We start from the raw sequence: 56,686 nt of genomic DNA, 5'->3' as shown, positions 1-56,686 counted from the left end.
TGTAGGCCATGCTTACGCCTTCAATGGGAGTCTGGACCGTTCCATTTACGCTCTTGGGCTCAGGCAGTTTCGCTGCTTCGAGAATGGTCGGCACGATGTCGATGACGTGATGCCACTGCGGACGAAGCTCACCTTTCGCCGCGATCCCCTTCGGCCAATGGACGACCATGCCGTTGCGGGTGCCGCCATAGCTCGAGGCCACTTGCTTGGTCCAGGTAAACGGAGTGTCGCCAGCGACCGCCCAGCCGGCCGCGTAATGGCCGTAGGTGTTGGGACCGCCGAGTTCGTCATAGTGCTTCAAGACGTCCTGGACGGTTTCCTGCACTCCATTGAAATAGGTCATCTCGTTGTACAGGCCGTTCGCGCCGCCTTCGGCACTCGCGCCGTTGTCGCCGACGATGTAGAAGATCAACGTATTGTCGAGTTGGCCCGTTGTCTTGATGGCGTCGATCAGGCGGCCGATCTCGGTGTCGGTGTATTCGCCAAATCCGGCGAATACTTCCATCTGGCGCACGAACAGCTTCTTCTCGTCAGCGCTCAGCTTGTCCCAGTCCTGGATGGCGTCCGGCTTCGGGGCGAGCTTGGTATCGGGTGGCACCACGCCGAGCTTGATCTGCCGCGCCAACGTCTCCTCGCGCAGCTTGTCCCAGCCCTGATCGAACTTGCCCTTGTACTTGGCGATCCATTCTTTGGGCACCTGATGCGGGGCATGGGTGGCGCCGGGTGCAAAATACATGAAGAACGGCTTGTCCGGCGTCAGCGATTTCTCCGACCGCATCCAGTCGATCGCCTTGTCGGTCATGTCGGTCATGAAATGATAGTTCGGGTCCTTCGACGGCTCGACCTGGGTCATGCCATCGTAGATCAGCGGCGCCCATTGATTGGTTTCGCCGCCCATGAAGCCATAGAACTTGTCGAAGCCCTGGCGCGTCGGCCAGCGGTCGGTCGGGCCAGAGGGACTGACCTCCCATGCCGCGGTCTCGTGATTTTTGCCGAAATGCGCCGTGCTGTAGCCGTTCAACCGCAGCATCTCCGCGACGGACGCGACATTGTTGGGACGCTGACCGGTCTGTCCCGGGAAGGACGTCGCGGTTTCCGCGATCGAACCGAAATTGTTCATGTGATGGTTGCGGCCGCTGAGCAGCGCCGCGCGGGTCGGCGAACAAAGCGCCGTGGTGTGAAACTCGTTGTAGCGGAGACCCTCGTTGGCGAGGCGGTCGACCGTCGGCATCCTGATCGGGCCGCCAAATGCGCTCGACTGGCCGAAGCCCATGTCGTCGATGAGCACGATCAGTACATTGGGTGCACCGGCCGGCGCCTTGACTTCAAACCGCGGCGGCGGCGGCGCATCGCGCGCATCGAATACGGTGCTGTGTGGAGGGTTCGGTTCAGGAATCGGCAGAACCGATCGCTCGGTCGGCAACACAGCACTCGGCGGCGCCGACTGTTGGGCCAATGCTGGAAGCACGAGTAGCGTCGTCAACGACAGCACCGACGCAGCCAACTTCATTCGCTTCATGATCACTGCCTTTGGATGAGACAATTGACAAATGAGACAATTGACACGGCTTCTCGCTGCCGGAACGATCCTGCCCACAAATCGCGATCATCGGCGCGGGCAATGACGTTCGGCCGGCCCAACCGGCTCGCGGAGAGCGATAATTCTATAATTCTAGCGTCTGCCGACGCGATTGACCGGCCCGCCTCGATTCATCGGCGTTCCCCGCACGCGCACGCCTGGGGCCACCACGGCGCGCGCCACCGGGCGGGGCCGCAGCACGACGCCGGGCCTGACGACGCAGCCGACGGGATACTCGACATACTGACAATACACCACGGCACTTGCCCTTTCGGTGCTCGCGGCTACGAACCCCGTCACCAGCAACAGCCCTGTCAGGGCAACTGATAATTTCATCTTGGCATCCTCCCATCGGAAAGCTCATCATCGGCCCCTCCGGGAGGCACACCTTGATGCAGGTCAAGCGACCTTGGCAGACATTCCTGCATGTGCGGAAATGACCGACGGAGCAGCTTGATCGCAAGCTGACCAATTTGGGGCGTGAGGTACAAGCGTTGACACGCAGGCCGCCAAAAGCCGGCACGAAGGGACCGCGGAAGGGATCCGCCGCGGCCCCATCACCGGCTGCGCCGGCGGATCGGCTTGCTTCCGGCGAAACGGCCTTCTCCAGGCGCGCGATCTGGATAGCAGTAGCGGTCACGATCGCGCTCGTGCTGGTGGTCGGCATGGTTCTTCATCTCCTCAAGGCCGACGGACCGGCCTCCACGGCGCAGGCCTCATTCGTCGCCACCTATGTGGGCAGCGAAAGCTGCGCCGGCTGCCATCAGGCGGAAGCCAAATTATGGGATATTTCGCAGCACAAGGCCGCGATGGCGCACGCGACCGACAAGACGGTGCTCGGCGATTTCAACAAGAGCTTCGACTACTTCGGTGTGCATTCCCGCCTCTTCCGCGATGGCGGAAAATTCATGGTCGAAACCGACGGGCCCGACGGCAAGCTTGCCGTGTTTGAGGTGAAGTACACGTTCGGTGTCGATCCGCTGCAACAATATCTCGTCGAGTTTCCAGATGGGCGCATCCAGGCGCTGCCGATCGCATGGGACGGCCGGCCCAAGGACAAAGGCGGCCAGCGCTGGTTCCATCTCCATCCCGAGGAAGAGATCAAGCATGACGACGTCCTGCACTGGACCAAGCTGAACCAGAACTGGAACTTCATGTGCGCGGAATGCCACTCGACCGGCGTGCGCAAGCATTACGACGCCGCGACGGATCGCTTCGCGACGACATGGGCGGAAATCAGCGTCGGTTGCGAGACCTGTCACGGTCAGGGCTCCGCCCACGCCGCCTGGGCCCGTGACAAGCAACACTGGTGGCCATTCGGCAAGCACGAGGATCCGAGCAAGGGACTGCTGGTCCGTTTCGACGAACGGCGCGGCGTCACCTGGCCGATCGATCCGCGGAGCGGAAATGCGACGCGCTCAGCCGCGCCGGCCGCGTTGCGAAAGGAGGTCGAGACGTGCGGGCTATGCCACGCGCGCCGTGCCGGCTTCAGCGAGGACTGGGCACCCGGTCAATCGCTGTCCCAGACCCATATTGTCGAGGCGCTCGCGCGGACCACTTATCATGCCGATGGCCAGATCCGCGATGTGGAGGAGCCCTACAACTATACGCCGTTCAAGCAGAGCAAGATGTTTGCCGCCGGCGTGACCTGCAGCGATTGTCACGAGCCGCACGGCGCAAAGCTCCGAGCCTCCGGCGAAGGCGTTTGCCTGCAATGCCATGCGTCCGAAAAATACGCCGATGCGAAGCATCGCCATCACGCGGGCGCCGATCCGGCGCCGACCTGCATGTCGTGCCACATGCCGGCGCGCACCTATATGCAGATCGACCTGCGTCACGATCACGCCTTCCGCGTTCCGCGCCCTGATCTTTCGGTCGAGCTGGGGACCCCGAACGCCTGCAACGACTGCCACAGCGACAAGCCGGCGCAATGGGCCGCCGCTGCGATCGAGCAATGGTTCGGGCCCGACCGAAAGGGCTTCCAGACCTATGGGCCCGCGTTCCGCGCAGCACGCAGCGACCAGGCCGACGCCGCCGCGCTGCTTGGCCTTCTGGCCGCGGACAGGAACGCGCCGGCCGTGGCGCGTGCGAGCGCGCTCGGCGAACTCGCCTCGCGCATCGCTCCGGCGAACATTGCGACCGCACGGGCAGCCCTGGCCGATCCCGATCCCATGGTGCGGATCGGCGCGCTGGACATGCTGGAAAACGTGCCTGCCGGCCAGATCTGGCCGCTGGTCTCGCCGCTGCTCACCGATCCCGTGCGTGGCGTGCGGATCAGGGTCGCCTCCCTGCTCGCTTCCGTTCCGACCGCAAGCCAGCCGCTGCCCGATCGCGCACGCTTCGATCAGGCGGCACACGAATTCATCACGGCGCAGCGCGCCAATGCCGAACGGCCCGAGGCCCGCACCGCACTGGCAAACTTCCTGGCCTTGCGCGGACAGACCGGGGACGCAGAGACCGAGTACAAGGCAGCCCTCAGGCTCAGCCCGCACTATGCGGCGGCCGCCATCAATCTGGCCGACCTCTATCGCCAAATTGGCCGCGACGGCGACGGAGAAACCGTTCTGCGCGGAGCAATTGCGGCATCACCTGCCGACGCGGCCGCGCATCACGCACTCGGCCTGACCTTGACCCGGCTGAAGCGGCACGACGAGGCGCTCGCCGAATTGCGCAGAGCAACCGAACTCGAACCGGGTCGCGCACGCTATATCTATGTCTACGCGGTAGCGCTGCATTCCGGCGGGCGAGCCGACGAAGCAATGACGGTCCTAAAGGAGGCTCTGGAAAGCCATCCCAGCGATAGGGACGTGCTGTCCGCACTGGTTTCGCTCAGCCGCGCGACAGGCGATGCAAGGGCGGCGCTGGGCTACGCCGAAAGGCTCGCAATCATGACGCCGGAGGACCGGAATCTGGCGGCGTTCATCGGCGAGATCAGGCGGCAGATTGACAAGCCAAACTAAGATAGCAGGCTCTCCTGCTTGAGCTCACAAAGGGCGCCCGAGAACCTCGAATGGAGCGAGCGCGAAATCGACGCTGAAATGACCAGGGACGCAACAAAGTCGAACGGTTCCTCAATGAGATCAAGCACTGTCGGCGGATCGCAACGCAACCACCTCGATCGGGTAGACATCGATCGCCGGCTCCTCATAGGGATGCGCCGCGCGGATCGCCTGTAGCACGGCTTTCAGCCGGTCCTCGGCGCAGACGGTCTCGATGCGCTCCTCCTCGACCGTCTCGAGCTGGCCGACCGCGCCGACGGCCGGGTTGGCGCCTGCCAGCGGACGAAACCGGCCCACGCCCTTCGCCGTAAACGAACAGTGGTCGTAATTGCCGATGCGGCCGGCGCCGGCCTCGCCCATCGCGCGGCGCACGGCGTCGCCCGCCGCTTCAGGGACATAGACGACGATCTTGTAGGTCTTCATGCTGGCCTGGATCCGGACGTCGATCACACGGCCGTTACCATCGCGTCGCCGCTGGCGCAATTTTCAGCGGGTCACAACCGGTCACAATCGCGAAAGCGCCGGCGCCGGTGACCAGCCATTCCGAAACACGTCTTGTGCGACGCAGCAAACCCGATACTTATCGGTGACCTCTCCCGCATTCCCAACACCATGGAAGGCCCGCGCCTTGGCTGATACCAGTGCCGACACCATCGAGATCGTCCGTCACCGGCCGATGGGCTTCACCGAATTCGTCATCGTGGTCGCGGCGATCATGGCGCTCAATCCGCTGGCGATGGACATGATGCTGCCGGCGCTGCCGAACATCGGCGCCTCGTTCCATATCGACGTCGCCAACCGGCTGCAGACGGTGCTGACGGCGTTCGTCATCGGCTTCGGTCTCGGCCAGTTCGTGATCGGCCCGCTGTCCGACAGCTTCGGCCGGCGCCCGGTGCTGATCGGCGGCATGGTGCTGTATGCGGTCGCCAGCCTGTTCGCGATCGCCGCGCCGTCCTTCGAGATGCTGCTGCTGGCGCGCGCGCTGGAAGGTCTCGGCACCGCGGCGACGCGGGTGATCGCGACCTCGATCGTGCGCGACTGCTATGCCGGCCGCCGCATGGCGAGCGTCGTCTCGCTGGCGATGATGGTGTTCATCGCCATTCCCGTGATCGCGCCGTCGTTCGGCCAGGCGGTGATGCTGCTGACGCAGTGGCGCGGCATCTTCGTCGTGCTGACCTTGTACGGCATCGTCACGCTGCTGTGGACCGCCGCACGGCTGCCCGAGACGCTGCCGGAGAGCGAGCGCAAGCCGTTCTCGGTCAAAGAGATCGTCGGGGCCTTCCGCAACACCCTCACCAATCGTCAGACGCTGGGCTATGCGCTCGCGGCGAGCGGCATCTTCGGCGCCGTGCTCGGCTATGTCCTGTCCTCGCAGCAACTGTTCACCGGCGTCTATCATCTCGGCCACTACTTCCCGCTCGCCTTCGCGGCGATCGCGGTGACCATCGCGGTCGCCGGCTTCCTCAACGCCCGCCTCGTCGGCCGGCTCGGCATGCGCATGATCTCGCACGGCGCGCTGGTCGGCAGCGTCGTCATCGCGCTGGCCTGCTTCAGCGCGGCGATCCTCGGCACGCTGCCGCTGTGGCTGTTCATGCTGCTATCCGCCGGCATGATGTTCTCGTTCGGCCTGATGTTCGCGAACTTCACCGCGCTGGCGATGGAGCCGCAGCGCGCCAATGCCGGCACCGCGTCTTCGCTCTACGGCTCGATCACGACCCTGCTCGGCATGGCCGCCGGCGCCGTCGTCGGCCAGGCGTTCGACGGCACGGCATTGCCGTTCGCCGCGGGCTTCCTGGCCTGCACGTCGAGCGCGCTCGTCATCGTACTGATCACCGAGAAGGGCCGGCTGTTCCACGGCCAAGGCAAGCCGGTCTGACCGCCGCCGAGGGCCTCAAATGCACGGCCCCTGCCCGCGCTGCGGGCACAGCTTCAGCACGCTCGACAGCGTCAGCAGCAGACGCGCGCTGCGCGTCGTGTTGCCCGGCGCGCGGTAGCTGAGCGGCGCGGCGACGCCGAGATCGGCGCGCCAGTCGTTCGGGAAGGTAAAGCGCACCCCGGCGCCCGCCGAGGTCAGCGCGACGCCGTCGGCCGGCCGGAAGCCGTCGTTCCAGGCGAGCCCGGCATCGAAGAAGCTGTAGAGCTGATAGCTTGTGAGATACTGCCAGTTCGGTTTCTGCTCGAAGCGGACCTCGAACGTGCCGGCGACGCCATTGTCGCCGCTGATCTCGGCGCTGCCATAGCCGCGGCCATAGGCGAGGCCGCCGAGATAGAACTGCTGCGAATTGTACAGCGGACCCGAGGCGAGCTGGCCGGCGGCGGCGAGCTTCAGCGACCACGCCTCGGACAATGTCTGATAGCGCGCGAACCAGCCGTTGAAGACCGAGAAGCTCGGCGAGGCGCCCGCGCGCGACGCGAGGGGATCGTCGAGCGGCGTCGCCCCGAACGCGTTCAGGCCCTGCCGGTAGGCCAGCGTCAGGTAGCTGTCGCCGCCGACATCATCCTTCCAGCGGTAGTCGGCGGTGAAGGTCAGCGTCCGGATGCGATCGCGATACCAGATGCCGAACAGGTCGCGCTCGGTCACGTCGCTGAAGGCGGCTGCGAGATTCAGTTTCAGCGAGGCGCGCTGCGACTGGATCGGCGCGATACCGCCGCGCAGCTCGAGCGTCTCGGTCACCGTGTTGTCGTTGAACAGCCGTCTCCGGTCGCCCGGCCGGACCTCGCTGTACAGCGCGGAGGCGCCGACATAGGCGCCGTCGGTGCCGACCGGCACCTCATAGGACAGCCGGCCGAACGCGAGCTGGCGCGGATCTCCCGGCGTCGTCGACAGGTTGGCGGTGAGCGTGTCGCCCGGCAGCAGATAGGAATTGAAGGCGGCCGTGGCGTAGTTCTGCCAGGGACCGACGGTCGACGAGCCGAGATTGTCGACGCCAGCGAAGCCGTAGACGTGCCAGGTCTGCAGCTCGATCACCAGGCGGAACCGACCGGTGGTGCCGCCGATCTCCTCCAGCGCGGAATCGACCAGACGGACGCCGCCGCGGCCGTTGATCAGCAGCAACTGCCGCTCCAGTGTCGCGAGCCGGGACGGCTGCTCGGCCAGCACGGGGCCGAGCATCGGCCTGATGCCGAACTCTTCCGCGCCGGCGCCCTTCAAGGTCACCTCGGTGATGCTGCCTTCGATGATCTGGATGCGCACCCGGCCATCATGGATGTCCTGCGGCGGTATGATCGCACGGCTGAGATGGTAGCCGGCGGCGCGGTACTGATCGCTGATCGCGGTCGTGATCGCCGCGAGGTCGGCCTGCGACACCGGCTTGCCGAGATAGGGCTGATAGCTCGCGGCGAGCTGCTCGGCGGGCAGCGCGGACGCCCCCGTCAGCGTGACACCGCGCATGGTGAACAAGGGCTTGCGATCGCCGCCGCCCTGGGGCGCGAATTGCGGCGCACGCGGCCGCGGCGGCGGCTGCGTCGACCGCGACTGCTGCTCGTCGAAATATCGCTCGGTCTGCCGCGGATCGAAGCTCGGCTGGCCGACCTGCTGCGCATGGGCCGTCGCTGCAAACAGCAACGCCGACAGGGAAATGCCGGCGGCGATCGCGGTTCCATGCAGCCGTCGCGAGCCGTGCGGTACGGCCGCTAAGTCGCGCCAACCCGCAGTCCTCCCAGTTCCGTCGACACAACCAGCGCGCATGCCTCGTTTTTAGTTTGTTAAGGTCAACGAAGCGTAAATGCGTGAGGAAAACACGGCTGCAACTCCTAAGGGTCTCTTGAAACATTTCGATTAGTTTCAAAAGCCGCCAACGATGCGAGTTCGTGCCATGTCATCCAAGAGCTTCCTGATACCGGGACTGATCGCCGCGTGCCTTTTCGGTGCAATGCCGGCCGCATTCGCGGCCGACGGTGAGCCGTGGCTGGTGAGCAAATCGTCCGGTGAGGTCTGGGTCACCACCCAGGGCGCAGCGCAGGTCTCGCTCGGTCGCGAGGACCCGCTCAAGCCAGGCGATACGATCCGCACCGGGCCGACCGGCCGCGTCCGCCTGACCCGCGGCGCGGAGACGATCGTGATCGCGCCGAACTCCGAGGTCGGCCTGCCCGCCGCGCCCACGGACGGCATGGCGACGACCATCCTGCAGCGCGCCGGCTCGATCCTGCTCGACGTCGAGAAACGCAACGTCCAGCATTTCGAGGTCGAGACGCCCTATCTCGCCGCCGTGGTCAAGGGCACGCAGTTCAGCGTCACGATCTCAGGCCGCAGCACCAAGGTCGAGGTCAGCCGCGGCCAGGTGCAGGTGTCGGATTTCAAGACCGGCCAGATCGCCCAGGTGATGCCCGGTCAGGCCGCCACCGCCTTTGCGACCGGCCGCGCCGGCCTGAGCCTGTCCGGCGCCGGCACCTTCAGCCCGATCGAGCAGGGCCGCCCGCGCGCCTCCACGATCGATCGTGTTCCGGTGCCGCGCGACGGCCTGCAGGCGCCGCGCGAGGCCAAGGGCAGCGTGATCCACGCGCTGAACGCCGACGGCTCGGCCGCGCGCCCCGGTACAACGGTCGCCGCTCAGCAGCATTCTGCGGCCGCCTTCGGCAGCGCGAAGCCCGGCGTGGTGCGGATCTCGTCATCGATCGGCGAGGTCAACCTGAACATCCAGAAGGCGACACGCGGCCTCGCCCACGGCGCCCACACGCCGGCCGCCGGTGGAGGGCGAAGCACCGCCTGGAATGATGCGCGCGGCAACAGCGGCAATGCGACGGGCAACTCGGCCACCGCAAGCGGCACGTCGGGAGATTCCTCGATAGCAGCCGCCGTCACCGCGGCGGTCGGTTCGCCAAGCGGATCCGCCAGCGCCAATGCCGCCGGAAATGGCGACGCCGGCAACGGCAACGCCAACGGTGGCAGCCGCGGCAGCAACAATGGCGGCAATGGCAACGGCAACAACGGCCAGGGCAACAGCGGCAACGGTAACAGCGGTAACGGTAACCGCGGTAACGGAAATAGCGGCAACGGTAACGGCAACAGCGGCGACCATGACAATGGCAATCATGGCAACGGCAACGCCCACGCTTACGGCCACAGCAAGAATTAGGGAGTCCCGATCGAGCGTAACGCCTGCGTCATGCGTCGTCATGGGGGAGCGCGGGCTTGCAGGGTTCCATGGCTCTGCGGTCGGAGCGGGATGAAGTTGGGATCACGAACGCGGGCGTCGACGTGGCACGCAGACATTCGGGAGAGGGCATGCTCAGGCGGTTCATGCCGCATATTCTGGTGGTCGTTGCGCTGCTGACGGTCGGCCTGTCGGGCGGCCACGAGTTGTTGAGCAACGCCCTCGTCGACCTGCGCTTACGCCTCGACAATCGCCCCGCCAGCGGCGAGATCGCGGTGGTCGCGATCGACCCGCGCTCGATCGAAGCCATCGGCGTCTGGCCGTGGCCGCGGACCCAGCATGCGCGCCTGCTGGAGCAGTTGCAGCGGGCCGGCGTCCGCGACGTCGCCTTCGACGTGGATTTCAGCACGCCGTCCGACGCGGCCGGCGATCAGGCCTTCCTGACCGCGCTCCAGAATGCCAAGAGCTCGGTCGTGCTGCCGACCTTCAGGCAGCTCGATGCGGCGGGGAAGGACACCGCCATTCACCTCAACCGGCCGCTGCCGCAGTTCGAGCAGCTCGCATGGTCGGCCTTCGTGAACATCGAAGTGGCGCGCGATGGCCGCGTCAGAAGCTACGCTTTCGGCGAATATAGCGAGACCGCCGGCGCGAAAACCTTCCTGCAATCCATGGGTGCGTTCCTCGCCGGCAGCGATGCTGTCAAGGACAGCTCTTTCCTGGTCGACTACGGCATCGATCTGTCGTCGCTGCCGCGGGTGTCGTATGTCGATGTCGTCCGCGGCGACGCGGCGGCGCTGTCCAGGCTCAAGGACAAGCGGGTGATCGTCGGCGCGACCGCCATCGAGCTCGGTGACTACTACAGCGTGCCGAACGGCCGCGTTCTGCCCGGCGTCATGCTGCAGGCGCTGGCGGCCGAGTCCATCATTCAGCACCGCACCCTGCTGTCGACGTCGACGACGGCCGCCGTAGGCGGCCTGCTGCTGATCGTCATCATCATGCTGGCGAGCTGGCGGCACCTCTCGGCGGCGCGGCGCGCACTGCTGATCGCCATGATCAGCGTCCTGATCGAGGCCGTGGCGCTGCTCCTGCACGACCGCTACGCCCTGGTGCTCGACACCTCGCTGCTGCAGATCGCGCTGGTCGCCTATCTCGCGGCCACGGCCCTCGACGAGATCGACTTCCGCGGCCTGCTGCGGCACGTCGCCGAGAGCCGTTTCGAGCGAATCGCGATGTCGATCGGCGACGGGCTGGTCTGTACCGACCGCGACCGGCGCATCACGGTGTGGAATCCGGGCGCGGTCGCGATCTTCGGCTATGGCGCCGACGAGATCATCGGCCAGCCCTTCGCGCGCCTGCGCGCCGACGGCAGCGATACGCATGACCTGTTTCCGCAGCAGGAGGCGGCGCTGCCGGCGACGTTGCTGCCCGGCGGAGCCACGATCGAGTTCGACGGCCGCCGCAAGGACGGCGAGGTGTTTCCGGTCGAGGCGAGCTTCTCCGCCTGGCAGGGCGCCGACGGCCTGCAATATGGCGTGATCCTGCGCGACGTCTCGGTGCGCAAGCGCAAGGCGGAGCGCATTCGTTACCTCGCCGAGCACGACACGCTGACCGGCCTGGTCAACCGCAACACGCTGCAGAGCGAGCTCGCCGCCATGATCGAGACCGCGGATGCCGCGGCCGACCAGGTCGCGCTGCTGGTGATCGGGCTCGATGCCTTCCAGCGCATCAACGACACGCTTGGCCACGCCTACGGCGACAGTGTCTTGCGCGCGGCGGCCGACCGGCTCCGCACCGAGATCGGCGGCATGGGCCGTGTCGCCCGGCTCAGCGGCGACGAGTTCGCCGTCGCCATTCCCTGCTCGGCCGTCGGCGGCACCGTGGCCGAGCTCGCCGATCATCTGTCGCATTTGTTCGAGGCGCCGCTGGACGCGGGCACGCGCCAGCAGCGCGTCAAGGTCACCCTCGGCATCGCGGTGCATCCCGAGGGCGGGCACTCGGCAGACGAGCTGCTCAGCAATGCCCACCTTGCCCTCTGTCGCGCCAAGATGGACCGGCGGGGCAGCCACGTGCTGTTCGAGAGCGCCATCCGCCACGAGCTCGAGCAGAGATTGACGCTGGAGGCCGAGCTTGCGCTCGCCGTCGAGCGGAACGAATTCGAGCTGTTCTACCAGCCGCAAGTGGAGCTGTTGAGCGGCCGCGTGATCGGCGCCGAGGCGCTGATCCGCTGGCGCCACCCGACGCGCGGCCTCGTGCCTCCCGGTGATTTCATTCCGGTCGTCAACACCTCGCATCTGTCCGAGGCGGTCGCGACCTGGGTCATGGCGACCGCCTGCCGGCAGGCGCGGGAGTGGCAGCTCGCCGGCCACGACATCCGCGTCGGCGTCAACCTCTCGCCGTCCCAGTTCCAGTCCGGCGACCTCGCGGCCTTCGTCAGCAAGCTGCTCACGTCGACCGGCCTGTCGCCGCGCCTGCTCGAGCTCGAAGTCACCGAGGACATCCTGCTGCACGACGAACCCGGCGTGCTGCAGACGTTCAACCGGCTGCAGGCGCTCGGCGTCAGCCTGGTGTTCGACGATTTCGGCACCGGCTATGCGAGCCTGAGCTACCTGAAGAAATTCCCGCTCGACGGCCTGAAGATCGACCGCTCCTTCGTGCGCGACGTGCTGACCCAGGCCGACGACGCGGCCATCGTCGGCTCGACGGTCAGCCTGAGCAAGCAGCTCGGGCTGTCCGTGATCGCCGAGGGCATCGAGAACGCGGCGACGGCCGAGTTTCTGCTCCGGCTCGGCTGCGAGCAGGGCCAAGGCTATCACTTCGGCAAGCCGATGCCGGCGGCGGATTTCACGCAGCGGTTCCTGCAGGTGGACGACGAGATGCGCCAAGCCGGCGCGGCGTGAGGCTCAGGTTTCACGCTCGAAGCCAACGCAGGTCAACCGCTCTCTCCGCCGTCATTCCGGGGCGCGCGTAGCGCGAGCCCGGAATCCATCGCCACAGGCGGTCGTTGGTGACAACGGCGCGCTGTTGCACGGACCTTGCTCCCTCGCAGGCGATCGGGGTTATGGATTCCGGGCTCGCGCTGCGCGCGCCCCGGAATGACGAGAGAGTGCAGGTGCACCTCGGCTTCTCGCCTCAGCCCGCGCCTTACGCCCTCACCCTTTCTTCCCGCCCTTGGCTTCGCTCTCGAGCGCCTTGCGCACCGCCTTGAACTCCTCGCGCGAGCCGGCATCGACGCGCGGGAAGTGCAGATCCAGGCTTTCCAGCGCGGCGACGATGGTCGAGCCGATGACGACACGGGCGAACCATTTGTGGTCGGCCGGAACGACGTGCCACGGCGCGTAGGGCGTCGAGGTGTGACGCACGATGTCCTGATAGACCGCCTGGTAGCGATGCCACTTCGCGCGCTCGGTGATGTCGCCCATCGAGAACTTCCAGTTCTTCGCCGGCTCCTCCAGCCGGTCGAGGAAGCGCGCGCGCTGCTCCTCCTTGGAGATGTTGAGGAAGAACTTCAGGATCACGGTGCCGTTGCGCGACAAGTAACGCTCGAAGGCGCAGATGTCCTCGAAGCGCTCGCGCCAGATGTTCTTGGTGACCAGCCTCGGCGGCAGCTTCTCGGCCTTGAGGATCTCCGGATGCACCCGCGTGACCAGGCATTCCTCGTAGTAGGAACGGTTGAAGATGCCGATGCGGCCACGCTCGGGGAGCGCGATGGCGCTGCGCCACATGAAGTCGTGGTCCAGCTCCTTGGAGGTCGGCTGCTTGAACGAGGTGACCTCGCAGCCCTGCGGATTGACGCCCTCGAAGATGCTCTTGATCGCGCTGTCCTTGCCGGAGGCGTCCATGCCCTGCAGCAGCACCAGCACCGACCAGCGGTCCTGTGCATAGAGCCTTTCCTGAAAATCGGCGAGCCGCGTCCGATTCTGCTCGATGATCGCCTCGCCCTCCTCCTTGGCGAGGCCGCCCTTGACCTTTGTCTTGTGCGATTTGAGGTGAAACTTGTGCCCGCCATCGATCCGGAACGGCGAGATGAAACCATCGAGCTCATCGGCCAGCGTGCGCGGTTTCTTGCTCATGAGGACGGCTCTCCTGGGCTGAATTGCGTTTCGAGGAAGGCGGTCACGAAGCGCGGCATCGCCGCAGTCAGATCATTCCGGCTTCGAACCAGCCGTATCGAGCAGAGTTCCGGCTCGTCCTGAGCCGCGAGGTTGGCCTCGATGCGGCGCTGCAGAGCCTCGCCCATGTCAGAGGCGTCGAGCACGCGCATCAGCGCGATCGACGCGCCGGTCACGACACAGTCCCAATGCGCCGCGGCCTGATAGTCCGATGGCGCGAGTCCCGTCTCCTCCTCGACCTCGCGCGCGACGTTGGCGGCGAGATCGAGCACGCCGTCGCTGACGTCGGCGAGATCCGGCGTGCCGGCGGGAAAATACAGCCGGCCGGCATTGGCGGTATGCGCGCCCATCTCGCCGAGCACGAAGGCGCCGTCGGCGGCACGCAGCGCGCCCATGCCGAAGCCGTTGAAGGCGGTGCGATCCGGAAAGCCCCAGTCGCGCCACGCCAGCAGGCTGGCGAAATCGGTCTCGAAATAGCTCGCGGTGAACCGGCTATCCGCGAAGCGCGGGTTGCGCCCGAGCAGCACGCGGCCGTTCCACAGCCCCGGCCTGGCGCGCTGGCATTCGGCGAAATGCGCCGCGATGTCGTCGCGGCGCTGTTTCGCGAACGGCCAGTCCCACGGCTCGACCTTGAGGTCGAGCGTGGTGACGCGGTGGATGACGACGTCCGTCATCCGCTATTTCGCCCCCTTCGCCTGCTCAACGAACTTGTTGGTGAAGGTCTTGCTGACGTCGACATTGGCCTTGGCGACATCGGGCGAGCCGGTGCTGAACACGGCGAGCACAGCGTCGGCGCCCTTCGGATCCATCTTGCCGGTCTGCGAGTACATCGGGATGGTGTTCTTGAGCGCCGCGAGATACAGCGCCTTGTCCTTGCCGACGAGTTCCTCCGGCATCTTCGCCATGATTTCCTCCGGCGTGTGCGAATGGATCCAGCCCAGCGTCGCCACGATGGCGTTGGTCAGCGCCTGCGTCTCCTTGTCATGGCCGGCGATCCAGGCCGCGGTCGAATACAGCGCGCCGCCGGGATACTCGCCGCCGAACACCTCCAGCGTGTCGTGCTGGGTGCGGGTATCGCTGAGGATCTTGAGGTCCGGATGCTTGCCCTGCAGCACGGTGACCGAGGGATCGAGCATGACGGCCGCATCGATCTGGCCCTGCTCCATCGCGGCCACCGCGGTGGCGCCGAGACCGACGCCGATCACCGCGGTGCCCGACGGATCGAGACCGTTCTTCTTCAGCATGTACTTCAGGAAGAAGTCGGTCGAGGAGCCCGGCGCGCTGACGCCGACCTTCTTGCCGGCGAGATCCTTGACCGAGCTGATCTCCTTGTTGTGCGACGGCGCCACCACCAGCACGAGACCGGGATAGCGGTCGTAGACGACGAAGGACTGCATCTCCTGCTTCTTGGCCGCGAGATTGACGCAGTGATCGAAATAGCCGGAGACGACGTCGGCGCTGCCGCCGAGCACGGCCTTCAGCGCATCCGAGCCGCCCTTGAGGTCGACCAGCTCGACCTCGAGCCCGGCCTTCTCGTATTCGCCGAGCTGCTTGGCCAGCACGGTCGGCAGATAGCACAGGCAGGCGCCGCCCCCGATTGCGATCGTGACCTTGGTGGCAGCGCTGGCGAGACCAGTGCTCAACGTCAGCGCCAGCAGCGCGCCGGTGACCCGGCTCAACATCTTGTTCATGTGTTTCCTCCGTTCATGTTGTCAGTCAGGTTGGGCATGTCGGCGTAGATTGAGAAGGCCGCCCAAAACTCCGCTGTCGTCCCTGCGAAAGCAGGGACCCATACCGCGTGATGTTCCGGTTGGAAAAGACTGGTCGTCCCGCGTGCCACAAACGCCGCCCTGTGGTTATGGGTCCCCGCTTTCGCGGGGACGACAGCGGCGGGTGGCGCAGCAGCCCGGCCATCATCGGCCCTCGGCGGCGTCAGGCCGCCACACCAGCAGCCGCCGCTCCACAAGCGTGACGCAGATGTCGATCAGGATGACGAATGCCGACAGCACGAACATGCCGGCGAACACGCCGGCGACGTCGAAGATGCCTTCGGCCTGCTGGATCAGATAGCCGAGGCCGGCCGCGGAGCCGAGATATTCGCCGACGACAGCGCCGACGACGGCGAAGCCGACCGACGTGTGCAGCGACGAGAACATCCACGACAGCGCCGACGGCCAATAGACGTGGCGCATCAGTTGCCGCTCGCTCATGCCGAGCATGCGGGCGTTGTCGCGCACCACGGTCGAGACCTCCTTCACGCCCTGATAGACGTTGAAGAACACGATGAAGAACACCAAGGTCACGCCGAGCGCGACCTTGGACCAGATGCCGAGCCCCAGCCACAGCGTGAAGATCGGCGCCAGCACCACGCGCGGCAGCGCATTGGCCATCTTGACGTAGGGATCGAACACGGCGGCGACCAGCGGCTTGCGCGCGAACCAGAAGCCGACCAGCACGCCGCCGAGCGAGCCGATCGCGAACGCCAGGATCGACTCCCACAAGGTGATCGCGAGGTGCTTCCAGATGGCCCCGGTGGCGAACCATTTGATCACCTGCGCGAACACGTCGACCGGATTGGAGAAGAAGAACGGCGGAAGCCAGATGCGCCCGAACACGGGCACGGTGGCGAGCAGTTGCCACAGCGCAATCGCGACGACCGCGACCAGCAATTGCAGCGCGAGCAGACCGAGACGCGACATTACGCTACTCCGCGCCCGTGGTGACAGAGACAAAGCGCGAGCCGCGCACGCCGCTCCGCTCCCTCCCCCCTTGTGGGGGAGGGCTGGGGAGGGGGGTACTCCAACCAACAGTGTTTCCGGGGTACCCCCCTCCCCGCCCCTCCCCCACAAGGGGGGAGGGAGTGCACTGTCCAAGTGGAAACAGCGAGGCTCCCATGATCGAACGAGTCACGGCTCCCATCACACCGCCTCCGCCTGCTTGTAGGTCTTCTCGACCTCCGCCTTCAGCGTCTGCCAGATCTCGCGATGCAGCTCGTGAAATTCGTGCTTCATGCGCACCTCGAAGATGTCGCGCGGACGCGGCAGGGTCACGCGCCAGTCGCCGATGATGCGCGAGGCCGGGCCGGCCGACATGATGACGACGCGGTCGGCGAGCGCGATCGCCTCCTCGAGATCGTGGGTCACGAACAGCACCGCCTTGCGGTCGGCATTCCAGAGATCGAGCAGCAGATTGCCCATGATCTGCCGCGTCTGCGCGTCCAGTGGCCCGAACGGCTCGTCCATCAGGATGATGCGCGGATTGCGGATCAGCACCTGGGCGAGGCCCACGCGCTTGCGCTGGCCGCCCGACAGCATGTGCGGATAGCGGTTGCCGAATGCGCCGAGGCCGACCGAGGTCAGCCATTGCTGCGCCTTGGCGGCCGCGTCCTTCGACGGCGTGCCCGCGACCTCAAGCCCGATCGCGACGTTCTCCAGCGCGGTCTTCCATGGGAACAGCGCGTCGGCCTGGAACAGGTAGCCGGCGTCGCGATTGAGGCCGGCCAGAGGCTGGCCGAAGATGCGCACGTGGCCGGCGGCCGGCTTCAGCAGTCCAGCCGCCACGTTGAGAAGGGTGGATTTGCCGCAGCCGGTCGGCCCGACGATGGCGACGAACTCGCCATCGGCGACGCTGAGATCCGCCGTCTCGACGGCGGTGTAGGTGCGTCCGCCGGCGAGACGGAATGCCACCGTCGTTCGCTCCAGCGCGACCGCGGCGGCGGTGGGCATCGTCACGTCCAAGTTCCTCCCCCGAGAATGGCCGGGACGGCTTAGCCGCTTGCGCGGCGAAGTTCAACGCGGCGGCCGGACGTGCTAGGTCGTCTGACTGAGCCCAAGGCCAACCTTAAGGCCAACCTTAAGGCCAACATTCCGCAAGGCCGCATGCCGCGCACGCCGTTCATCGTCTACACCAACGTCCGCAAGAGTTTCCCCGGCCCGGCAGGCGCCGTGACCGCGGTCGACGGCGTCTCGCTGGAGATCGCCGAGGGTGAGTTCCTGGCGATCGTGGGCGGCTCCGGCTCGGGCAAGACCACGCTGCTGCGGCTGACCAACCGCCTGATCGAGCTGGACGGCGGCGCGATCCGGATTGCCGGCGAGGATATCGCCGGCCTCGATCCTGTCAGCCTGCGTCGCCGGGTTGGCACCGTGTTCCAGAACGGGGCGCTGTTTCCGCACATGACGGTTGCCGCCAATATCGGCATCACCCCCAGGCTGCTGGGTACGCCCGCGAACGAGATCGCCGACCGTGTCGACGAGCTGCTCGACCTCGTGCGGCTCGACCGCAAGGCGCATCGCGACCGGCTGCCGCACGAGCTGTCGGGCGGCCAGCGCCAGCGCGTCGGCGTCGCCCGCGCGCTCGCGGCGCGGCCGAAGATCGTGCTGATGGACGAGCCGTTCGGCGCGCTCGATCCGCTGACGCGTGATGCGCTCGGCAGCGACTACCGCGCCCTGCATGAGCAGTTCGCGCTAACCACGATCATGATCACGCACGACATCACCGAGGCGCTGCTGCTCGCCGACCGCATCGCGGTGATGCGCGGCGGACGCCTGATCGAGATCGGCACGCCGGCCGAGCTCGCGGCCAGCCGTGAACCCTACGTGACGGAGCTGATGACGACGCCGCGCCGGCAGGCGGCGCGGCTGGCCGCGCTGCTGCCCGAAAGCGGCACAGCATGAGCGCACTGTCCGATCCACGCTTCACCGAGGCGCTGTCGCATCTCACGGATTATCTCGGCAGCCATCTGCGCGTGAGCCTCGCCGCGCTGGCGCTCGGCCTTGCCGTGAGCTTTCCGCTGGCGCTGCTCGCGCGCAATCGCCCTGCCCTGCGCAATCTGCTGCTCGGCGTCGCCAGCGTGGTGCAGACGGTGCCGGGACTGGCGCTGCTGGCGCTGTTCTATCCGCTGCTCCTGGCGCTGACGGCACTCACCTTGCGCTGGTTCGGGCTCTCGTTCTCGGCCTTCGGCTTCCTGCCGGCCATGCTGGCGCTGGCGCTGTATTCGATGCTGCCGGTGCTGCGCAATACCATCACCGGGCTGAACGGCGTCGACGCAAGCCTGATCGAGGCCGCCAAAGGCGTCGGGATGACCGAGCGCCAGGCGCTGACGATGGTGGAGCTGCCGCTGGCGCTGCCGGTGATCATGGCCGGCATCCGCACCGCTGCGGTGTGGGTGATCGGCACCGCGACCTTGTCGACGCCGATCGGCCAGACCTCGCTCGGCAACTACATCTTTGCAGGTTTGCAGACCCAGAACTGGGTGCTGGTCGTGTTCGGCTGCATTGCCGCCGCCGTGCTGGCGCTTGCCATCGATCAGTTGCTGGCACTGATCGAGGATGGCCTGCGCAGGCGCAGCCGTGCCCGTGTCGGGCTTGGCACCGCAACCATCGCGCTCATGGTCGGCGCGAGTCTCCTGCCCTCGCTGGCCGGCGGCTCGGCACGCTACGTGATCGGCGCCAAGACGTTTACCGAGCAATATGTGCTGTCGGCCTTGATCAGCGAGCGGCTGCAGGCAGCCGGTCTCTCGGCGACGACACGCGCCGGGCTTGGCTCCAGCGTGATCTATGAGGCACTGAAGAACGGCGACATCGACGCCTACGTCGATTACTCCGGCACGCTGTGGACCAACCAGTTTCACCACAAGGAGCAGTTGCCGCGCGCTGCGCTGCTCGATGCACTGAAGCAGGATCTCGCCAAGGACAAGGTCACCCTGCTCGGCGAGCTCGGCTTCGAGAATGCCTACGCGCTGGTGATGCCGCGCAAGACGGCCGAGGCGCTCGGCATCCGCTCGATCGCCGACCTCGCGCGCCACGCCAGCGACATGTCGATCGCCGGCGACTACGAGTTCTTCTCGCGCCCGGAATGGGCGGCCCTGCGCGACGCCTATGGCCTCGCCTTCCGCGCCCAGCGCCAGATGCAGCCCGACTTCATGTATGCCGCGGCCGCCTCCGGCGAGGTCGACGTCATCGCCGGCTACACCAGCGACGGCCTGATCGCGAAATACGATCTCGTCGTGCTCGACGATCCCAAGCAGGCGATCCCGCCTTACGACGCGATCCTGCTGCTGTCGCCGAAGCGAGCCGAGGACCGCGCGTTGCAGGATGCGTTACGACCGCTGCTCGGCCGCATCGACATCGCGACCATGCAGCAGGCCAATCTGCGCGCCTCCGGCAGTGACGCGGAGTCCTCGCCGCAAGCGGTGGCGCGCTGGCTGTGGAGTAAGACGTCGAAGTAGGCCCCACAGTCTCGCCGCGTCATTGTGAGCGCAGCGAAGCAATCCAGGGCGTCACGAGGACTCTGGATTGCTTCGGCTCGCTCGCAATGACGGTGGTGGTTGGCGCAACCTCCACACGCACTAGGGTCAGGACTCATTGATCGAGCCAGAAGATAACAGTTGCCGCGATACAGATGGCGCTGAAGAATGTGTGAGCGCAGCGGTCGTAACGCATGGAGAGACGTCGCCAGTCCTTAAGTCCGGCGAACATATTCTCGACCTTGTGACGCTGCCGATACAGGGATTTGCAATATGTTAGGGGCGATCTGCGCCCAGCCCGCGGCGGAATGCAAGGCTCTATTCCTCGCTTAGCGAGAGCCGCTCGGAAGGCATCGCTGTCATAGCCCCTTGTCGGCGATCAGAGTCTCAGCCTCTGGCAAGAGAGGAGAGACCAGAGCCGCACCTTACGATATTGCGTCGAACGGATTGCCGACATCGCGAGAACCGCACCTCATCGGTTAGATTCCATCGCAGCCCTCATAAACTCAAGGATCACCGGGTGAGGCTGGGTGATGCTCGAAGTCAGCTGAGGTACATAGAGAGTAGCAATGAAGAAGCGATGCGCGGGGATAGTCAGAATCCTCGCTTCGCCGGATGCGTCCGTGCCAATGATTCTCAATCCTGCGTCATGTAGCTTCTGCTGATGCTCCGGGTTCAGTCCGAAATTGCAGTAGTACTGCTCGCGTGGATTCTTCCCCCCGTAGATCGCATCTGCGAGGCTGCCCGGCTCGATTTTGACTTCCATCGTCTGCCCCACGAGCGAGCACGATAATGGTGTGATGAAGAGGTTGGAGGCGTAGGGATCATATTCGGCGTGCGCGGCGTCTTCGAAGCCCATGACATTGCGACTGTATTCGATCACAACGTGCTGGCAGCCCCCGCAAGTCCCCAAGAGGGGAACGCCGCTCTCGCGCGCGTAACGAATTGCATTGATGGCTCCGAGAAGGCTCTTGTATGGGCTCCCGGGAACAATCCAGATCGCATTAAAACGCCGAAGCTGTTCGGCTGCCCCGGCCTCCAGCTGGACGGTTGAGATCCATTCCGCCGTAATTCGTCCCTCCAGCGTCAGCCGAGCATGCTCAATCGCATCGTTGGTTGCGGTGTGAGGCAGGAAGGAAGGGGTGAATTCGCCAACAAGCGCAATCGCTATGGCGTCGGACATGATCGCTCTCCGGCTGTAGTTCCGCCTTGTAAGAGCATGCCGGTCATGTATATGTAAAATTACTTCGACAGCAGCTGCATATGACAATTACTAATATATCTCTCGCTCACCTTCGGGTGCTCAGCAGCGTCGTGGATTGCGGCACCTTCTCGGCTGCAGCCACAGAGATCGGCCTCACCCAGTCAGGGGTTAGCCAAAGCATCAAGCATTTGGAGGCGGTATTGGGCGGGCAGCTGCTTATAAGGCATCGTGACGGAATCAGAATCACCGAACTTGGTCGGGCAGTGCTCGCCGACGCCCGGGCTGCACTTCAAGCCGTCGAACGCATTCGACAAACCTGCAGCGCGGTCAATGGATTGCTCGCGGGGCATATACGCATCGGCAGTGTATCGAGCGTTGCAGCGCGGCTTCTGCCGGCCCGACTCGCGGAGTTCAAAAGGATGTACCCACGCATCACGGTCAGTCTGATCGAGGGGACCGATGCGGAAGTTTGCGAATGGGTTGAGAAAGACATCATTGATCTCGGCCTGACGGGAGAGACGACGCCGGCGGTGCAGCCCATCGTCATCATGGAGGATGAATTTGTTCTCGTCGTCGCATCAGACCATCGTCTTGCCAGCCGGCGGCAAATTAGCCTGACAGATGCGGCCGACGAGCCATTTTTGATGTCCGCGTCCGGCTGCGAGCCCGCCATTCGTCAAATATTCGATCAAGCTAAGATCAATCCGCCGATTGTGCTGCGGGTGCGAGATGCCGAAGCGCTCGTAAACATGGTCAGCCAAGATATCGGCATAACCATCATGCCACAGCTCGCCATTCCCGCCGATAGCAGGGCCATTGCACAGATTTCCATTAAACCGCGTCGTAGGCGTCAAGTCTTTGCGATCACGAGAAGTGGCGCTCCCAAAGTGCCGGCGGCAGAGAGATTGAAGGCCATGCTTTCGAATACGAAAGGTTGAAGCCGGCCATCTCCCTGTGGGATTGAGCCGCTCGCCCGAGCGTTCTGTCGGTTAAATGGGTCCTGACCCTAGTGAGCAGTTTACGCTTACATCCCCGGTTCGATCGGCTTCTCCACCGCGCCGCCATTGTCGGCCCAGTCCTTGAAGCCGCCCACGTTGAACACCTTGTCGTAGCCGAGGTCTTTCAGCGCCTTGCCCGCCAGCGCGGCACGGCCGCCGGAGGCGCAGTACAGAATGACGCTCTTGTCTTTGCTAAAATTCTTGTCGTGATAGGGCGAGTCCGGATCGGCGCGAAATTCGAGCATGCCGCGCGAGACGTGGTGCGCGCCTTCGATCTTGCCGCTCTTCTCGACCTCCGGCGCATCGCGCACGTCGAGGACGAGCGTGTTGCCCTTGCCGATCATCGCCTGCGCCTCGGCCGGCGTGATCTTGGGGACCACCGCGTTGGCGGCGGCCATCAGTTCCTTGACGGATGTGGACATGTCGAACCTCTCGCTTACACGGAGCGCACGGGGTAGCCCAACGCGGCCGTCCCGACAATCCTCCCATGGAATGACGGATCGATCGCAATCCCGTGAAGCCACCGACCCGTCGCGGGCGGTGAGAGTCTAGAGCCCCCGGATCAGCTCGGCGTCGATCAGCATGCGGTTGAACCGGCGCGCCTCGGCGCCGTCGCCGCAGGCGTAGAACACGCCCTTGCAGCGGAGCATGATGTCCTTCTGCTCGGCGAAGGACGGATCGAGCGGAATGCCGGCCGCCTCCAAGGTGACCAGCGGCAGATAGGCGGCGTCGATCCGGTCCATCACGACCGCGCTCTGGCGCGGCTCGAAATTGACGGCATCGACGGCGTAATAGGTCTGATAATAGCGCGGATCATAGCTTTCGAGCTTCTCGCCGATGCCGGCCTCGTCGAGCTTGGGATCGAGAATGTGCGGCGAGAACTCCGGCTGGTGATCGCCGTAGCGCACGATCAGGAACGGCTGGTCGCCGAAGCGCTTCTTCAGGCTGGCGAGGAAGCGCTGATAGTCCGTCGCGCTCATCGCCTGGCGGCGCAGATACTCATCGATCGAAGGCACGTTGCCGGGCGCGCGCCAGGATGGCGTCAGGTCGGGCCGGAACGTCGTCTCCCACGGGAAATGGTTGGCGGCGAGATAGACGAACATGAACAGCGGCTTTCCGCGCGGCCGGTGCTGCATCAGATCGAGCGCGGCATCGTAGAAGAAGCCGTCGGGCTCGACGCCCTTGGCGCCGAGATCGCGCGCGTCGAGGAAGCGGTCGACGCCGACCGTGGTCTGGAAGCTGCGCGCGCTCATGAAGGCGCCCTGCGCGGGATACAGCGACACCGTGTCGTAGCCGCAATTGCGCAGCGCCAGCGGCAGGCCGCGCTCGACCCGGCCGGACGCGATCCGCGTCACGAAATAGGCGAAGCGGCCGAACGAGCGCGACGACAGGCCGGCGAGCACGTTGTACTCGGTGAACCAGCTCGGTCCGCCATTGCTCTCGGCCATGAACTGCCGCGCCTTGCCGTCGAACGACTTGAAATGGCTGCCATAGCCCGCTGGTACCTTGATGCCCGGCGCGGAGCGGATGTCGAAGCTGGATTCGTCGTGGATCAGCACGATGTTCGGCCGGCGCGCGGCCGGATGACAGGAATCCGGGACAAAGGCAGCCAGACTTCGATCAGCGGTGGCGTCGGATTCCATGAAGCCGTTGGCGAGGAAGTCCGACACCGCCGTGACGCCGGAGCGGGCGAATTTCGACAGATAGCCGTCGTCATAATAGCCGCGCCAGGTCTCGTCGCGCCAGTTGAGCGAATACAGCGTGAGCGCAGCAAGGCAGGCGAGCTTGCCGGCCAGCGCCGGCAGCCGCGCGATCCGGAACGGGTCGGCCCACCACAGCAGCCCCATCAGCGGCAGCACGACGGCGGCCGCCACCAGCACCGACAGCTTCAGGTTCGGGAAGATCGTGAACAGGAACGCCGCGCTGTCGTGGTCGATCAGCATCACGTCGACGAAGTTCGCCGTCATCTGGACCACGGCGTGCTTGAGCTGCGACAGCAGCACCAGCACCACGACCATGGTCAGCGCCAGCGCGCCGGACACCGCAGGCCGCCGCAGCAGCACCAGCCAGAAGCAGTTCAGGATGCCCCAGGCCAGCACGAAGCCGAGCCGCGAGCCGAAATCGGTCTCGGTGTGCAGCATCAGGGCCAGCGCCGCGACATGCGGCGCGGCGACGGCGGACAGCCGGACCGCCGCGGAGCGCGTTGCGCTCGCCGCGGCGAGCGTGGTGATCGGTTGGTCGTTCGGGGTCAGTGACATCAGGCGATCGAAAGCAGGCGCCCTTCGCCGGCGTATGCCGACAGATCAAGGAAGGCTATCCTGTCATCCGACCGTAATGAAATCGTCACAAATCACAACAGCCCGGATTTGCACGGAGGGCGGCGTGTCGTCTCACGCCGCGACGAGAGGTGGCATCACTGCCGTCCTCGCGTACCGATCCTCGCCCTTTTTCAATTCTGGGTGCCGGTCTCGAGCAGCCGCTCGCGCACCAGGCGCACCGCGCCGCGGCTCCAGGAATAATTGGCGCCGAGGCGCAATCCGCTATCGCCGGCGACGACGAGCGCGCCACTGTCGGCCTGGCGGACACGAAAGCCGATGATGTATTCGGTGCGGCCGATCCGCCTCACGATGCCGAGCAGCGATTGCTGGGCGCCGAGCGCGCGGGCCACCCGCGCCTCGCAATCGTCGCACTCGCGCACCGGCTGCCCCGGCTTGATCTCGCCGGCCGCGTCCACCAGGCGATAGCGCCCGGACTGTGCCAGCAGCTGCCACACCGCGTCGGTCGTCTCCTGCAGCCCCTTCTGGTCGGATTCGGTCTCGCCGAGCGCGGCGCCCGCGCTGGTGTCGTCGAGCTCGAACGGCAGCAGCGCCAGCCGGATCGGCTCCGGCGGCGCCAGTGCATCACGGACCTGGCGCGAGACGAACATCTCGGCGCGCTGCCAAGCCTCGTCACTGTCGCCGCGGAAGGTGAAGATCTTGTCGAACAGGACCCGATGGGAGGCGACGTCGATGGCCGATGCGCGCGCCCACTGCACCAGAGTGGAGAGCTTCTGGACTCCGCCAGTGATCACGACGGTGGCGCCGGCCGCGGCCGCCATCTGCAGCCGGGCCTCCGGGGACGCATCGGTCGGACAGGACGGTGCGCAGGACGGGCTGACCGGCCGCAGCCGCGCGTCGGCGGCGACATCGCGGCGGAGCGCGGCGATGAACGCATCCAGCCGCCGCTGATGCGCGGCGGTCTGATCGACCGGCTCGCCGGACGTGTCGAGATAGCTGAAATCGTCGACCAGCACGGCCGGGACATCGCCGGAGGCGGCGCGGACCGGGCCGGCCGCGAAAGCAAGCGCGAGAACGAGACAACGGACGACGCGACGGTTCGACATGGGATCCCCCTGCAACGATGTCTGGCGGTCGGAAGCTAGACGCCGCCGTGCCATCGCCGCAGCGGCCACGGTCCCGGCGCGGCACGGGAAAAATTCACGACCGCACCGTCCACCGGGCCGCGGCGCTTTTGGCCCGGACGGTTCTGCCGTTAAATGCCGGCCGGCTGGGCTGTCATGGACACACCGAAGATGTGGACCCGCTACGACCTCAAATACCGCCTGACCCTGCGGATCTCGGTGGTCTCGGCGCTCTGCTTCACGGCGATCTGCGCCTATGTGCTGTTCGACATCGACCGCTCGGTGCATGTGCGCAATGAGCGGATCGCCGAGATCACGGCCCGGACTCTGCAATTGCAGCAAAGCAAGATGCATTGGGTCGCCAGTCCGCCGGCCGGCTTTCCCGACCTCGATGCGGTCGCGGCGGCGGCGATGCGACCGGGCCTGTGCATCGCCTATCGCGGCGTCGACGGCGCGATCGTGCAGCGCATCTGCGGCGGCGCCGAGGCGCAGACGGACGATCCGCCCCGCGCCTTCGCGATGCTGTATCGGCGACTGTTCGATCCGGGCCGCGAAGCGGCACGGCCGGTCAGGTTTCGCGACGAAACGACGGGCGATGCCGTCGTCTGGATCGACGCCGGCGTCATGACCGCGGACGCCTGGCGCGAGCTCAGCCGGCTGCTGCCGGTGCTCGGGACGGCGCTGGTGCTGCTGTGCGCGCTGGCCTACGCCGCGCTGGCCCGCGCGCTGCGCCCCACCCGGCTGATCTGCGCCGGGCTGGAGCGGATCGCCGCCAACGATCTGTCGGCGCGGCTGCCGCCGTTCGACCTCGCCGAGCTCTCGGCGATCCGCGCTGCCTTCAACCAGCTCGCCGAGGGGCTGCAGACGGCGCTGGCCCAGCGCGGCGAATTGACCCGGCGCCTGATCGCCTTGGAGGACGACGAGCGCCGCCACCTGGCGCGCGAGCTGCATGACGAATTCGGCCAGTCGCTGGCGGCGATCCGGGCGCTCGCGGCGTCGATCCGTCACAGCGCGGCGCAGGATTGCCCCGCTCTGGTCGGCGAATGCGACGGCATCGCGCGCACCGCGAGCGACATGATGGAGCAGTTGCGCGGCGCGCTGATGCGGCTGCGCCCGCCTGACGTCGACGAGCTCGGCCTCGCCGGCAGCCTGGAGGGCCTCGTCGCCGGCTGGAACAGGCGCCAGCACGGCCGCACCGTTTTCGAGATCAGCCTGTCGGGCGACGTCGACCGACTGCCGGGCATCATCGCCACCAATATCTACCGCATCGCACAGGAGGCGCTCACCAATGCCGTCAAGCACGCCGACGCGACGCGGGTGCGGTTGCAATTGACGCTTCAGGACGGGCCGGTCAGCGCGACCCTGCTCACCGTCGAAGACGACGGTCTTCTCGGCGAAGCTCCCGACAAGCCTGGCATGGGCCTGCTCGGCATGGGCGAGCGCGTCGCCTCCATGGGAGGCCAGATGAGCTTCGCCGCCACCTCCGGCGGCGCGCGCCTCCACGTCGAGATTCCGGTCCCGGCCCTGCCCGGCCTCTCGCCTGCGCCGACCCAGCCGGAAACGGCATGTGCGGCATGACGACGCCCGCCGGCACCATCCTGCTGGTCGACGACCATGCCGTGGTCCGCGAGGGCTACAGGTCGATGCTGCAGAAGCAGCCGGGGCTGCGCGTGGTCGCCGAAGCCGCCGATGGCGCCGAAGCCTACCGGCTGTTCAAGGAGGTCAGGCCCGATCTCGTCATCATGGACCTGACCATGCCGGGCGTCGGCGGCATCGAGGGCATCCGCCGCATCCGGCAATGGGATCGCAGCGCGCGCATCCTCGTCTTCACCATGCATGAGAATGCCGGCTTCGCGGTGCAGGCGATCCGCGCCGGCGCCCGCGGCTACGTCACCAAGAGCAGCCCGCCGGAGACGCTCGTGCGCGCCGTCATGGACGTGCTCGCGGGCCGCATCGCGATCAGCGCCGACATCGATCACGAGCTCGCGCTCAGCCGCCTCGCCGGCGAGCGCGCGGCCGCCGACGTCCTGTCCGCGCGCGAGTTCGAGGTGATGCAGATGCTGCTCGCCGAACGCACCACCGACGAGATCGCGTCAGCGCTGCATCTCAGCCCGAAGACGGTTGCCAACCTGCACTCGCTGATCAAGGACAAGCTCGGCGTGGCCAGCGACATCGAGCTGGTGCGGCTGGCGCTGCGCCAGGGCCTGCTGACCTGAGCCCGCAGGCTCACATCTCAGCAAGGATTTTCAGGGTCGCCCTGCGGCGTCGCTGTCGCTTCCGGCGCCGTGACCGGATCGTCGATCAGGTGAAATGCGCGCCCGAGCCGGCGCTGCACGCTCATCACGGCGCGGTCGACGTCGCTGATCAGGCTGTCGCCGAGAACGACGTGCGGGATCTCCCAGTTGCGGCCGCTGCGCACGTCGAGCGCATGAACGGCCGGCACACGTGCCGTCTCGCAGCCCGGCTGCGCGCGAAGTTCCTCCTCGACCAGGCGGGTCAGCTGCGCCTGGGTCTTGCCGATGGTCGTCATCGCCGGCATCAGGGCCTGATCGCGGGCATCAGGCCGAGCCGCTTGGCGATGATGCGATCGACGGTCCGTTTCGGAAGCACCCGCACGATCCATTGCCTCATGGCATCGGGCGCGATCTCGTAGCGCACCTTGGGCGCCGGCAAGGTCAAGGCGTCGGCCACCCGTGCGGCGATGGTCTCGGCCGGCAGCCCGGACTGGCCGAGATGCAGCATGAAGGCGCGGATCTTCTGCAGCGCCGGGAAGAACGGCGAGGCCTGATACGGCGACAGGTCGACTTCGTCGGCCTTGGCCCAGATCGGCGTCTTCACCGCGCCCGGCGCGATGACGATGACGTCGATCCCGAACAGCATCAGCTCACGGCGCAAGCTCTCGGACAGCCCTTCGATCGCATGCTTGGAGGTCGAATAGGGCGCCATCAGCGGGTTGCCGTTGCGGCCCGCGACTGAGCTGATCATCACGATCCGGCCGCGCTCTCCCGTCATGGCTGGATCGGCCCCGAGCAGCGGCGCGAACGCCTGGGTCGCGATGACCGGGCCGATGACGTTGACCTCCATCTGATGGCGGAACTGCGCGATCGGCAGCTCCGTCACGGGACCGGCGACGGCGATGCCGGCATTGTTGACGAGACCGGCGAGCGTCTCGCCCTTGAGCGCCGCTCGCACCTCGCCGGCGGCCGCCTTCACCGCCGCCTCGTCGGTCACGTCGAACAGCAGCGGCATGAAGTTGGCGCCGAGCTCGCCGCGCAGACGGTCTGCGTCGGCCTGCTTGCGAACGCTGCCGAACACGCGAAAGCCGCGCGCGAGCAGGAGCTTCGAACAGGCGAACCCGATGCCGGTGGATGCGCCGGTGATGACGACGGATTTCATGGTGACCTCAACGATTTGCGCGGCGATTATCGCACGAGATGCGGCAGGATGCTGGCGCTGATTTTTCGCGCGAGGTCATCGCCCCGCCGAACCTGCCCCGGAACATCGGGTGACGCCACGCATCGCACGGCGCGTCGGCAAAATGGCCGCGGCAAGAATGGGATTTAAGTTTCAAGGCTTGGGAGGATGACAGCTGACGTGAGATCGAGGGCAGCGAGCAAGTTGGATGAAGGAAGGTTTGTGACCTTATGAGATCATTAACCTTTCCGCTTCGCTGGCCTGTCGTCGCCGCGTCTGCGGGGGGGTGTTCGCACCTCATTCCATCGCCTGTCCGGCGAATCTCCGGAAGACCGGGCTCCAGCCCGTCATCCCACCTATATGTATCGTCTTAATTTTCCGTATCCGTGTTTCTCCGGAGTACTACGCCTTCGGCCCCTAACGCATTGTTATCGCCCGTGCCGAAAACTGCTCCGGCCGAAAGCCTTGCAGCGGATTACAATCGCGTTGCTGTCGCTCCGGCAATCCGGACAAACGAGCGCGATCGTGTCACAGCCAGAACAGCTTCCGCCTTCAGAAGACTCCATCATCACCGAACTCGAAGAGGCCGTCCGCAGCGGCACCTCGGCGAAGCGCGTCAACACGCTGCGCCAAGTCACCAACCTGTTCCTGCATGACGGCGAACGCCTCAGCGAGGACCAGATCAAGGTATTCGACAACGTGCTGTGCATGCTGGTCTCGCGGGTCGAGACCCGCGCGCGAGCCGAGCTCAGCAAGCATCTCGCGCCGGTCGACTACGCGCCCGTCGAATTGATCCAGCAGCTCGCCCGCGACGACGAGATCTCGGTGGCCGAGAACGTGCTGATGCACTCGAGCCGGCTCACCGAGCATACGCTGGTGGAGGTCGCGGCGACCAAGGGCCAGGATCACCTGATGGCGATCTCCAGCCGTCCGCATCTGACCGAGGCGGTGACCGACATCATCGTCGACCGCGGCGAGCGCCGGGTGATCCGCAAGCTCGCCAACAACCAGACCGCGCGCTTCTCCGAGTCCGGCTATTCCGGGATGATGGCGCATGCCGAGGACGACGACGAATTGTCCGAGATCATCGGGCTGCGCGTCGACCTGCCCACCAAGCACCTGCGCGACCTCCTGCGCCGCGCGACCGAAGCCGTGCGCGCCAGGCTGATGGCCTCGGCGCCGCCGGCGTTGCAACAGGAGATCAAGAAGATCCTCAAGGCGATCGCCGACGTTGCGCGCAGCGACGGCGGCCTGGTCGGGCGCGACTTCACGCTGGCCGAAGAGGCCGTCAAGCGCATGAAGGGGCTGAACGAGCTCAACGATGCCGCCATCGCCTTCTTCGCCGAAACCCGCCGCTTCGGCGAGGTTTCCGCCGCACTCGGCCTGCTCAACAACGTCCCGACCGAGATGATGGCCAAGGTGCTCGAAGGCCCGCGCACCGATATCGTGCTGATCCCTTGCCGTGCCGCCGGGCTGGCCTGGTCGGTGGTGGCGAAAATCCTGACCCACCGGCCGATCAAGCACGCCATCGACAGCGACACGCTCAAGCTCGCGGAACGCGACTACGGCCGCCTGTCGCTCGACACCGCCCAGCGCACGCTGCGATTCTGGATGGTGCACAACAAGGTCGAGAAGTGAGCGGGTGCTCACAAGGCGCAATCCTCATCAGCAACGACTCGCACTCCGCTGTCGTCCCTGCGAACGCAGGGACCCATACCGCGTGATGTGAATTGGCGGAAAATGTCTTGATCGTCGTCCTTCGCCACACGACCGCCGGTGGCTATGGGTCCCTGCGTTCGCACGGACGACAGCTATGGTTGTCGCAGGCGGCCGGGCATCACCGAGCCGACCGGCCAGCGTTATCGCCAGGAGATCGCCGGGCGCCGGATTGACTTTGGTGCGTCCGCACTCCTACGGTGATCGCGACGGTGCCCCTCGACCGGGGCTCAAAAGGGAATGCGGTGCCGGATGCGTCTCGCAAGGGACGTGACCGAAGGCCGCAGCTGCCCCCGCAACTGTAAGCGGCGAATCTCGCGTCAAAGGCCACTGGGAAATCTCGGTCCCGGGAAGGCGACGTGGAGGTGACGACCCGCGAGCCAGGAGACCTGCCGTCAGCCGTGGTCACACGCGAGGATGCCGGTCGGGGCGTTATTGGCATCGTTTTCAGGCAGGCCTGCAAAGGGCTGCATGAGACCTCGTTCGCGGTGACGTGCCACTGACGTCATGCCGAGGTTCCTCGTGTCCCCCGTTCCCTATGCCAGGCGCAGTCGCGCCCTTCTGTCGTCGTTCTGCGTCCTCTCGTCATTCGCCCTGCTCGGCCCCTCGCCCACAGCAGCGCAGCAATCCGCCTCCCCCGACCTTCTGCCCCCGGTTGAGGTCGACCCGCCGCGCGAGCCGATCGCTCAAAAACCAGCCATCCCCCGCAGAACCGGCAACGCCCCGCATCAGCAGGTGCCGGCGGCAAAGCCGGCCGCGCCAGCCGGAACCCCCGTCGCCGTCAGCCCGACCGGCGTCGTCACGCCAGTGGCCCACGTCGCGAATGCGATCACCGTGGTGACCGACAAGGACATCGCCGCGCAGCAGGCCCGCACCGTGCCGGACATCCTGAGCACGATCCCCGGATTGAACGTGGTGCAGGCCGGCGGCCCGGGCGGCCAGACCAACGTCTTCATGCGCGGCACCAACGCCAATCACACCAAGCTCTTCATCGACGGCATCGACGTCGGCGATGTCACCAACGGCAATGGCGCGTTCGATTTCGCGCATCTGCTCGCCGCCGACATCCAGCAGTTCGAGGTGCTGCGCGGGCCGCAGAGCGGGCTCTACGGCTCGGATGCGATCGGCGGGGTGATCTCGGTGATCACGCGCAAGGGCGAGGGCCCGGCGCGCGCGACCGCCTCGGTCGAGAGCGGCTCGTTCAAGACCTTCAACCAGTCAGCCGGCGTCAGCGGCTCACAAAACAATGTCAACTACGCGATCAATGTCGCGCATCTGCACGCCGGCGACGTTCCGGTGACCCCGTGGCAGCTGCTGCCTGCGGGGCAGAAGGCCATCGGCAATGCCTACGACAACGTCACCGCCTCGGCCAAGCTGGGCGTCGACCTCAACGAGGCCTGGACGCTGAACTCGGTGGTTCGATACACCGACGCGACGCTGCTGTTCACCGGCGACAGCGGCTTTCCGAGCTTTCCCGACGCGGCCCAGAGCAACCACGCCGTCCACCAGCTTGCGACACGCCAGGAAGCCGTGTGGTCGCTGCTCGGCGGCCGCATCCGGAACTACTTCGGCGTCAACTATGTGAACGACCGGTCGTCCGACCTGACGGCTGGCAATCCGGTGGCAGCGGTCGCGACCGGCGAGCGCATCAAGTATGACTGGCACGCGGTGACCGAGCTCGCGCCGCATAACAATCTCGTCGTCGGCGCGGAGCAGCAGACCGAGCGGCTGAAGACCGCCGACCTCTCGGCCGAGAATGGCAACAAGGCCGGCTTCGTCGAGCTGCAGACCGAGTTCGTGAAGCGCTGGTTCGTGGTGGCGAGCCTGCGCAACGACGTCAACGACCAGTTCGGCGGCCATGGCACCTACCGGATCGCGCCGGCGGTGATCCTGCCGGTGACCGAGACCAAGCTGAAGGCGAGCTACGGCACCGGCTTCAAGGCACCGACCCTGAGCCAGTTGCACCAGGATTTTCCGGCGTTCAACTTCTTCGCCAATCCCAACCTCCGGCCGGAGCAGAGCACCGGCTACGACGCCGGCTTCGAGCAGCCGCTGTTCGACGATCGTCTCCGCTTCGGCGCGACCTACTTCCACAACAGCATCACCGACTTGATCAATTTCAACGCGACCTTCACCTCCTACGCCAATGTCGGCCTCGCCACCACCGAAGGCACCGAGAGCTTCGTGACCGCTGATCTCACCGACCGGATCTCGCTGCGTGCGGACTACACGTTCACCCGCGCGGTCGATGCGGCCACCGGCCTGCAGCTGTTGCGGCGGCCGAAGGAGAAATGGAGCGCCACCGCGACATGGGCGCCGATCGATGCGCTGACGCTGTCAGCGACGCTGCTGCACATCGGCGACTGGCTCGACGTCAGCCGCGACGGCATGATCACCGGCCTCGTCGCGCCCGGCTATACGGTCGTCAACCTGCGCAGCGACTACGCGCTGTCCGACCAGGTCAAGCTGTTCGGCCGGATCGACAACCTCTTCAACCATCACTACCAGAACCCGACCGGATTCCTCGCGCCGGGCTTCGGCGTGTTCGGCGGCATCCGGGTGGCGAGCTTCGGCGTGCAGTGACGCTGCCGACCAACCTCCCGGCGGCTGACAGAAGCTGCCGAAATGGACTACAATCGCAACAGAAGGAGATGTTCCATGACTCTCGACGTCCTCGCCCGGTCTGGTACCGAGGCTCGCCTCGCGCCCGTTCCGCAACGGCATGCCGCTGCGTTCTGCTTCGCGCTGCTGACAGGGGCCTGCGCGCTGGCGAGCTTCGTGTTCGCCTGCGCGACGCCGTTTGCGGCCTTCGCCGTGATCGCCGCCGCCATGCTGCCGCTGCGCGCGGCGCTGCCGGTGATGCTCGGCGCCTGGCTGGTCAACCAGGGCATCGGCTTCGGCGCGCTGCACTATCCGGTCGATGCCAACACGCTGGCCTGGGGCGCCATGATCGGCGTGGCGGCGCTCAGCGCCACCGTTGTGGCCCGCATGGCCCTGGCGACCTTGCGCACAGCACCAGCGACGGTCGCGCTTGCCGTCGCGCTCCCCAGTGCCTACGCCGCCTATGAGCTGGTGCTGCTGGCCGCCACGCCCGCACTCGGCGGCGCCGCGAGCTTCGCGCTCCCGATCGTCGCCCGCCTCGGCCTGACCAGCGCCGCCTGGCTGGTCGGCCTCGTCGCCATCAGCGAGATCGTCCGCCTGCTGACGCCGGTGGCGTCGCGCCGCGCGGCGTCCTGAACGCGCCGGCGGACCTTCAACGACCCCAAACAAAAACGGCGGGCCTCTGCCCGCCGTTTTCATTTCTCGGTTTCGCCGCAAGACCTCAGTTCTTCGACTTGTCGACCAGCGCGCCCTTCTTGATCCAGGGCATCATGTCGCGCAGGCGGGCGCCGACTTCCTCGATCGGGTGCTGGGCAAGCTTGGCGCGGGTCGCCTTGAACGAGGTCTGGTTGACCTTGTTCTCCAGCATCCAGTCGCGCGCGAAGCGGCCTGACTGGATGTCGTCGAGCACGCGCTTCATCTCGGCCTTGGTTTCCGGCGTGATGATGCGCGGCCCGGTGACGTACTCGCCGTATTCGGCGGTGTTGGAGATCGAGTAGTTCATGTTGGCGATGCCGCCTTCATAGATCAGGTCGACGATCAGCTTGACCTCGTGCAGGCACTCGAAATAGGCCATCTCCGGCGCGTAGCCGGCCTCGGTCAGCGTCTCGTAGCCGGCCTTGATCAGCTCGACCAGGCCGCCGCACAGCACCGCCTGTTCGCCGAACAGGTCGGTCTCGCACTCTTCCTTGAACGTGGTCTCGATGATGCCGGCGCGGCCGCCGCCGATCGCCGAGGCGTAGGACAGGCCGAGGTCATGGGCATTGCCCGAGGAGTCCTTGGCGATCGCGATCAGGCAGGGCACGCCGCCGCCGCGCTGGTACTCCGAGCGGACGGTATGGCCGGGGCCCTTCGGCGCGATCATCAGCACGTCGAGATCGGCGCGCGGATCGAGCAGGTTGAAGTGGACGTTGAGGCCGTGCGCGAACACCAGCGCGGCGCCCTGCTTCATGTTGTCGTGCAGGTGCTCGCGGTAGATGTCGCCCTGCAGCTCGTCCGGGGTCAGCATCATCACGAGGTCGGCCCACTTCGCGGCCTCGGCGACTTCCATCACCTTGAAGCCGGCGCCTTCGGCCTTCTTGGCGGAGGCCGAGCCCTTGCGCAGCGCGATCGCGACGTCCTTGACGCCGGAATCCTTCAGGTTGAGCGCGTGGGCGTGGCCCTGGCTGCCATAGCCGACGATGACGACCTTCTTGCCCTTGATCAGGTTCAGATCGGCGTCGCGATCGTAGTAGACACGCATTGTCGTTTCCTCTTTGAGATGGCCGGAATTGGCTGGAAAGTCAGACGCTTGGGTGAGGCACGGGCGGCTGCGCCCGGACGAAATCCGGCCCGTGTCTAGAGCATTTTGGCCCTGCTTGGAAACCCCGATCTCGCATGGCGGCAGTCTCCCTCATGCGTCCATGAACACGGGATAGAGCGAGGCCAGGAGCAGCACCGCCATCAGGATGTTGAAGGCGCGGACCGCGCGCTCGGAGCTGAGCAGCGGCCGCAGCGCGGTGCCGAATAAGGTCCAGGTGATGGTCGAGGCGACCGCCATCACGAAGCTGATCGCGACCTGCAGCGCCACGTTGGCCGGAAAGCTGGCGATCGCGGCATAGGCGGTGATGGTGCTGATCACCATCACCCAGCCCTTGGCGTTGACCCATTGGAACAGCGCCGCGCCCCAGAACGACATCGGGCCGCGCGGCTTGGCGTCGTCAGGCTCGGCCGATCCTGACAAGGCGATGGCGACCGCGAGGTAGATCAGATAGGCCGCGCCGAGGTATTTCAGCACGTCCTGCAGCAGGGGATAGCGGATGAAAACCGTCGCGAGGCCGAAGCCGACCGCGCCGACCATGAAGGCGAAGCCGAAGCTGACGCCCATCATGTGCGGCACCGTGCGGCGGAAGCCATGGGTCACGCCCGACGACAGCAGCATGATGTTGTTCGGCCCGGGCGTGAACGCCATCACGAAGGCGAAGGTGACAAAGGCGATGAGGAGCTGCTGGGACATCTAATGAGCTCCTGCCACACGACGACTTTTCAACCTCCCCTGGAGGGGGAGGGTCGCCTCACATCGTGCGAAGCAACGATGTGAGGCGGGGTGGGGTGATCTCTCCACGCGCGAGCTTTTGCGGCGGCCCACCCCACCCCGATCGCGCATTGCATGCGCGATCGACCCTCCCCCTCCAGGGGAGGGTGGCAGCGTGGCCACCTCACCGTCGTACAAGAACATCAGCGCCTAGCCCTGCCCCGCCGGCTTCTGCAGCACATACGTCGCGTGCATCGGCGCATGGTAGTCGGCGGAGACCGTGACGAAGCCGACCTCGGCCAGCATGCGCTCCATCACCCAGGCGAAGGTCGAGTTCTCGTCGCGCATGTGGGTGATGACGCTGTCGCGGGCGAGGTCGTGGTTCTTGATGTTGAAATCCGCCCACTGCTCGACCGAGCGCTCGACACCGTCGGGCATGCTGACATAGACGATGTCGCGCAGGAAGAACTGTGCGCCCGGCTTCAGCGCCGCGAAGATGCGCGCCAGCGCCACCGCCTTCCAGAAGTCCGGCAGATGATGCAGCGTGAACTCGCTGACGATCAGGTCATACGAGTTCGGCTCATAGGCGAACGACAGCAGCCCCGCCGAATGCATCCGCACCGCGGTACGGCGGTCGCGGGTGTAGATCCGGGTCAGCGCCAGCATCGCCGGCGAGATGTCGATGGCGTCGACGACGGCCCCCAGCAGCGCCGCCTCGGTCGCCAGCACGCCGTTGCCGCAGCCGATGTCCGCCACCCGCCAGCCCGGCTTGACGCCGAGCATCTTCAGAGCAGCGCGCGCTCGCTCGTCGGCATCATCGCCCGAGCCGTAGATCGAGGCGACGGCATGATCGAGCCCGATCCGGTTGCGTTCGTTGTAGTACCAGTCGCGCGCCAGCATGGCTCACATCCCTTCCGATCCCCGCCCGATCGCCGCGATGCCGGTCCTGGCGACTTCCACCAGGCCGAGCGGACGCATCAGATCGATGAATTGCGTGATCTTGTCGGTATTGCCTGTGATCTCGAACACGAAGCTTTCCGTCGTGGCGTCGATCACCCGGGCGCGGAACGCATCCGCCAGCCGCAGCGCCTCGACCCGCGGCTCGCCGGTGCCGCGCACCTTGACCATCGCGAGTTCGCGCTCGATCGCGCGCTTGGTCAGCGTCATGTCGACGACGCGGTAGACCGGGATCATGCGGTCGAGCTGGTGCTTGATCTGCTGGATCACCATCGGCGTGCCGGTGGTGACGATGGTGATGCGCGAGAGGTGCTTCTGGCTCTCGGTCTCGGAGACGGTGAGGCTCTCGATGTTGTAGCCGCGGCCCGAGAACAGGCCGATGACGCGCGCGAGCACGCCCGGCTCGTTCTGCACCAGCACCGCCAGCGTGTGCGTCTCGTTCGGATCGTGACGGTCTTCGAGGAAATAGGCTGACGCTGGCTGGTTCATTGGTGTCCCCGTGATAATTCAACCGTCATGGCCGGGCATAGCAGTCTGCCTTGCGCAGACTGCGTAAACTTGTCTGCGCTCCCGGCCCTCCACGTCGAGCGTCGAGCGCGCGGTTCGTGGATGCCCGGGCCTTCGCCGCGCCGAAGCGGCTTCGGCCGCGCAGGCGGGTCAAGCCCGGGCATGACGGCGATGTTTGTGGCGAGTTGCGAGCTCCTCATGCGGCCCCCGCTTCGGCATGCGTGGCCGCCGGCAGCACCCAGCGCCTGAACAGGTCGAGATCGATGTTGCCGCCAGTCAGCACCAGGCCAACGCGCTTGCCGGCGAGCCTGCCCTTTTCCTGCAAGGCCGCCGCAAGCGGTGCCGCGCCGGCGCCTTCGGCGAGATTGTGGGTGTCGGTCCAGAGAATGCGCACGGCCTCGGCGATCTCGGCGTCGCCGACCTGCACGATGCGCGAGGCGCCTTTCAGGATGATGGCGAGCGCATCCGCATCCGGGCTGCGCGTCGCGAGACCATCGGCGTGGGTGTCGGCGCTGTTGGTCGTCACCACCGTCCGCGCAGCGAACGACAGCGCGTAGGACGGCGCCTCGGTCGACTGCACGCCGACGATCTCGGTCTTCAAACCCAAGAGATCGCGCGCCAGGATGCAGCCGCAGATGCCGGAGCCCTGCCCGATCGAGACGTAGAGCACATCGAGGTCGGGCGCCGTGCGGAACAGCTCCAGCGCGTAGGTCGCGACGCCGCGCACGAGATCGCGATGGAACGACGGCACCATGTGCAGGCCGTCGCGCGCCGCATGGCGGCCGGCCTCCTCGCGCGCCTCCTGGAAGTCGCTGCCGTGCTCGATCAGCTCGGCGCCGAACGCCGCCATCGCGCGGTTCTTCTCGACCGAGTTGCCACGCGGCACGTAGATCGTCACCGGCAGGCCGTTGCGACGGCCGGCAAACGCGACGCTCTGGCCATGATTGCCGCGCGTCGCGGTGATCAGGCCGCGGACATCCGGCCGCGTGCGCTTGAGGTTGTCGACATAGACCAGTCCGCCGCGCACCTTGAAGGCGCCGGCCGGCGTGTGGTTCTCGTGCTTCACGACGACCCCGGTCCCCAGCCGCTGCGCCAGCAACGGCCACGCATGCGCCGGCGTCGCCGGCACCACGGCGCCGACGATGGCGTGGGCGGCTTCGAGCTCAGCGAGGGTGAACATGAGAACTCCCTGACGCATGGGCACAATGCGGCCGCGCAAGCAGATGAACTCCCTCGCCCCGCTTGCGGGGAGAGGGTCGGGGTGAGGGGGATTCTCCGCGAGTCCGACTGCGTGAAGAGTCCCCCTCACCCGACGCTGCGCGTCGACCTCTCCCCGCAAGCGGGGAGAGGTTAAGAGAGAGACTGCCGGACGCGCGTGCCATCACCGCACCATCAAACCTATCAGACTCACACCAGCGCCTTGCCGCCGGCGAACGCCGCGGTCGGATCGCTCGCCTCCGCCGGCAGGATCATCTCGTTATGCGCCTTGCCCGACGGAATCATCGGGAAGCAGTTTTCGAGCGCCGCGACGCGGCAGTCGAACAGCACCGGCTTCTTGACCGAGATCATCTCCTTGATCGCGCCGTCGAGATCGCCGGGCTTGGAGACCTGGAGCCCGACGCCGCCATAGGCCTCGGCCAGCTTGACGAAATCCGGCAGCGCCTCCGAGTAGGAATGCGACAGGCGGTTGCCGTGCAGGAGCTGCTGCCACTGCCGCACCATGCCCATGTACTGGTTGTTGAGGATGAAGATCTTGACCGGCAGCTCGTACTGCACGGCCGTCGACATCTCCTGCATCGTCATCTGCACCGAGGCGTCGCCGCCGATGTCGATGACGAGGCTGTCGGGATGGGCGACCTGGACGCCGATCGCCGCCGGCAGGCCGTAGCCCATGGTGCCGAGACCGCCCGAGGTCATCCAGCGGTGCGGTTCCTCGAAGCCGTAGAACTGCGCCGCCCACATCTGGTGCTGGCCGACCTCGGTCGTGATGTAGGTGTCGCGGCCGCGCGTCAGCTCGAACAGCCGCTGGATCGCATATTGCGGCATGATGACGTCGCGGTTCGGCCTGTAGGCCAGCGAGTTGCGCGCGCGCCAGACGGCGATCTCCTGCCACCACGACTTGATGTCGGGTTTCTTCGCCTCGGCCCTGAACACCTGCAGGATGTCGGCGAGCACGTCGCCGCAATCGCCGATGATCGGCACGTCGACGCGGATGTTCTTGTTGATCGAGGACGGATCGATGTCGATGTGGATCTTCTTCGAGCCGGGCGAGAACGCATCGGTGCGCCCGGTGATGCGGTCATCGAAGCGCGCGCCGACGCACAGCATGACGTCGCAATCATGCATCGCCATGTTGGCCTCGTAGGTGCCGTGCATGCCGAGCATGCCGAGCCAATTGGTGCCCGACGCCGGATAGGCGCCCAATCCCATCAGCGTCGAGGTGATCGGGAAGCCCGTAACCTCGACCAGCTCGCGCAGCAGCCGCGAGGCCTCCGGCCCCGAATTGATGACGCCGCCGCCGGAATAGATCACCGGCCGCTTGGCGCCCGCCAGCAGCGCCACGGCTTTGCGGATCTGCATCGCGTCGCCCTTCACGCGCGGCGAATAGGAGACATGGACGTCGGACTTGCGCGGCGGATGATAGGTGCCGGTCGCGAACTGCACGTCCTTCGGCACGTCGACGACGACCGGCCCCGGACGGCCCGTGGTGGCGACATAGAACGCCTCGTGCAGCACCTTGGCGAGATCGTTGACGTTGCGGACCAGCCAGTTGTGCTTGGTGCAGGGCCGGGTGATGCCGACGGTGTCGCACTCCTGGAACGCGTCGTTGCCGATCAGATGCGTCGGCACCTGGCCGGTGATGCAGACCAGCGGGATCGAATCCATCAGCGCGTCCGCCAGCGGCGTCACCATGTTGGTGGCGCCGGGGCCGGAGGTCACCAGCACGACGCCCGGCCTGCCGGTCGAGCGCGCATAGCCTTCGGCGGCGTGGCCGGCGCCCTGCTCGTGGCGGACCAGGATGTGCTCGACCTCGCTCTGCTGGAAGATCTCGTCATAGATCGGAAGCACCGCGCCGCCAGGATAGCCGAAGAGGTGCTGCACGCCGTGGTCGATGAGCGCGCGCACGATCATCGCGGCGCCGGTCATCTGGTTCGGATCGTGGCTCTTGTCGGTCATGGTGGGCTCCGGATCGCTTCTGTCAGCGGCTGGTCGGTCTTGGTCAGTCGGTTTTGGTCAGTCGGTTTTGGTCACTTGGGTCAGGGTCGTTTCGGTCGGATCGCTGGCTTCCAGGCAATAAAAAAGGGCCCTGGAAGGCCCTGCGCACCGCTCGGAATTTGGATGGCCGCTAGCCATCCCCGGCGGTGCGCCTGGGTACGACGGCGATAAGGAGGATGGAAATAAAGTTGCGCATGATGCCGAGCGAGCTTCCCAAAGGTTGCGCGAAACATAGCCGGCGATGCCCCAATGTCAAGGCAAAGCCGGCTCGTCAGCGCGATTTTACGATGTTAACGCGGAATTTTCCGTTCGGCGAGCGGTAATTTGGCCGTTGGCCTCCGAAACGAGGCAATAGGCTGGATGAGAGTACGGGCTCCATCTCCAAACGAGGTCGTCATTCCGGGGCGCCCGGAGGGCGAGCCCGGAATCCATACTCACGATCGTGGTTATGGATTCCGGGCCCATCGCTTCGCGATGTCCCGGAATGACGATGCGGCTAGAGTTTGACGACCCATCCCTTTGCCGCCTCCGGGCTCATCCACTCGAACTCCGGCAGTTGGTGTCGAAACCAGGTGAACTGCCGCTTGGCATAATGGCGGGTGTCGGCCTTGCCGATGGCGGCCGCCTCCTCCCGCGTGATCTCCCCTCTGATATAGCGGATCAGCGCCGGCACGCCGTGGGCCTTCATTGCCGGCAGCAGCGGATCGAGGCCGCGCGCGGCCAGCCGCTCGACCTCCTGCACCGCACCGCGCTCCAGCATCAGATCGAACCTTGCATCGATCCGCGCGTAGAGCGCCTCGCGCTCCGGAGCGATGAACAGCGCCCGATAGCTGCCCTCCGGCAGCAGCGGCGGAGTGGCCTCGGCATGCCAGTCGGCCAATGGCCGACCCGTCGCCTCGATCACCTCCAGCGCCCGGGCCACGCGGGCGCGGTCGCGGACGTTCAGCCGCGCGGCCGCCGCCGGATCGCGTCGCGCCAGCTCGGCATGCAAGGCCTCGACGCCGTCGCGATCGAGCCTGAGACGCACCGCGTCGCGCACCTCATCCGGCACGGGCGGCACCGCGGACAGCCCTGATGTCAGCGCCTTGAAATACAGGCCGGTGCCGCCGATGAAGATCGGCAGCCGCCCGGCCCGTTGCACCTCGCCCAGGATCTCCGCGGCATCCCGGACATAATGGCCGGCCGAGTAGTTCACGCTGGCATCGACATGGCCGTAGAGCCGGTGCGGCACGGTGGCCTCTTCGTCGCAGGTCGGCCTTGCCGTCAGCACCCTCAGATCGCGGTAGACCTGCATGGAATCGGTGTTGATGACGACCCCGCCCGCTTTTTGCGCAAGTTCCATCGCCAGCGCCGACTTGCCGCTGGCGGTCGGCCCTGCGATAAGCACCGCTTTGTTGATCCCTGGCAAAGTCACCTGATGTCTCTCGTCGCCACCTTCATCTGCAATCCCGCCGATCCCGCGCTTGATACCACGATCGTGGAGGCCTTCCTGGCCGTTCTGCCCTCGCCGGGCACGCCGCGCTGGCTGTTCGACGAGGTCGCGATCGACATCCCCTTCGCCCACGACGGCGAGGTCCACAAGCTCGAGGCGCGCCTGCGCGACCTGCGCGGCGACATGCCGATCGACATCGTCGTGCAGGCGGAAGCCGTCAGGCGCAAGAAGCTTTTCCTCGCCGACATGGACAGCACCATGATCGGGCAGGAATGCATCGACGAACTCGCCGATTTCGCCGGGCTCAAGCCGCGCGTCGCCGCCATCACCGAGCGCGCCATGCGCGGCGAGATCGCGTTCGAGCCGGCGTTGCGCGAACGCGTCGCATTGCTGAAGGACCTGCCGGTGAGCGTCGTGGACGAAGTCCTGACCAAGCGCATCAAGCTGACGCCGGGCGGCCGTCATCTGGTGATGACCATGCGCGCCAACGGCGCCTATACCTGCCTGATCTCCGGCGGCTTCACGCTGTTCACCAGCGCCATCGCGGCCAAGATCGGCTTCCAGGAGAACCGCGCCAACGAGCTCGTCATCGATGGCGGCAAGCTCACGGGCGAGGTGCGCGAGCCGATCATCGGCCGCGACGCCAAGCTCGCCACCCTGATCGAGCTGCGCGAGGCGTTCGATCTCGACGAGATCGACACCCTGGCGGTCGGCGACGGCGCCAACGACCTCGGCATGATCGAGGCGGCCGGTCTCGGCGTCGCCTATCACGCCAAGCCTGCGGTCTCGGCCGCAGCCTCGGCCCGCATCGACCACGGCGACCTCACCGCCCTGCTCTATGCCCAGGGCTACACGCGCGATCAGTTCGTCGACTGACGAGACTGCGGCCGCGCGGCAGGCCAATAGCCGCGCGAGCCTTTGCGCAATACAGCGCCCTCCCCTGGTTGTGAGAGAGGACGCGTTCATGGGCAGCCGCCATGCCGTCATTGCGAGGGCAGCGAAGCAATCCAGAGTTCGGCGCAAGGCTATGGATTGCGTCGTCGCTTCGGTCCTCGCAACGACCGTGACAGGTTCATCGGTCCACGTCCGTGTCACAAAGCGAAGGTGACAATGCGGTGATGACCCGCACAGCCTGCTGTGGTGACATTTAGTCAATGTTTTGCGAACGCTCGACGATCGCAATCGCATTGCCGTGTGCGAATCGTCGCCGCAAGCAAAGCCGTTACCAAAGCCCTGCCTTCATCGGCTCTCGATCGGCGCATCATCAGGATTTTGTTTCAATCCAGCGCACTCGCACGCAACTCCATTCCAATCTCATTTCAGATCGCAAATCAGATCATTCGCCTTACGTATCAAGGCGGGACGCGAACTGCCATTTTAACCGCATCACCAATCCATGAATTGTCAAATCATGCTGCAGCGCATATAAGACTGACAACGCTAGGGAGTGTCCAAGGAAGCGAAAGCGATTGCAGGCCATGCAATCGATCATCGTCACAGAAGGACCTCCCGATGACCATCAAGCACATCATTCCCGGCTCTCTTCTTGCCCTCGCGCTGCTGAGCGGCGCGGCCGTTGCCGGCGAGCTGCCGAGCTACGAAGTCGGCGCGCTGCCGGCCACCCCGCACCAGCTCTCCGTCGTCGGTGCATCCGCCGCGCAGCAGACCATTGCGGTGAATGCCGACAGCGCCGCCTCGCCGCACCAGCTCGCCGTGCTCACCCAGCACCACCACAGCGCTGCGCTCGTCGCTCCGATCACCGTGGGCAGCGTCCGCAACTAGGCAACGCGGGCAACCCATCGTCGGATAGGTAGCGCGCGTCTCGCCGAGCGAGGCCGCGCTCCCTGTTCGAGATAACGCGTGGCGTCGCGCGTGGTAAAGATCCCGGACATCCGCGCCGGGCAGCCCAGACGCCCAGCCCCGCTGCACCTATTGGGTCTTCGACGCCAACGCTCTCCGCCTCCGTACCCGGCGCGGCGGCCGCGTCGTCGAGCCCAGCCGCACAGTCACATTCCGGCCGCCGGCGGCAAGACCATCCTGCGCGTGAATTGACCCGACGCCAGCCGGCTCGCCCGATTTCCCAACCGGGATCTCGCAGGGCGTCGCCGCGCGGGCCACGCATCACCAGCCATTATCAGCCTGACGCCACGCGCCGCGCCGATTGCCGGTCAAATCGCGCATCCGTAATCATTATATGCGCTATTGCGCAAATACGAAAATACGAATATATTTCCGCCATGTCCGATCCCGTCCCGCTGCTCGCCGCTCTGGCCGAGCCGACCCGTCTCGCCGCCCTGCGCATCCTTTGGGACGGCGGCGAGCATTGCGTCTGCGAGCTCATGCGGCAGCTCCGAGCCAGCGCATCGCGCATGAGCCGGCACATGTCCGCCCTCAAGGCCGCCGGTCTCGTCATCGACCGGCGTGACGCCCAGTGGGTCCGGTATCGGCTGAGCCCTGACCTGCCGCCCGATCGCCGCGCCATCCTCGACGCCGTCATGGCGGCCATGCCTGAGCCGAACAGGAGTGCAGCATGAAAACCGAAGCTTCGACCTATCCTGACGAGTCGGCATCGGCTGTGATCTGGATCATCGCGACGGCAGCTGCGATCGCGTTGTGGTTCGCGGTCTACTGGCAGCTGGAAGCGTTCTCGGCATGGCTGGTATCGTCGCTGCCGGTGTCCCGCGACAGCCATCTGGAAGAAGCCGCGCGGTTCTTCGTGTTCGACGCGCCCAAGGTCCTGATGCTGATGACGCTGGTCGTGTTCGGCATGGGCGTCGTGCGCAGCTTTTTTTCAGCCGAGCGAACCCGCGAATTGCTCGCCGGCAAGCGCGAGGGCCTCGGCAATGCCGCGGCTGCGATCCTCGGCGTATTCACTCCCTTCTGCTCGTGCTCGGCGGTGCCGCTCTTCGTCGGCTTCGTCTCGGCCGGCGTCCCACTCGGCGTGACCTTCTCGTTCCTGATTGCGGCGCCAATGGTGAACGAGGTCGCGCTCGGCCTGCTGTTCGCGCTGGTCGGCTGGAGGATCGCCGCAATCTATCTGGCCTTCGGCCTGGCGGTCGCGATCGTGGCGGGATGGATCATCGGACGCCTGCATCTCGAAGGCTGGCTCGAGGCATGGGTTCGCAACGTGCGTGCGGGACAGGCGGATATGCAGCCGGATGCGCCGACCGTCGCCGATCGGATCCGGGCCGGGATCGACGCGGTACGCGACATCGTCGGCCGCGTCTGGGCATGGATCATCATTGGCATCGCGGCGGGCGCATTCATTCACGGCTATGTCCCGAACGACCTGCTCGCCTCGATCATGGGCAAGGACCAATGGTGGTCCGTGCCGGCCGTGGTGCTGATCGGCGTGCCGATGTACGCCAACGCTGCGGGCATCATTCCGGTCGTCGAGGCACTACTCGGCAAGGGTGCGGCGCTGGGAACGGTGCTCGCCTTCATGATGAGCGTCATCGCGCTTTCGTTTCCCGAGATGCTCATCCTGCGCAAGGTGCTGACGCTCCGGCTGATCGCTGTCTTCGCGGGCGTCGTCGCCGCCGGCATCGTCGCCGTCGGCTATCTCTTCAACGCCCTGTTCTGATGAAAGGACAAGCCCCATGAAGAACGTCAAAATTCTCGGCTCCGGCTGCAAGCGCTGTGTTCAGACTGCAGCAATGGCCTCCTCGGAAGCAAGCAAGCTCGGCATCGAGATCGAGCTGGAAAAGATCACGGACTTCGCCGACATCGCCCGGTTCGGCATCGCCTCGACGCCGGGCGTGGTGATCGACGGCAAGGTCGTCCATGCGGGCGGCCTGCCGAAGCCAGAAGACATGGCGAAATGGCTGTCGGCGTGATGGTGTTGCGTCCGCTGCTCGCAGTGGTCCTCCTGCTCGGCCCGGCTTTCGTGGCGCGCGCCGACGAACCCACGTGGACGCGCCGGATCATCGCGCCGGACACGGCGCTCAAGGCGGCACAGGCGGCGCTCGCGGAGTGCCGCAAACGCGGCTGGCAGGCTACCGTGACCGTGAGCGATCCGTCGGGGCTTGCGCTGGTCACCCTGCGCGATCGTTTCGCCGGCTGGCATACGCTAGAGGCCGCGACGGGCAAGGCGCGGACGGCCGCGAGCTGGCGCGAGGCGACGAGCACGCTCGCAGCCCGCCTGGCACGACCGGATGCTCCGGAACGGGCCATCGTCAACGTTCCCAGCGTTGTCATGGTCGGCGGCGGCATGCCAATAGAGGCCGCTGGCCAGCAGGTCGGAGCGATCGGCGTATCCGGCGCGCCCGGAGGCGACAACGACGACATCTGCGCGACGGCCGGCATCGAAGCCATCGCTGCGGACATCGCGTTCTGAGCGCTTGTACCGGCGGATCTCGAACGAGGACGGCCAACGCCGATCATTTTGCCGGAGGATACCGCGTTGTCTGACACGATGCCTCAATTGGACGAAACCTCATTCCGTGCCATCGACCGCGCGAAGCTGCTGGAGCCTGCGCGCTCCTCCCACCCTCCGCGAATCCTGCTGCTCTACGGATCGCTCCGGCAACGCTCGTTCAGCCGGCTGCTGACCGAGGAAGCGGCGCGCCTTCTCGTGCGCTTCGGCGCGGAGACACGGACTTTCGATCCGCGCGGCTTGCCGCTGGTCGACGACGCCGAGCCGGATCATCCGAAGGTCCGCGAGCTGCGCGATCTCGTGACCTGGAGCGAAGGCATGGTGTGGTGCTCTCCGGAGCGGCACGGCGCGATGACCGGCGTGATGAAGACCCAGATCGACTGGATCCCACTGTCGCTCGGGGCCGTCCGGCCGACACAGGGGAAGACGCTGGCGGTGATGCAGGTTTCTGGCGGCTCGCAGTCGTTCAACGCGGTCAATCAGCTGCGCGTGCTCGGCCGCTGGATGCGGCTCATCACTATCCCGAACCAGTCCTCGGTGCCCAAGGCGTTCGCGGAGTTCGACGACGCGGACCGCATGAAGCCGTCCCCCTATTACGATCGCCTCGTCGACGTGATGGAAGAGCTGGTCAAGTTCACACTGCTGACGCGCGACCGCGCCGACTATCTGGTCGACCGCTACTCCGAGCGCAAGGAAAGCGCCGAGGCGCTGTCGCAGCGGGTCAATCAGCGGTCGCTCTGAGCCGGCGCTCCCGGGAGTTCGCGGATGGCGGCCACCGCCTTCTGATAAAAATAATTATCTTGCGTATTTCCGGAATTCATGATTGTATCCGCGCATCCCGCCTCACTGCGGAGGGGCGTTGCGCGCGATCGTCACGACACGCGAGGCGGGGAGCGATGGCCGCGAGAGATCGCAGCGTCTTCTCACGAGGGCGCCGACGAACGATCGCTTGCGGACGTGAAGTCGCAGCGTCCTGACACCCCGATGCTGGTGTCACGTTCGCGACGGCGCTAAAGCGCCGCGCGGACAATGGTGGCCAACAAGCCCGGCGCACCAGGGAGACTGCGTATAAGCGTGAAGACCGTCGCGCAGGGAATGCCGGTTGAATCGGCTTTGCCTGTGGTACCTGCCGCCTGCATTTTTTTTCGCAGGCGGGCCATGGGTGAGGCCTTCACCCGGCATTCCCTGCGCCCTCTGCATTCTCGCGAGGGACGAACTGATCGCAGACCTCGGGCGCGATGCGCCGCGAGACTGCAAAGCTATGTCGATCGCTGTTTGAGCCGTGAATTCGCCTTGCGAACCGTCGTCGTCCCGGACAAGCCACGGCGCGCGCCAGCGCGTCGGGGCGCCGATCCGGGATCCATACGCCGCGGCCGTCGTGACGAGCAAACAGCCAATGATCAGGCCGCCCCAAACTGCTCCCTGGGGGCTATGGTCCCGGCTCGAGGCCGGGACGACAGCGGAGTGTGGAGCTGCCGCAGGGTGGGCAAAGCAGCGCCCGCAGGCGCAGCGTGCCCACCACCGTGCCGCGAGCTCGGAGCCGGATGGTGGGCGCGGCGCGGGAGAGAGCGCCTTGGCAGGCGCACCTCACGGCGCGCCTTTGCCCACCCTACTGCATCGTGCCCTACTGCAGGCTCAACGCGACGAAGCGCAGCTCGCCGTCGGCGTTGGAGACGAGCAGCAGCACCGACTTCTTGCCGTCCTTCTTGAGCTGGTCGACGCGCTTCTTGATATCGGCGCCCGAGGTCACCGCCTCCTGGGCGACCTCGACGATGACGTCGCCGGCCGACAGCCGCTTCTCGGCGGCGTCGGAGGCCTGGTCAACACCGGTGACGACGACGCCCTTGACGCTGTCCTTGATCTTGTAGCGGGCGCGCAGGTCCTTCGACAACGCGGCGAGATCGAGCCCGAGCGCCTTCTGGGTCACCGGCTTCTCGGCCGGCTCGTCCTTCTTGATCGCCGCCTGCTGCACCTTCTCGGTGTCCTCGAGCCGGCCGAGCTTGACCTTGAGCGTCTGCTCCTGGCCCTTGCGGATGACGATGACGTCGACCTCCTTGCCGACGGCGGTGTCGGCGACGATGCGCGACAGGTCCTTCGGCTCCTTGATGTCATGGCCGTCGAACTTGACGACGACGTCGCCCGGCTCGATGCCGGCCGGCTTGGCCGGTCCCTTGTCGTCGACGCCGGCGACCAGCGCGCCCCGCGCCGGCTTGATGTTGAGGCTCTCCGCGATCTCGTCGGTGACGCCCTGGATGCGCACGCCGAGCCAGCCGCGGCGCAGCTCGCCGAACTGGCGCAACTGGTCGACGACGCCGGCCACGGTCTTCGAGGGCACCGCGAAGCCGATGCCGATCGAGCCGCCCGACGGCGAGATGATCAGCGTGTTGACGCCGATGACCTCGCCCTCGAGGTTGAACAGCGGGCCGCCGGAATTGCCGCGATTGATCGCGGCGTCGGTCTGGATGTAGCTGTCATAGGGCCCCGACGAGATGTCGCGGTTCTTGGCCGAGACGATGCCGGCGGTGACGGTCCCGCCGAGACTGAACGGGTTGCCGATCGCGACCACCCAGTCGCCCAGCCGCAGCTTGTCGGAGTCGCCGAACTTGACCACCGTCAGCGGCCGCGGCGGCTTGAACTTGAGCACCGCAAGGTCGGTCTTCTTGTCGACGCCGACCAGCTCGGCCTTGATCTTGGTGCCGTCGTTGAGGATCACGTTGATCTCATCGGCATCGGCAATGACGTGGTTGTTGGTGACGACAACGCCCGAGTCGTCGACGATGAAGCCCGAGCCCAGCGAGTTGGTGCGGCGCGGCGAGTTGTCGGCACCGCCCCGGCCGCCCGGACCGCCGCGGCGGTTCTTGAAGAAATCGTCGAAGAACTCCTCGAACGGCGAGCCCGGCGGCACCTGCGGATTGGCGTTCCGCCCCTCGGACGAGCCGCCCTTGGGCTCGACAGTTTGCGAGGTCGAGATATTGACGACGGCGTCGATCACCTTTTCGGCGACATCGGCGATCCCCTCCGGCCCCCGCGCCGAGGCCGGGGCCGGCGCGAGCGCCCAGCCCGCGGCAAGGACCGCCGCGGTCAGGATCGGGCGCAGTCGACGGCTGAAAGCAAGGGTTGCGGTCATCGGGCGGATCTCCAGAAAAGTCGGCAAATTCAACTGTTACAGTGCGCCGGAACCGGCGGGGGACGCAAGCACGCCGGATCGGACCGCAGATTCATCATTGAGGGCGACCTAATACGGCAAAATGGCGCAGCCATCGCCTCACAATGGCGTTGGCCGGGCAGCAGATCGTCATTGCAGCGGTCGGGCCTCGTTCCCGTGCGACGGGCACGCAAACGCACGACAATCCGCCGCTCAGATCGGCCGCCGGATCACCCAGATCAGGACCAGGCCGGCCACCGCCGAGCCGATGCCGACTGCGCGCAGCACGTTGTCGGGCGTGGTCATCGCGGTCTTCATGGCCCGCCGCATCCACTCCGGACTTGCCGCGAACAACAGGCCTTCGAGCACGAACAGGATACCTAATCCGATGAGGAAATCGGAAAACGCAATGGACCTCATCGGACCCGGACCTCCCGTTCGATCTTCTTGATATGTAACGGGGCGAAGCAACGGCTTCGCCCCCTCCATGTCAACTCTTATTCGCCCCGATCAACGGGCCCGGCATCGAGGCAGGCGCCATCAGGGCTTGGGTGCCGGCACCGCGACGGCCGCGGTCGAGCTGGCGGTGGACGGCGTCTCCCCCGTCGGCTTCCCCGAGGGGTTGGCGAAGTAGCGGAAGAACTCCGAATCGGGCCGCAGCAGGAAGCGGGTGTCGCCGGATTTCAGGCCGTTCTCATACGCCGCCATCGAGCGGTAGAAGGCGAAAAAGTCGCGGTCCTTGTTGTAGGCCTCGGCGAACAGCCGGTTGCGTTCGGCATCGCCGGCGCCGCGGGTCTGCTCCGCCTGCGAGTTGGCCTCGGCGACGATCACGGTGGCCTCGCGATCGGCCTTGGACCTGATCTCCTGGGCCTTCTGGCCGCCGAGCGCCCGGAACTCCTCGGCCTCGCGCTGCCGCTCGGTCTTCATCCGGTTGTACACCGCCTGGCTGTTGGCCTCCGGCAGGTCGGCGCGGCGGATGCGGACGTCGACCACCTGGATGCCATAGGCGTCGGCCTCCTTGTCGAGCTGATCGCGGATCTTGCGCATCAGCGCCTCGCGCTCGTCGCGCACGACTTGCGTGAAGGTGACCTCGCCGAGCACGCGGCGCAGCGCGGCGTTCAGCAGCGTGCCGAGCTGGACGTTGGCGGTCTGGATCGAACCGACGCTCTGGTAGAACTGCAGCGCGTTCTTGATCTTGTAGCGCGCGAAGGCGTCGACCACGAGCCGCTTCTGGTCGAACGCGATCACCTCCTGCGAGGGGTTCTCGAGGTCGAGGATGCGCTTGTCGATCGAGATCACGTTGTCGATGAACGGTGCCTTGAAGTTCAGACCGGGCTCCGTGACGACGTCGACCGGCTTGCCGAACCGCACCACCAGCGCCTGCTCGGTCTGATTCACGGTGAACAGCGAGCTGTAGCCGATGACGACGAGCACGAGCACGGCGACGAGCGCGACGATGCCTGCAACGGGGGACCTCATCGGACGCCTCCCTGCTGAGCAGCCGGCGCCGGACGGCGCGGCAAGAGATCGCCGAGCGGCAGCAGCGGCACGGGGCCGCCGGTGGCGCCGCTGTCGAGCACGAGCTTCTCGGAGCCACCGAGCACGCGCTCCATGGTCTCGAGATAGATCCGTTCGCGGGTCACGTCGGGCGCCTTCTTGTACTCGTCATAGACCTTGAGGAAGCGCGCGCTCTGGCCCTTGGCCTCGGCGATCGCCTGCTCCTTGTAGCCCTCGGCGACCTGCAGGATCTGCGCGGCACGACCGCGCGCATCCGGCACCACCTTGTTGGCATAGGTCTGGGCTTCGTTCTGGAGACGCTCGAGGTCGGCACGCGCCGCCTGGACGTCGCGGAATGCCTCGATCACCTGGGCCGGCGGATCGACCTTCTGCATCTGCACCTGGGTGATCTGGATGCCGGAGCCGTAATTGTCGAGCGTCTTCTGCATCAGTTCCTGCACGTTCTGCTCGATCACGGTGCGGGCACCGGTGAGGATCGGCTGGATGTTGGAGCGGCCGATCACCTCGCGCATCGCGCTCTCGGCCACCGCCTTCACGGTGCCCTCGGGGTTCTGGATGTTGAACAGGAAGTCGGCCGCGCCCTTCGGCTTGATGCGCCAGAGCACGGTGACGTCGACGTCGACGATGTTCTCGTCGCCGGTCAGCATCAGGCTTTCCTCGGGGACATCGCGACCGCCGCGGCCGCGCCGGCCGGGATCGTCATTGGCGGTGATGCCGATCGAGATCGAGTTGACGCGCAGCGCCTTGGGCAGCAGCACGGTCTCGATCGGGTAAGGCAGGTGATAGCGCAGGCCCGGCTGCTCATCACGGACATATTTGCCGAAGCGCAGCACGACGCCGAGCTCCTCGGACTGCACGCGGTAGATGCCGGAGGCGAGCCAGATGATGATGGCGCCGAGCACGATCAGGAGCACGCCCGCGGTGCCGAAACCGCCGCCCGGCACGAACTGCTGCAGCCGGTCCTGGCCGCGCCGCAGAAGATCTTCCAGGTCGGGCGGCCTTGGACCGACCGGTTGCGGTCCCGAGCCCCAGGGCCCCTTCGGACCCTGACCCCACGGGCCTCCGCCCTGATTCTTCCACGCCATCGATCGATCTCCTCCGAGAGGCTGAGTGTACACCAACGCCGGCCCCGACGGTCGCCGGGTTATAAGGGACGGCCCCGCCCCTTACAACGTAGCGCTCCAGCTAAGCCCGAACCGGGTTTTGTCAATGTAAACAGGGCCGGAAGCGCCCGTTTGCCGCGGCCTCAGCTCCGCCACGCGGCCAAACTGCGCGACTTCATCATTAACGGATGGTCTTGAGGGGGCCGTCGCGTCGATCCGACCGGCGAAACGCTCACCGCCGCCGGCGATAGGTGACGTAGGAGAATTCGGCCTGATCGTCGGGCCCCGAGGCATGGCGCTCCCGCGCCACCTCTTCCCATTGGGCCGGGTCGATCGCCGGAAACACGGTATCGCCAGGCGGGCTCGCATGCACCTCGGTGATCTCCAGCCGGTCGGCGACCGGCATCGTCGCAGCAAAGAGCTCTGTGCCTCCGATGACCGCGATCTCCGCGGCTGAACGCCGCAGCGCATCACCACGCGCGATGCCGAGCGCTTCATCGACGGTATGGGTCACGATCGCGCCCGGCGCGCGAAACTCGGCATCGCGGGTGACGACGATGTTGGTGCGGCCCGGCAGCGGCCGGCGCGGAAACGAGACGAAGGTCTTGCGGCCCATCACGATCGGGCGGCCCATGGTCATCGCCTTGAAGCGCTGCATGTCGCTCTTCTGCCGCCACGGGATCGCACCGGCGGCGCCGATGATGCCGTTGTCGGCGACCGCGACGATCAGCACGATCTCGATCACGGCGCCCTCTCCGCCAGTTGAGCCAGAGCTTCGCCGGTCACCTTGCATAGCGTCCACTCGTCCATGAGCTCGGCGCCGAGCGATTTGTAGAAAGTGATGGAAGGAGCATTCCAGTCGAGCACCGACCATTGCAGCCGCGCCCAGCCCTTTTCGACGCAGGTCCGCGCGAGGTGACCGAGCAAGGCCTGGCCGATGCCATTGCGGCGAAACGCCGGCCGCACGAACAGGTCTTCGATATAGATCCCTGGCTTGCCGGCAAACGTGGAGAAGTTGACGAACCAGACCGCGAAGCCCGCCACCGCGCCGTTCCATTCGGCGAGATCGCAGAACAGCGTCGGGTGCTCACAGAACAGCGCGCCGGCGATGTCGGCCTCGCTCGCGTCGACCTCGTGCGATAGCTTCTCGTAGTCGGCGAGGTCCCGGATCAGCGCGAATACGCTTCCGATGTCGTCAGGCCGGGCGCTACGGATCGAAACCGGCATGCGTCAGACCGCGACCTCGGCCTTGATATGCGGATGCGGATCGTAGCCGGCGAGCGCGAAGTCCTCGTAGCGGAAGCCGAAGATGTCCTTGACGTCCGGATTGAGCGTCATGGTCGGCAGCGGACGGGGAGCGCGCGTGAGCTGCAGCCGCGCCTGCTCGATATGGTTGGAATAGAGATGCACGTCGCCGAAGGAGTGCACGAATTCGCCGGGCTTCAATCCCGTCACCTGCGCCGCCATCATCGTCAGCAGCGCATAGGATGCGATGTTGAAGGGCACGCCGAGGAAGACGTCGGCCGAGCGCTGGTAGAGCTGGCACGACAATCTGCCGTTCACGACATAGAACTGGAACAGGCAGTGGCACGGCGGCAGCGCCATCTTCTCGACGTCGGCCGGGTTCCAGGCTGTCACGATCAGCCGGCGCGAATCCGGATTGCGCCTGATCATGTCGATCACGTTCGTGATCTGGTCGATATGACCGCCGTCCGGCGTCGGCCACGAGCGCCACTGATAGCCGTAGACGGGGCCGAGATCGCCATTGGCGTCGGCCCACTCGTCCCAGATGGTGACGCCGTTGTCGTGCAGATATTTGATGTTGGTGTCGCCCTTCAGGAACCACAGCAGCTCGTGCACGATCGCCTTGAGCGGCAGCCGCTTGGTGGTCACCAGCGGAAAGCCGGCCGCAAGGTTGAAGCGCATCTGGTGGCCGAACACCGACAGCGTGCCGGTGCCGGTGCGGTCGTGCTTCTCGGCGCCGTCGGACAGGATGCGTTCGAGCAGGTCGTGATACTGGTGCATGGTGCGCGCTGGCGGCCTTTCGCAGAAGGCGGCGAATTTAACGGCAGGGATCGCCCGGCCCTAGCCTCGACTCGGCCGGGCCGCCAATTATACCCCGAAAAATGTCGGCCACCGCTGCAAACGACAAGGGCGGAACCGCACGCTCCGCCCCCCCTCCCGATCCATGGCCGTTCCGTACGAGCTCGCCGGCTTGAGGACCGCGGACCATTTGACGATCTCGCCCTTCACCAGCGTCCCGAGCGCCTCCGGCGTCCGGTCCGCCGACGCGGGTCAGCCTTCGCTCTCCACGAAGACCTCGTCGCGCTTGCGGCGCAACGTCGGCAGCACCGCCAGCACCAACAGCCCCGCCGCGATCGCGAGCAGCACGGCCGACAGCGGCCGCGTCAGGAACACCGACCAGTCGCCGCGCGAGATCAGCAGCGCCCGGCGCAGGTTCTCCTCCATCAACGGGCCCAGCACCATGCCGAGCAACAGCGGCGCCGGCTCGAAATCATGCTTGATCAGCCAGTAGCCGACGAGGCCGAACGCGCCCGCCAGGACGACGTCGACCGGCGCGTTGTTGACCGAATAGATGCCGATCGCGCAGAAGATCACGATCGACGGGAACATCAGCCGGTATGGCACGCGCAACAGCCGCACCCAGATGCCGACCAGCGGCAGGTTGATGATGATCAGCATGAGATTACCGATCCACATCGAGGCGATCATGCCCCAGACCAGATCGGGCTGCTTCTGCATCACCTGCGGGCCCGGCACGATGCCGTGGATGGTCATCGCGCCGACCATCAGCGCCATGACCGCATTCGGCGGAATGCCGAGCGTCAGCAGCGGAATGAAGGAGGTCTGCGCCGCCGCATTATTGGCGCTCTCCGGCGCCGCGACGCCCTCGATCGCACCGCGACCGAACCGCGACGGATCTCGCGCGATCTTCTTCTCCAGCGTATAGGCCGCGAACGAGGCGATCACCGCACCTCCGCCCGGCAGGATGCCTAGGATCGAACCGAGCACCGTGCCGCGCAGGATCGCCGGCGCGGAGTCCTTCAGATCCTTCCTGGTTGGCATCAGGCCGGTGATCTTCTTCTGCACGAGGTCGCGGTCCATCTCCGCGCCGGCATCGAGATTGCGAATGATCTCGGCAAAGCCGAACACGCCCATCGCAACGGTGGCAAAGCCCAGGCCGTCGGCGAGCTCGGGAATATTGAAGGCCATGCGCGAGACGCCGGTCTCGATGTCCGAGCCGACCATCGACAGCAGCAGGCCGAGCACGATCATTGCGATCGCCTTCAGCACCGAGCCCTTCGCCAGCACGACTGCGAAGATCAGGCCCAGCACCATCAGCGAGAAATACTCGGCCGGACCGAACGCCAGCGCGAGCTTGGTCAACGGCGCGCCGAGGATCGCAATCAGCACGGTGGCAACGCAGCCGGCGAAGAATGAGCCGATCGCGGCAATCGCCAGCGCCGGACCGGCACGGCCCTGCTTCGCCATCTGGAAGCCGTCGAGCGCGGTCACCACCGACGTCGCCTCGCCGGGAATGTTGACCAGGATGGAGGTCGTCGAGCCGCCATACTGGGCGCCGTAGTAGATGCCGGCCAGCATGATCAGCGCGCCGACCGGCGGCAGGCCGAAGGTGATCGGCAGCAACATCGCGACGGTGGCGATGGTCCCGATGCCCGGGAGAACGCCGACCAGCGTGCCGACCAGCGCGCCGATCAGGCACATCAGCAGATTGATTGGCGACAACGCGACGGCGAAACCGTGGGCGAGATTTGCAAACAGATCCATCACGCCCTCACTGCAAAAGGAAACGCGGCAACAGCGGCATCGGCAACCCCAGCACGTAGGGGAACAGCAGCGCGCAGCCGCCGGTCAGGCAGATGCCGACGATCAGGGCCTCGCGCCAGCGCGTCTCGGGGCTGCCGATCGCCGCGATCAGGAAGCTTGCAAGCCCCGTGACCAATAGTCCGAGCGGGCGAATGGAGACGGCGAAGGTCAGGATCGCGAGCGAGACGAACAGCGGTCCGCGCCAGTGATAGGTCGCAAGCTGCGCGCCTTCACTCACGACGCCGATCACGGCCACGGCAGCTCCGAGCCCTAGCAGCAGCAGACCGAACATCCGCGGCGCAGTTCCGGCACCGAACGAGAAGCCGCGCATGCCCTGCAGGTCGCTGGAGGCCCACAACGCGAACAGCGCGATCGCCATCAGCACGACGCCGCCGAAATAGTCCTGCGGCGCGCGTGGACGTACCATGAATGTGAACACCGCGACCGCGATCAGCGGATAGGTGTAGATGAGAGCCAGCAGAACATCGGAAGACAGCGAGGTCTTGCCGCTTGCGGCATATTGCTGCGCCAGGCTCGGGATCGCCATTGACAAGGCCGACGCATGGGCTCCAATGACCTGCAGCGGACCGCGTCCGGAGAGTGGACCTACAAGACCGGCCAAGGCGATCAGCAGTTCGATGATCTGTGGCGCGAAGGCAAGGACCAGAATGATCGATGCGCCGGTCACGCTGCGGGCGGCCGACATGCCCGCCGT

The 56,686-nt window shown here is 66.1% G+C and carries 51 protein-coding genes, 1 pseudogene and 1 riboswitch (2 of these 53 only partly in view); of the genes and pseudogenes, 20 read left to right on the top strand and 32 right to left on the bottom strand.

The window, feature by feature from the left end; translation table 11 throughout:
* A protein-coding gene (locus tag QW887_RS22225) for an arylsulfatase (protein WP_316166002.1) crosses the window boundary here: on the bottom strand, positions 1-1,288 show its 5' portion. 920 nt of this gene lie to the left of the window's left edge; only the first 1,288 of its 2,208 coding nucleotides appear in the window; its start codon is at positions 1,286-1,288; the stop codon falls past the left edge of the window.
* On the opposite strand from QW887_RS22225, the gene QW887_RS22220 reads away from it, so the two are divergent.
* A complete protein-coding gene (locus QW887_RS22220; RefSeq protein ID WP_315752759.1) occupies positions 1,281-1,538 on the top strand; it encodes a hypothetical protein in 258 nt (85 codons plus the stop codon). The genes QW887_RS22225 and QW887_RS22220 overlap by 8 nt on opposite strands.
* Positions 1,539-1,672: 134 nt before the next feature.
* Here QW887_RS22220 and QW887_RS22215 read toward each other — a convergent pair whose 3' ends face one another.
* On the bottom strand, positions 1,673-1,915 hold the full coding sequence (locus QW887_RS22215) for a hypothetical protein (RefSeq protein WP_315713314.1): 243 nt from the start codon (positions 1,913-1,915) through the stop codon (positions 1,673-1,675).
* 329 nt (positions 1,916-2,244) lie between these two features.
* On the opposite strand from QW887_RS22215, the gene QW887_RS22210 reads away from it, so the two are divergent.
* Positions 2,245-4,539, top strand: a complete 2,295-nt coding sequence (locus QW887_RS22210; RefSeq protein ID WP_316194964.1) for a tetratricopeptide repeat protein — start codon at positions 2,245-2,247, stop codon at positions 4,537-4,539.
* Positions 4,540-4,659: 120 nt separating this feature from the next.
* Here QW887_RS22210 and QW887_RS22205 read toward each other — a convergent pair whose 3' ends face one another.
* Positions 4,660-5,001, bottom strand: coding sequence for a YqfO family protein (locus QW887_RS22205; protein WP_315713316.1), 342 nt, complete (start codon positions 4,999-5,001; stop codon positions 4,660-4,662).
* 205 nt (positions 5,002-5,206) lie between these two features.
* Here QW887_RS22205 and QW887_RS22200 point away from each other — a divergent pair, with 205 nt between their 5' ends.
* Complete coding sequence (locus QW887_RS22200) at positions 5,207-6,454, top strand: multidrug effflux MFS transporter (RefSeq protein ID WP_316174216.1); 1,248 nt, start codon at positions 5,207-5,209, stop codon at positions 6,452-6,454.
* Between the two features lie 15 nt (positions 6,455-6,469).
* Here QW887_RS22200 and QW887_RS22195 read toward each other — a convergent pair whose 3' ends face one another.
* On the bottom strand, positions 6,470-8,266 hold the full coding sequence (locus tag QW887_RS22195; RefSeq protein ID WP_316194962.1) for a ShlB/FhaC/HecB family hemolysin secretion/activation protein: 1,797 nt from the start codon (positions 8,264-8,266) through the stop codon (positions 6,470-6,472).
* 127 nt (positions 8,267-8,393) lie between these two features.
* On the opposite strand from QW887_RS22195, the gene QW887_RS22190 reads away from it, so the two are divergent.
* Both QW887_RS22190 and QW887_RS22185 read left to right on the top strand, forming a co-directional pair.
* Positions 8,394-9,653, top strand: a complete 1,260-nt coding sequence (locus QW887_RS22190; protein ID WP_316183944.1) for a FecR family protein — start codon at positions 8,394-8,396, stop codon at positions 9,651-9,653.
* A gap of 149 nt (positions 9,654-9,802) precedes the next feature.
* The gene (locus QW887_RS22185) at positions 9,803-12,568 is read left to right on the top strand and encodes an EAL domain-containing protein (protein WP_316165998.1); all 2,766 of its coding nucleotides are present in this window, start codon (positions 9,803-9,805) and stop codon (positions 12,566-12,568) included.
* 252 nt (positions 12,569-12,820) lie between these two features.
* Here QW887_RS22185 and QW887_RS22180 read toward each other — a convergent pair whose 3' ends face one another.
* From QW887_RS22180 to QW887_RS22160, 5 genes are all read right to left on the bottom strand, one after another.
* On the bottom strand, positions 12,821-13,741 hold the full coding sequence (locus QW887_RS22180; protein WP_315713323.1) for a polyphosphate kinase 2 family protein: 921 nt from the start codon (positions 13,739-13,741) through the stop codon (positions 12,821-12,823).
* Positions 13,738-14,454 (bottom strand): NUDIX hydrolase, encoded by a 717-nt coding sequence (locus tag QW887_RS22175; RefSeq protein ID WP_315713325.1) that lies wholly within the window; start codon positions 14,452-14,454, stop codon positions 13,738-13,740. The genes QW887_RS22180 and QW887_RS22175 overlap by 4 nt, the downstream gene beginning before the upstream one ends.
* A 3-nt stretch (positions 14,455-14,457) precedes the next feature.
* On the bottom strand, positions 14,458-15,471 hold the full coding sequence (locus tag QW887_RS22170; RefSeq protein WP_315713327.1) for an ABC transporter substrate-binding protein: 1,014 nt from the start codon (positions 15,469-15,471) through the stop codon (positions 14,458-14,460).
* Between the two features lie 222 nt (positions 15,472-15,693).
* Positions 15,694-16,479, bottom strand: coding sequence for an ABC transporter permease (locus QW887_RS22165; protein ID WP_315769078.1), 786 nt, complete (start codon positions 16,477-16,479; stop codon positions 15,694-15,696).
* Between the two features lie 219 nt (positions 16,480-16,698).
* On the bottom strand, positions 16,699-17,505 hold the full coding sequence (locus tag QW887_RS22160; protein ID WP_409997663.1) for an ABC transporter ATP-binding protein: 807 nt from the start codon (positions 17,503-17,505) through the stop codon (positions 16,699-16,701).
* A gap of 153 nt (positions 17,506-17,658) precedes the next feature.
* On the opposite strand from QW887_RS22160, the gene QW887_RS22155 reads away from it, so the two are divergent.
* The gene (locus QW887_RS22155) at positions 17,659-18,453 is read left to right on the top strand and encodes an ATP-binding cassette domain-containing protein (protein ID WP_316184304.1); all 795 of its coding nucleotides are present in this window, start codon (positions 17,659-17,661) and stop codon (positions 18,451-18,453) included.
* A complete protein-coding gene (locus QW887_RS22150) occupies positions 18,450-20,006 on the top strand; it encodes a glycine betaine ABC transporter substrate-binding protein (protein WP_316183947.1) in 1,557 nt (518 codons plus the stop codon). The genes QW887_RS22155 and QW887_RS22150 overlap by 4 nt, the downstream gene beginning before the upstream one ends.
* 133 nt (positions 20,007-20,139) lie before the next feature.
* Here QW887_RS22150 and QW887_RS34950 read toward each other — a convergent pair.
* Positions 20,140-20,382 (bottom strand): annotated as a pseudogene (locus tag QW887_RS34950) (transposase); the annotation flags it as partial.
* Between the two features lie 114 nt (positions 20,383-20,496).
* Positions 20,497-21,207: a glutamine amidotransferase-related protein gene (locus QW887_RS22145; RefSeq protein WP_316183949.1), complete on the bottom strand. Its 711-nt coding sequence runs from the start codon at positions 21,205-21,207 to the stop codon at positions 20,497-20,499.
* Between the two features lie 80 nt (positions 21,208-21,287).
* Between QW887_RS22145 and QW887_RS22140 the strand changes: the two genes are divergently transcribed.
* Entirely contained in the window at positions 21,288-22,166 is an 879-nt protein-coding gene (locus QW887_RS22140; RefSeq protein ID WP_316183951.1) for a LysR family transcriptional regulator, read from the top strand.
* Between the two features lie 86 nt (positions 22,167-22,252).
* Here the strand turns inward: QW887_RS22140 and QW887_RS22135 are convergent, their stop codons facing one another.
* The 3 genes from QW887_RS22135 to QW887_RS22125 all read right to left on the bottom strand — a co-directional run bounded on the left by QW887_RS22135 (position 22,253) and on the right by QW887_RS22125 (position 25,608).
* Entirely contained in the window at positions 22,253-22,648 is a 396-nt protein-coding gene (locus tag QW887_RS22135) for a rhodanese-like domain-containing protein (protein WP_315713332.1), read from the bottom strand.
* Positions 22,649-22,774: 126 nt separating this feature from the next.
* The gene (locus QW887_RS22130; protein WP_316174227.1) at positions 22,775-24,484 is read right to left on the bottom strand and encodes a sulfatase-like hydrolase/transferase; all 1,710 of its coding nucleotides are present in this window, start codon (positions 24,482-24,484) and stop codon (positions 22,775-22,777) included.
* 191 nt (positions 24,485-24,675) lie between these two features.
* Complete coding sequence (locus QW887_RS22125; RefSeq protein WP_316183952.1) at positions 24,676-25,608, bottom strand: DUF2380 domain-containing protein; 933 nt, start codon at positions 25,606-25,608, stop codon at positions 24,676-24,678.
* A 189-nt stretch (positions 25,609-25,797) separates the two neighbouring features.
* Between QW887_RS22125 and QW887_RS22120 the strand changes: the two genes are divergently transcribed.
* Both QW887_RS22120 and QW887_RS22115 read left to right on the top strand, forming a co-directional pair.
* Entirely contained in the window at positions 25,798-27,204 is a 1,407-nt protein-coding gene (locus tag QW887_RS22120; RefSeq protein ID WP_316184306.1) for a sensor histidine kinase, read from the top strand.
* Complete coding sequence (locus QW887_RS22115; protein ID WP_316183954.1) at positions 27,201-27,842, top strand: response regulator transcription factor; 642 nt, start codon at positions 27,201-27,203, stop codon at positions 27,840-27,842. The genes QW887_RS22120 and QW887_RS22115 overlap by 4 nt, the downstream gene beginning before the upstream one ends.
* A 17-nt stretch (positions 27,843-27,859) precedes the next feature.
* On the opposite strand, the gene QW887_RS22110 is transcribed toward QW887_RS22115, so the two are convergent.
* Positions 27,860-28,165, bottom strand: coding sequence for a hypothetical protein (locus QW887_RS22110; protein ID WP_316183956.1), 306 nt, complete (start codon positions 28,163-28,165; stop codon positions 27,860-27,862).
* Complete coding sequence (locus tag QW887_RS22105; protein WP_316183957.1) at positions 28,165-29,022, bottom strand: SDR family oxidoreductase; 858 nt, start codon at positions 29,020-29,022, stop codon at positions 28,165-28,167. Before QW887_RS22105 ends, QW887_RS22110 begins: the two co-directional genes overlap by 1 nt.
* A 543-nt stretch (positions 29,023-29,565) precedes the next feature.
* Here QW887_RS22105 and QW887_RS22100 point away from each other — a divergent pair.
* The 3 genes from QW887_RS22100 to QW887_RS22090 all read left to right on the top strand — a co-directional run bounded on the left by QW887_RS22100 (position 29,566) and on the right by QW887_RS22090 (position 33,993).
* The gene (locus QW887_RS22100; protein ID WP_315752746.1) at positions 29,566-30,678 is read left to right on the top strand and encodes a DUF2336 domain-containing protein; all 1,113 of its coding nucleotides are present in this window, start codon (positions 29,566-29,568) and stop codon (positions 30,676-30,678) included.
* A gap of 271 nt (positions 30,679-30,949) precedes the next feature.
* Positions 30,950-31,168: riboswitch (cobalamin riboswitch) on the top strand.
* Between the two features lie 110 nt (positions 31,169-31,278).
* Positions 31,279-33,339, top strand: a complete 2,061-nt coding sequence (locus QW887_RS22095) for a TonB-dependent receptor plug domain-containing protein (RefSeq protein WP_315799367.1) — start codon at positions 31,279-31,281, stop codon at positions 33,337-33,339.
* Positions 33,340-33,414: 75 nt separating this feature from the next.
* The gene (locus tag QW887_RS22090) at positions 33,415-33,993 is read left to right on the top strand and encodes a hypothetical protein (protein ID WP_315769095.1); all 579 of its coding nucleotides are present in this window, start codon (positions 33,415-33,417) and stop codon (positions 33,991-33,993) included.
* An 85-nt stretch (positions 33,994-34,078) separates the two neighbouring features.
* Here the strand turns inward: QW887_RS22090 and ilvC are convergent, their stop codons facing one another.
* The 7 genes from ilvC to miaA form a co-directional block, all read right to left on the bottom strand.
* Positions 34,079-35,098 (bottom strand): ketol-acid reductoisomerase, encoded by a 1,020-nt coding sequence (ilvC, locus tag QW887_RS22085; RefSeq protein ID WP_315713342.1) that lies wholly within the window; start codon positions 35,096-35,098, stop codon positions 34,079-34,081.
* A 150-nt stretch (positions 35,099-35,248) separates the two neighbouring features.
* On the bottom strand, positions 35,249-35,851 hold the full coding sequence (locus QW887_RS22080; RefSeq protein ID WP_315713343.1) for a LysE family translocator: 603 nt from the start codon (positions 35,849-35,851) through the stop codon (positions 35,249-35,251).
* A 228-nt stretch (positions 35,852-36,079) separates the two neighbouring features.
* The gene (locus tag QW887_RS22075) at positions 36,080-36,769 is read right to left on the bottom strand and encodes a class I SAM-dependent methyltransferase (RefSeq protein ID WP_316183959.1); all 690 of its coding nucleotides are present in this window, start codon (positions 36,767-36,769) and stop codon (positions 36,080-36,082) included.
* Positions 36,770-36,772: 3 nt separating this feature from the next.
* Entirely contained in the window at positions 36,773-37,315 is a 543-nt protein-coding gene (ilvN, locus tag QW887_RS22070) for an acetolactate synthase small subunit (RefSeq protein WP_315713345.1), read from the bottom strand.
* 214 nt (positions 37,316-37,529) lie between these two features.
* Positions 37,530-38,513: a threonine dehydratase gene (locus QW887_RS22065; protein WP_316183961.1), complete on the bottom strand. Its 984-nt coding sequence runs from the start codon at positions 38,511-38,513 to the stop codon at positions 37,530-37,532.
* Positions 38,514-38,740: 227 nt separating this feature from the next.
* A complete protein-coding gene (locus QW887_RS22060) occupies positions 38,741-40,510 on the bottom strand; it encodes an acetolactate synthase 3 large subunit (protein WP_316194960.1) in 1,770 nt (589 codons plus the stop codon).
* A gap of 535 nt (positions 40,511-41,045) precedes the next feature.
* The gene (gene miaA, locus QW887_RS22055; RefSeq protein ID WP_316165984.1) at positions 41,046-41,963 is read right to left on the bottom strand and encodes a tRNA (adenosine(37)-N6)-dimethylallyltransferase MiaA; all 918 of its coding nucleotides are present in this window, start codon (positions 41,961-41,963) and stop codon (positions 41,046-41,048) included.
* A gap of 3 nt (positions 41,964-41,966) precedes the next feature.
* Here miaA and serB point away from each other — a divergent pair, with 3 nt between their 5' ends.
* The 7 genes from serB to arsH all read left to right on the top strand — a co-directional run bounded on the left by serB (position 41,967) and on the right by arsH (position 47,097).
* Entirely contained in the window at positions 41,967-42,857 is an 891-nt protein-coding gene (gene serB, locus QW887_RS22050; RefSeq protein WP_315713351.1) for a phosphoserine phosphatase SerB, read from the top strand.
* Positions 42,858-43,493: 636 nt separating this feature from the next.
* Entirely contained in the window at positions 43,494-43,763 is a 270-nt protein-coding gene (locus tag QW887_RS22045; RefSeq protein ID WP_316183966.1) for a hypothetical protein, read from the top strand.
* Between the two features lie 455 nt (positions 43,764-44,218).
* A complete protein-coding gene (locus tag QW887_RS22040) occupies positions 44,219-44,515 on the top strand; it encodes a metalloregulator ArsR/SmtB family transcription factor (RefSeq protein ID WP_316183968.1) in 297 nt (98 codons plus the stop codon).
* Positions 44,512-45,564, top strand: a complete 1,053-nt coding sequence (locus QW887_RS22035) for a permease (protein ID WP_316183970.1) — start codon at positions 44,512-44,514, stop codon at positions 45,562-45,564. Before QW887_RS22040 ends, QW887_RS22035 begins: the two co-directional genes overlap by 4 nt.
* 16 nt (positions 45,565-45,580) lie before the next feature.
* Positions 45,581-45,817 (top strand): thioredoxin family protein, encoded by a 237-nt coding sequence (locus QW887_RS22030; protein WP_315756369.1) that lies wholly within the window; start codon positions 45,581-45,583, stop codon positions 45,815-45,817.
* Positions 45,802-46,317, top strand: coding sequence for a heme-binding protein (locus QW887_RS22025; protein ID WP_316183972.1), 516 nt, complete (start codon positions 45,802-45,804; stop codon positions 46,315-46,317). Before QW887_RS22030 ends, QW887_RS22025 begins: the two co-directional genes overlap by 16 nt.
* A 78-nt stretch (positions 46,318-46,395) precedes the next feature.
* Positions 46,396-47,097, top strand: coding sequence for an arsenical resistance protein ArsH (arsH, locus tag QW887_RS22020; RefSeq protein WP_316184307.1), 702 nt, complete (start codon positions 46,396-46,398; stop codon positions 47,095-47,097).
* 883 nt (positions 47,098-47,980) lie between these two features.
* Here the strand turns inward: arsH and QW887_RS22015 are convergent.
* The 9 genes from QW887_RS22015 to QW887_RS21975 form a co-directional block, all read right to left on the bottom strand.
* Complete coding sequence (locus tag QW887_RS22015) at positions 47,981-49,483, bottom strand: Do family serine endopeptidase (RefSeq protein ID WP_315752480.1); 1,503 nt, start codon at positions 49,481-49,483, stop codon at positions 47,981-47,983.
* 231 nt (positions 49,484-49,714) lie between these two features.
* Complete coding sequence (locus QW887_RS22010) at positions 49,715-49,921, bottom strand: DUF2065 domain-containing protein (RefSeq protein ID WP_315713359.1); 207 nt, start codon at positions 49,919-49,921, stop codon at positions 49,715-49,717.
* Positions 49,922-50,041: 120 nt separating this feature from the next.
* Positions 50,042-50,980: a protease modulator HflC gene (locus QW887_RS22005; protein ID WP_316165983.1), complete on the bottom strand. Its 939-nt coding sequence runs from the start codon at positions 50,978-50,980 to the stop codon at positions 50,042-50,044.
* Positions 50,977-52,104 (bottom strand): FtsH protease activity modulator HflK, encoded by a 1,128-nt coding sequence (gene hflK, locus QW887_RS22000; protein WP_315713361.1) that lies wholly within the window; start codon positions 52,102-52,104, stop codon positions 50,977-50,979. Before hflK ends, QW887_RS22005 begins: the two co-directional genes overlap by 4 nt.
* A 250-nt stretch (positions 52,105-52,354) precedes the next feature.
* A complete protein-coding gene (locus tag QW887_RS21995) occupies positions 52,355-52,867 on the bottom strand; it encodes a dihydrofolate reductase (protein ID WP_315752478.1) in 513 nt (170 codons plus the stop codon).
* Complete coding sequence (locus QW887_RS21990; protein ID WP_315752477.1) at positions 52,864-53,349, bottom strand: GNAT family N-acetyltransferase; 486 nt, start codon at positions 53,347-53,349, stop codon at positions 52,864-52,866. The genes QW887_RS21995 and QW887_RS21990 overlap by 4 nt, the downstream gene beginning before the upstream one ends.
* Before the next feature lie 3 nt (positions 53,350-53,352).
* Positions 53,353-54,147, bottom strand: coding sequence for a thymidylate synthase (locus QW887_RS21985; RefSeq protein WP_315713364.1), 795 nt, complete (start codon positions 54,145-54,147; stop codon positions 53,353-53,355).
* A gap of 270 nt (positions 54,148-54,417) precedes the next feature.
* Positions 54,418-55,932, bottom strand: a complete 1,515-nt coding sequence (locus QW887_RS21980) for a tripartite tricarboxylate transporter permease (RefSeq protein ID WP_315752476.1) — start codon at positions 55,930-55,932, stop codon at positions 54,418-54,420.
* Positions 55,933-55,939: 7 nt separating this feature from the next.
* On the bottom strand, positions 55,940-56,686 hold the 3' portion of the coding sequence (locus QW887_RS21975) for a tripartite tricarboxylate transporter TctB family protein (RefSeq protein WP_315713366.1). It continues 33 nt past the right edge of the window; 747 of the gene's 780 nt are visible here — the last part of the coding sequence; its start codon lies off the right edge, out of view — the gene reads right to left on this strand; its stop codon occupies positions 55,940-55,942.

It is taken from the genome of Bradyrhizobium sp. SZCCHNRI3052, assembly GCF_032484895.1.
Classification (GTDB): Bacteria; Pseudomonadota; Alphaproteobacteria; order Rhizobiales; family Xanthobacteraceae; genus Bradyrhizobium.
Note: the sequence above shows the minus strand (reverse complement) of the source record. Positions and strands in the feature narration are given on the sequence as shown.

What these genes read in the sequence shown, in the direction of transcription:
- QW887_RS22220 (WP_315752759.1), top strand. Translation starts at nt 1,281, where the DNA reads ATGAGCACGATCAGTACATTGGGTGCACCGGCCGGCGCCTTGACTTCA.
- QW887_RS22215 (WP_315713314.1), bottom strand. Translation starts at nt 1,915, where the DNA reads ATGAAATTATCAGTTGCCCTGACAGGGCTGTTGCTGGTGACGGGGTTC.
- QW887_RS22210 (WP_316194964.1), top strand. Translation starts at nt 2,245, where the DNA reads ATGGTTCTTCATCTCCTCAAGGCCGACGGACCGGCCTCCACGGCGCAG.
- QW887_RS22205 (WP_315713316.1), bottom strand. Translation starts at nt 5,001, where the DNA reads ATGAAGACCTACAAGATCGTCGTCTATGTCCCTGAAGCGGCGGGCGAC.
- QW887_RS22195 (WP_316194962.1), bottom strand. Translation starts at nt 8,266, where the DNA reads ATGCGCGCTGGTTGTGTCGACGGAACTGGGAGGACTGCGGGTTGGCGC.
- QW887_RS22190 (WP_316183944.1), top strand. Translation starts at nt 8,394, where the DNA reads ATGTCATCCAAGAGCTTCCTGATACCGGGACTGATCGCCGCGTGCCTT.
- QW887_RS22185 (WP_316165998.1), top strand. Translation starts at nt 9,803, where the DNA reads ATGCTCAGGCGGTTCATGCCGCATATTCTGGTGGTCGTTGCGCTGCTG.
- QW887_RS22180 (WP_315713323.1), bottom strand. Translation starts at nt 13,741, where the DNA reads ATGAGCAAGAAACCGCGCACGCTGGCCGATGAGCTCGATGGTTTCATC.
- QW887_RS22175 (WP_315713325.1), bottom strand. Translation starts at nt 14,454, where the DNA reads ATGACGGACGTCGTCATCCACCGCGTCACCACGCTCGACCTCAAGGTC.
- QW887_RS22170 (WP_315713327.1), bottom strand. Translation starts at nt 15,471, where the DNA reads ATGAACAAGATGTTGAGCCGGGTCACCGGCGCGCTGCTGGCGCTGACG.
- QW887_RS22165 (WP_315769078.1), bottom strand. Translation starts at nt 16,479, where the DNA reads ATGTCGCGTCTCGGTCTGCTCGCGCTGCAATTGCTGGTCGCGGTCGTC.
- QW887_RS22160 (WP_409997663.1), bottom strand. Translation starts at nt 17,505, where the DNA reads ATGCCCACCGCCGCCGCGGTCGCGCTGGAGCGAACGACGGTGGCATTC.
- QW887_RS22155 (WP_316184304.1), top strand. Translation starts at nt 17,659, where the DNA reads ATGCCGCGCACGCCGTTCATCGTCTACACCAACGTCCGCAAGAGTTTC.
- QW887_RS22150 (WP_316183947.1), top strand. Translation starts at nt 18,450, where the DNA reads ATGAGCGCACTGTCCGATCCACGCTTCACCGAGGCGCTGTCGCATCTC.
- QW887_RS22145 (WP_316183949.1), bottom strand. Translation starts at nt 21,207, where the DNA reads ATGTCCGACGCCATAGCGATTGCGCTTGTTGGCGAATTCACCCCTTCC.
- QW887_RS22140 (WP_316183951.1), top strand. Translation starts at nt 21,288, where the DNA reads ATGACAATTACTAATATATCTCTCGCTCACCTTCGGGTGCTCAGCAGC.
- QW887_RS22135 (WP_315713332.1), bottom strand. Translation starts at nt 22,648, where the DNA reads ATGTCCACATCCGTCAAGGAACTGATGGCCGCCGCCAACGCGGTGGTC.
- QW887_RS22130 (WP_316174227.1), bottom strand. Translation starts at nt 24,484, where the DNA reads ATGTCACTGACCCCGAACGACCAACCGATCACCACGCTCGCCGCGGCG.
- QW887_RS22125 (WP_316183952.1), bottom strand. Translation starts at nt 25,608, where the DNA reads ATGTCGAACCGTCGCGTCGTCCGTTGTCTCGTTCTCGCGCTTGCTTTC.
- QW887_RS22120 (WP_316184306.1), top strand. Translation starts at nt 25,798, where the DNA reads ATGTGGACCCGCTACGACCTCAAATACCGCCTGACCCTGCGGATCTCG.
- QW887_RS22115 (WP_316183954.1), top strand. Translation starts at nt 27,201, where the DNA reads ATGACGACGCCCGCCGGCACCATCCTGCTGGTCGACGACCATGCCGTG.
- QW887_RS22110 (WP_316183956.1), bottom strand. Translation starts at nt 28,165, where the DNA reads ATGCCGGCGATGACGACCATCGGCAAGACCCAGGCGCAGCTGACCCGC.
- QW887_RS22105 (WP_316183957.1), bottom strand. Translation starts at nt 29,022, where the DNA reads ATGAAATCCGTCGTCATCACCGGCGCATCCACCGGCATCGGGTTCGCC.
- QW887_RS22090 (WP_315769095.1), top strand. Translation starts at nt 33,415, where the DNA reads ATGACTCTCGACGTCCTCGCCCGGTCTGGTACCGAGGCTCGCCTCGCG.
- ilvC (WP_315713342.1), bottom strand. Translation starts at nt 35,098, where the DNA reads ATGCGTGTCTACTACGATCGCGACGCCGATCTGAACCTGATCAAGGGC.
- QW887_RS22080 (WP_315713343.1), bottom strand. Translation starts at nt 35,851, where the DNA reads ATGTCCCAGCAGCTCCTCATCGCCTTTGTCACCTTCGCCTTCGTGATG.
- QW887_RS22075 (WP_316183959.1), bottom strand. Translation starts at nt 36,769, where the DNA reads ATGCTGGCGCGCGACTGGTACTACAACGAACGCAACCGGATCGGGCTC.
- ilvN (WP_315713345.1), bottom strand. Translation starts at nt 37,315, where the DNA reads ATGAACCAGCCAGCGTCAGCCTATTTCCTCGAAGACCGTCACGATCCG.
- QW887_RS22065 (WP_316183961.1), bottom strand. Translation starts at nt 38,513, where the DNA reads ATGTTCACCCTCGCTGAGCTCGAAGCCGCCCACGCCATCGTCGGCGCC.
- QW887_RS22060 (WP_316194960.1), bottom strand. Translation starts at nt 40,510, where the DNA reads ATGACCGACAAGAGCCACGATCCGAACCAGATGACCGGCGCCGCGATG.
- serB (WP_315713351.1), top strand. Translation starts at nt 41,967, where the DNA reads ATGTCTCTCGTCGCCACCTTCATCTGCAATCCCGCCGATCCCGCGCTT.
- QW887_RS22045 (WP_316183966.1), top strand. Translation starts at nt 43,494, where the DNA reads ATGACCATCAAGCACATCATTCCCGGCTCTCTTCTTGCCCTCGCGCTG.
- QW887_RS22040 (WP_316183968.1), top strand. Translation starts at nt 44,219, where the DNA reads ATGTCCGATCCCGTCCCGCTGCTCGCCGCTCTGGCCGAGCCGACCCGT.
- QW887_RS22035 (WP_316183970.1), top strand. Translation starts at nt 44,512, where the DNA reads ATGAAAACCGAAGCTTCGACCTATCCTGACGAGTCGGCATCGGCTGTG.
- QW887_RS22030 (WP_315756369.1), top strand. Translation starts at nt 45,581, where the DNA reads ATGAAGAACGTCAAAATTCTCGGCTCCGGCTGCAAGCGCTGTGTTCAG.
- QW887_RS22025 (WP_316183972.1), top strand. Translation starts at nt 45,802, where the DNA reads ATGGCTGTCGGCGTGATGGTGTTGCGTCCGCTGCTCGCAGTGGTCCTC.
- arsH (WP_316184307.1), top strand. Translation starts at nt 46,396, where the DNA reads ATGCCTCAATTGGACGAAACCTCATTCCGTGCCATCGACCGCGCGAAG.
- QW887_RS22015 (WP_315752480.1), bottom strand. Translation starts at nt 49,483, where the DNA reads ATGACCGCAACCCTTGCTTTCAGCCGTCGACTGCGCCCGATCCTGACC.
- QW887_RS22010 (WP_315713359.1), bottom strand. Translation starts at nt 49,921, where the DNA reads ATGAGGTCCATTGCGTTTTCCGATTTCCTCATCGGATTAGGTATCCTG.
- QW887_RS22005 (WP_316165983.1), bottom strand. Translation starts at nt 50,980, where the DNA reads ATGAGGTCCCCCGTTGCAGGCATCGTCGCGCTCGTCGCCGTGCTCGTG.
- hflK (WP_315713361.1), bottom strand. Translation starts at nt 52,104, where the DNA reads ATGGCGTGGAAGAATCAGGGCGGAGGCCCGTGGGGTCAGGGTCCGAAG.
- QW887_RS21990 (WP_315752477.1), bottom strand. Translation starts at nt 53,349, where the DNA reads ATGCCGGTTTCGATCCGTAGCGCCCGGCCTGACGACATCGGAAGCGTA.
- QW887_RS21985 (WP_315713364.1), bottom strand. Translation starts at nt 54,147, where the DNA reads ATGCACCAGTATCACGACCTGCTCGAACGCATCCTGTCCGACGGCGCC.
- QW887_RS21980 (WP_315752476.1), bottom strand. Translation starts at nt 55,932, where the DNA reads ATGGATCTGTTTGCAAATCTCGCCCACGGTTTCGCCGTCGCGTTGTCG.